Annotated in this window: 58 protein-coding genes, 2 pseudogenes and 1 riboswitch (2 of these 61 running past the window's edge); of the genes and pseudogenes, 44 read left to right on the top strand and 16 right to left on the bottom strand. The window is 43.6% G+C overall.

Annotated features, from left to right (window positions below; all coding sequences use genetic code 11):
- Positions 1-274, bottom strand: the beginning of a protein-coding gene (locus PP175_RS23580) for a DMT family transporter (protein WP_272440631.1). The gene continues 650 nt to the left of window position 1, outside the view; the window shows 274 of its 924 coding nt (coding positions 1-274); its start codon is at positions 272-274; the stop codon falls past the left edge of the window.
- Positions 275-556: 282 nt separating this feature from the next.
- On the opposite strand from PP175_RS23580, the gene PP175_RS23575 reads away from it, so the two are divergent.
- Together PP175_RS23575 and PP175_RS23570 are read left to right on the top strand one after the other, a co-directional pair.
- Complete coding sequence (locus tag PP175_RS23575; protein ID WP_272440630.1) at positions 557-1,180, top strand: C40 family peptidase; 624 nt, start codon at positions 557-559, stop codon at positions 1,178-1,180.
- Between the two features lie 145 nt (positions 1,181-1,325).
- Positions 1,326-3,146, top strand: coding sequence for a PAS domain S-box protein (locus PP175_RS23570; protein WP_272440629.1), 1,821 nt, complete (start codon positions 1,326-1,328; stop codon positions 3,144-3,146).
- Between the two features lie 56 nt (positions 3,147-3,202).
- Here PP175_RS23570 and PP175_RS23565 read toward each other — a convergent pair whose 3' ends face one another.
- Positions 3,203-5,410: an EAL domain-containing protein gene (locus PP175_RS23565; RefSeq protein WP_272440628.1), complete on the bottom strand. Its 2,208-nt coding sequence runs from the start codon at positions 5,408-5,410 to the stop codon at positions 3,203-3,205.
- Positions 5,411-5,826: 416 nt separating this feature from the next.
- Between PP175_RS23565 and PP175_RS23560 the strand changes: the two genes are divergently transcribed.
- The 7 genes from PP175_RS23560 to PP175_RS23530 all read left to right on the top strand — a co-directional run bounded on the left by PP175_RS23560 (position 5,827) and on the right by PP175_RS23530 (position 13,263).
- Positions 5,827-7,590 (top strand): methyl-accepting chemotaxis protein, encoded by a 1,764-nt coding sequence (locus tag PP175_RS23560; protein ID WP_272440627.1) that lies wholly within the window; start codon positions 5,827-5,829, stop codon positions 7,588-7,590.
- Positions 7,591-7,625: 35 nt separating this feature from the next.
- Positions 7,626-8,999, top strand: a complete 1,374-nt coding sequence (locus tag PP175_RS23555) for an APC family permease (RefSeq protein ID WP_272440626.1) — start codon at positions 7,626-7,628, stop codon at positions 8,997-8,999.
- Positions 8,996-10,066, top strand: coding sequence for a BPL-N domain-containing protein (locus PP175_RS23550; RefSeq protein WP_272440625.1), 1,071 nt, complete (start codon positions 8,996-8,998; stop codon positions 10,064-10,066). The genes PP175_RS23555 and PP175_RS23550 overlap by 4 nt, the downstream gene beginning before the upstream one ends.
- 189 nt (positions 10,067-10,255) lie before the next feature.
- The gene (locus PP175_RS23545; protein ID WP_272440624.1) at positions 10,256-10,771 is read left to right on the top strand and encodes a hypothetical protein; all 516 of its coding nucleotides are present in this window, start codon (positions 10,256-10,258) and stop codon (positions 10,769-10,771) included.
- 166 nt (positions 10,772-10,937) lie between these two features.
- Positions 10,938-11,462, top strand: coding sequence for an RNA polymerase sigma factor (locus PP175_RS23540; RefSeq protein ID WP_272440623.1), 525 nt, complete (start codon positions 10,938-10,940; stop codon positions 11,460-11,462).
- Positions 11,463-11,618: 156 nt separating this feature from the next.
- Positions 11,619-12,605 carry an SLAP domain-containing protein gene (locus tag PP175_RS23535; protein WP_272440622.1) on the top strand — a complete coding sequence of 329 codons (987 nt, stop codon included), beginning with the start codon at positions 11,619-11,621 and terminating at the stop codon, positions 12,603-12,605.
- A gap of 187 nt (positions 12,606-12,792) precedes the next feature.
- Positions 12,793-13,263, top strand: coding sequence for an S-layer homology domain-containing protein (locus tag PP175_RS23530; protein ID WP_272440621.1), 471 nt, complete (start codon positions 12,793-12,795; stop codon positions 13,261-13,263).
- Positions 13,264-13,437: 174 nt separating this feature from the next.
- On the opposite strand, the gene PP175_RS23525 is transcribed toward PP175_RS23530, so the two are convergent.
- The 5 genes from PP175_RS23525 to PP175_RS23505 all read right to left on the bottom strand — a co-directional run bounded on the left by PP175_RS23525 (position 13,438) and on the right by PP175_RS23505 (position 18,366).
- Positions 13,438-14,046, bottom strand: coding sequence for an RNA-guided endonuclease InsQ/TnpB family protein (locus tag PP175_RS23525; protein ID WP_272440620.1), 609 nt, complete (start codon positions 14,044-14,046; stop codon positions 13,438-13,440).
- 17 nt (positions 14,047-14,063) lie between these two features.
- A complete protein-coding gene (locus PP175_RS23520; RefSeq protein WP_272440619.1) occupies positions 14,064-14,642 on the bottom strand; it encodes a hypothetical protein in 579 nt (192 codons plus the stop codon).
- Between the two features lie 214 nt (positions 14,643-14,856).
- A complete protein-coding gene (locus PP175_RS23515; protein WP_272440618.1) occupies positions 14,857-15,684 on the bottom strand; it encodes an alpha/beta hydrolase in 828 nt (275 codons plus the stop codon).
- A gap of 230 nt (positions 15,685-15,914) precedes the next feature.
- On the bottom strand, positions 15,915-16,919 hold the full coding sequence (locus PP175_RS23510; RefSeq protein WP_272440617.1) for a hypothetical protein: 1,005 nt from the start codon (positions 16,917-16,919) through the stop codon (positions 15,915-15,917).
- Positions 16,894-18,366, bottom strand: coding sequence for an MBOAT family O-acyltransferase (locus tag PP175_RS23505; RefSeq protein ID WP_272440616.1), 1,473 nt, complete (start codon positions 18,364-18,366; stop codon positions 16,894-16,896). The genes PP175_RS23510 and PP175_RS23505 overlap by 26 nt, the downstream gene beginning before the upstream one ends.
- A 197-nt stretch (positions 18,367-18,563) precedes the next feature.
- Here PP175_RS23505 and PP175_RS23500 point away from each other — a divergent pair, with 197 nt between their 5' ends.
- The 9 genes and pseudogenes from PP175_RS23500 (at position 18,564) to PP175_RS30155 (ending at position 26,695) form a co-directional block, all read left to right on the top strand.
- Positions 18,564-20,018 carry a S41 family peptidase gene (locus tag PP175_RS23500; RefSeq protein WP_272440615.1) on the top strand — a complete coding sequence of 485 codons (1,455 nt, stop codon included), beginning with the start codon at positions 18,564-18,566 and terminating at the stop codon, positions 20,016-20,018.
- Positions 20,019-20,124: 106 nt separating this feature from the next.
- Positions 20,125-20,673 (top strand): hypothetical protein, encoded by a 549-nt coding sequence (locus tag PP175_RS23495; RefSeq protein ID WP_272440614.1) that lies wholly within the window; start codon positions 20,125-20,127, stop codon positions 20,671-20,673.
- A 105-nt stretch (positions 20,674-20,778) separates the two neighbouring features.
- Positions 20,779-20,910, top strand: a riboswitch (SAM riboswitch).
- A gap of 151 nt (positions 20,911-21,061) precedes the next feature.
- Complete coding sequence (metK, locus tag PP175_RS23490; protein ID WP_272440613.1) at positions 21,062-22,273, top strand: methionine adenosyltransferase; 1,212 nt, start codon at positions 21,062-21,064, stop codon at positions 22,271-22,273.
- A gap of 201 nt (positions 22,274-22,474) precedes the next feature.
- Positions 22,475-23,656, top strand: coding sequence for a sensor histidine kinase (locus PP175_RS23485; RefSeq protein ID WP_272440612.1), 1,182 nt, complete (start codon positions 22,475-22,477; stop codon positions 23,654-23,656).
- Positions 23,657-23,686: 30 nt separating this feature from the next.
- Positions 23,687-24,403, top strand: a complete 717-nt coding sequence (locus PP175_RS23480; RefSeq protein ID WP_272440611.1) for a response regulator — start codon at positions 23,687-23,689, stop codon at positions 24,401-24,403.
- Between the two features lie 108 nt (positions 24,404-24,511).
- Positions 24,512-24,928: a hypothetical protein gene (locus PP175_RS23475; RefSeq protein ID WP_272440610.1), complete on the top strand. Its 417-nt coding sequence runs from the start codon at positions 24,512-24,514 to the stop codon at positions 24,926-24,928.
- 202 nt (positions 24,929-25,130) lie between these two features.
- Positions 25,131-25,559, top strand: a complete 429-nt coding sequence (locus PP175_RS23470) for a hypothetical protein (protein ID WP_272440609.1) — start codon at positions 25,131-25,133, stop codon at positions 25,557-25,559.
- Between the two features lie 212 nt (positions 25,560-25,771).
- A pseudogene (locus PP175_RS30160) lies at positions 25,772-25,921 on the top strand (methyl-accepting chemotaxis protein); the annotation flags it as partial.
- Positions 25,922-26,134: 213 nt separating this feature from the next.
- Positions 26,135-26,695 carry a cache domain-containing protein gene (locus PP175_RS30155; protein WP_442870496.1) on the top strand — a complete coding sequence of 187 codons (561 nt, stop codon included), beginning with the start codon at positions 26,135-26,137 and terminating at the stop codon, positions 26,693-26,695.
- Here the strand turns inward: PP175_RS30155 and PP175_RS23460 are convergent.
- The 3 genes from PP175_RS23460 to PP175_RS23450 all read right to left on the bottom strand — a co-directional run bounded on the left by PP175_RS23460 (position 26,692) and on the right by PP175_RS23450 (position 28,773).
- On the bottom strand, positions 26,692-27,621 hold the full coding sequence (locus PP175_RS23460; RefSeq protein ID WP_272440607.1) for a TIGR01777 family oxidoreductase: 930 nt from the start codon (positions 27,619-27,621) through the stop codon (positions 26,692-26,694). The genes PP175_RS30155 and PP175_RS23460 overlap by 4 nt on opposite strands.
- A 96-nt stretch (positions 27,622-27,717) precedes the next feature.
- Entirely contained in the window at positions 27,718-28,062 is a 345-nt protein-coding gene (locus tag PP175_RS23455; protein ID WP_272440606.1) for a hypothetical protein, read from the bottom strand.
- A gap of 204 nt (positions 28,063-28,266) precedes the next feature.
- Positions 28,267-28,773 (bottom strand): hypothetical protein, encoded by a 507-nt coding sequence (locus PP175_RS23450; protein ID WP_272440605.1) that lies wholly within the window; start codon positions 28,771-28,773, stop codon positions 28,267-28,269.
- A 215-nt stretch (positions 28,774-28,988) separates the two neighbouring features.
- On the opposite strand from PP175_RS23450, the gene PP175_RS23445 reads away from it, so the two are divergent.
- From PP175_RS23445 to PP175_RS23370, 16 genes are all read left to right on the top strand, one after another.
- Positions 28,989-29,183 carry an AbrB/MazE/SpoVT family DNA-binding domain-containing protein gene (locus tag PP175_RS23445; RefSeq protein WP_272440604.1) on the top strand — a complete coding sequence of 65 codons (195 nt, stop codon included), beginning with the start codon at positions 28,989-28,991 and terminating at the stop codon, positions 29,181-29,183.
- A 7-nt stretch (positions 29,184-29,190) separates the two neighbouring features.
- Entirely contained in the window at positions 29,191-30,804 is a 1,614-nt protein-coding gene (locus tag PP175_RS23440; RefSeq protein ID WP_272440603.1) for an ATP-dependent helicase ComFA, read from the top strand.
- 6 nt (positions 30,805-30,810) lie between these two features.
- The gene (locus PP175_RS23435; RefSeq protein ID WP_272440602.1) at positions 30,811-31,617 is read left to right on the top strand and encodes a ComF family protein; all 807 of its coding nucleotides are present in this window, start codon (positions 30,811-30,813) and stop codon (positions 31,615-31,617) included.
- Between the two features lie 80 nt (positions 31,618-31,697).
- Positions 31,698-32,102 carry a hypothetical protein gene (locus PP175_RS23430; RefSeq protein ID WP_272440601.1) on the top strand — a complete coding sequence of 135 codons (405 nt, stop codon included), beginning with the start codon at positions 31,698-31,700 and terminating at the stop codon, positions 32,100-32,102.
- A 307-nt stretch (positions 32,103-32,409) separates the two neighbouring features.
- A complete protein-coding gene (tpx, locus tag PP175_RS23425; protein ID WP_272440600.1) occupies positions 32,410-32,931 on the top strand; it encodes a thiol peroxidase in 522 nt (173 codons plus the stop codon).
- Positions 32,932-33,076: 145 nt separating this feature from the next.
- Positions 33,077-33,502 carry a TIGR03826 family flagellar region protein gene (locus PP175_RS23420; protein ID WP_272440599.1) on the top strand — a complete coding sequence of 142 codons (426 nt, stop codon included), beginning with the start codon at positions 33,077-33,079 and terminating at the stop codon, positions 33,500-33,502.
- 168 nt (positions 33,503-33,670) lie between these two features.
- A complete protein-coding gene (gene flgM, locus PP175_RS23415) occupies positions 33,671-33,928 on the top strand; it encodes a flagellar biosynthesis anti-sigma factor FlgM (protein WP_272440598.1) in 258 nt (85 codons plus the stop codon).
- A 26-nt stretch (positions 33,929-33,954) separates the two neighbouring features.
- Positions 33,955-34,461, top strand: coding sequence for a flagellar protein FlgN (locus tag PP175_RS23410; RefSeq protein WP_272440597.1), 507 nt, complete (start codon positions 33,955-33,957; stop codon positions 34,459-34,461).
- Positions 34,462-34,508: 47 nt separating this feature from the next.
- A complete protein-coding gene (gene flgK, locus PP175_RS23405; RefSeq protein ID WP_272440596.1) occupies positions 34,509-35,918 on the top strand; it encodes a flagellar hook-associated protein FlgK in 1,410 nt (469 codons plus the stop codon).
- A gap of 116 nt (positions 35,919-36,034) precedes the next feature.
- Positions 36,035-36,829 carry a flagellar hook-associated protein FlgL gene (gene flgL, locus PP175_RS23400; RefSeq protein ID WP_272443359.1) on the top strand — a complete coding sequence of 265 codons (795 nt, stop codon included), beginning with the start codon at positions 36,035-36,037 and terminating at the stop codon, positions 36,827-36,829.
- A 34-nt stretch (positions 36,830-36,863) separates the two neighbouring features.
- A complete protein-coding gene (locus PP175_RS23395) occupies positions 36,864-37,418 on the top strand; it encodes a DUF6470 family protein (protein ID WP_272440595.1) in 555 nt (184 codons plus the stop codon).
- Between the two features lie 94 nt (positions 37,419-37,512).
- Positions 37,513-38,007 carry a flagellar assembly protein FliW gene (fliW, locus tag PP175_RS23390; RefSeq protein ID WP_272440594.1) on the top strand — a complete coding sequence of 165 codons (495 nt, stop codon included), beginning with the start codon at positions 37,513-37,515 and terminating at the stop codon, positions 38,005-38,007.
- A 16-nt stretch (positions 38,008-38,023) separates the two neighbouring features.
- Positions 38,024-38,278, top strand: coding sequence for a carbon storage regulator CsrA (gene csrA, locus PP175_RS23385; RefSeq protein WP_272440593.1), 255 nt, complete (start codon positions 38,024-38,026; stop codon positions 38,276-38,278).
- 238 nt (positions 38,279-38,516) lie between these two features.
- Positions 38,517-39,740, top strand: coding sequence for a flagellin N-terminal helical domain-containing protein (locus tag PP175_RS23380; RefSeq protein WP_272440592.1), 1,224 nt, complete (start codon positions 38,517-38,519; stop codon positions 39,738-39,740).
- A gap of 168 nt (positions 39,741-39,908) precedes the next feature.
- Positions 39,909-40,250, top strand: a complete 342-nt coding sequence (locus PP175_RS23375; protein ID WP_272440591.1) for a hypothetical protein — start codon at positions 39,909-39,911, stop codon at positions 40,248-40,250.
- Between the two features lie 26 nt (positions 40,251-40,276).
- Positions 40,277-41,725, top strand: coding sequence for a motility associated factor glycosyltransferase family protein (locus PP175_RS23370; protein ID WP_272440590.1), 1,449 nt, complete (start codon positions 40,277-40,279; stop codon positions 41,723-41,725).
- A gap of 120 nt (positions 41,726-41,845) precedes the next feature.
- Here PP175_RS23370 and pseI read toward each other — a convergent pair whose 3' ends face one another.
- The 6 genes from pseI to pseB all read right to left on the bottom strand — a co-directional run bounded on the left by pseI (position 41,846) and on the right by pseB (position 47,694).
- Positions 41,846-42,892: a pseudaminic acid synthase gene (gene pseI / locus PP175_RS23365; protein WP_272440589.1), complete on the bottom strand. Its 1,047-nt coding sequence runs from the start codon at positions 42,890-42,892 to the stop codon at positions 41,846-41,848.
- Between the two features lie 194 nt (positions 42,893-43,086).
- On the bottom strand, positions 43,087-43,611 hold the full coding sequence (gene pseH, locus PP175_RS23360) for a UDP-4-amino-4,6-dideoxy-N-acetyl-beta-L-altrosamine N-acetyltransferase (protein WP_272440588.1): 525 nt from the start codon (positions 43,609-43,611) through the stop codon (positions 43,087-43,089).
- A 34-nt stretch (positions 43,612-43,645) separates the two neighbouring features.
- Positions 43,646-44,740, bottom strand: a complete 1,095-nt coding sequence (gene pseG / locus PP175_RS23355; protein WP_272440587.1) for a UDP-2,4-diacetamido-2,4,6-trideoxy-beta-L-altropyranose hydrolase — start codon at positions 44,738-44,740, stop codon at positions 43,646-43,648.
- 1 nt (position 44,741) lies between these two features.
- The gene (locus PP175_RS23350; protein ID WP_272440586.1) at positions 44,742-45,494 is read right to left on the bottom strand and encodes a glycosyltransferase family protein; all 753 of its coding nucleotides are present in this window, start codon (positions 45,492-45,494) and stop codon (positions 44,742-44,744) included.
- Positions 45,484-46,683, bottom strand: coding sequence for a UDP-4-amino-4,6-dideoxy-N-acetyl-beta-L-altrosamine transaminase (gene pseC / locus PP175_RS23345; RefSeq protein ID WP_272440585.1), 1,200 nt, complete (start codon positions 46,681-46,683; stop codon positions 45,484-45,486). The genes PP175_RS23350 and pseC overlap by 11 nt, the downstream gene beginning before the upstream one ends.
- Positions 46,684-46,695: 12 nt before the next feature.
- Positions 46,696-47,694 carry a UDP-N-acetylglucosamine 4,6-dehydratase (inverting) gene (pseB, locus tag PP175_RS23340; RefSeq protein WP_272440584.1) on the bottom strand — a complete coding sequence of 333 codons (999 nt, stop codon included), beginning with the start codon at positions 47,692-47,694 and terminating at the stop codon, positions 46,696-46,698.
- A gap of 251 nt (positions 47,695-47,945) precedes the next feature.
- Between pseB and PP175_RS23335 the strand changes: the two genes are divergently transcribed.
- The 10 genes and pseudogenes from PP175_RS23335 to PP175_RS23290 form a co-directional block, all read left to right on the top strand.
- On the top strand, positions 47,946-48,338 hold the full coding sequence (locus PP175_RS23335; RefSeq protein ID WP_272440583.1) for a flagellar protein FlaG: 393 nt from the start codon (positions 47,946-47,948) through the stop codon (positions 48,336-48,338).
- A gap of 15 nt (positions 48,339-48,353) precedes the next feature.
- On the top strand, positions 48,354-50,000 hold the full coding sequence (gene fliD / locus PP175_RS23330) for a flagellar filament capping protein FliD (protein WP_272440582.1): 1,647 nt from the start codon (positions 48,354-48,356) through the stop codon (positions 49,998-50,000).
- Between the two features lies 1 nt (position 50,001).
- On the top strand, positions 50,002-50,370 hold the full coding sequence (fliS, locus tag PP175_RS23325; protein ID WP_272440581.1) for a flagellar export chaperone FliS: 369 nt from the start codon (positions 50,002-50,004) through the stop codon (positions 50,368-50,370).
- A 10-nt stretch (positions 50,371-50,380) separates the two neighbouring features.
- Positions 50,381-50,746: a flagellar protein FliT gene (locus PP175_RS23320; protein ID WP_272440580.1), complete on the top strand. Its 366-nt coding sequence runs from the start codon at positions 50,381-50,383 to the stop codon at positions 50,744-50,746.
- Positions 50,747-50,908: 162 nt separating this feature from the next.
- A complete protein-coding gene (locus PP175_RS23315; protein WP_272440579.1) occupies positions 50,909-53,296 on the top strand; it encodes a hypothetical protein in 2,388 nt (795 codons plus the stop codon).
- Positions 53,293-53,559: pseudogene (locus PP175_RS23310) on the top strand (EscU/YscU/HrcU family type III secretion system export apparatus switch protein); the annotation flags it as partial. The gene PP175_RS23315 and the pseudogene PP175_RS23310, both read left to right, overlap by 4 nt.
- 247 nt (positions 53,560-53,806) lie before the next feature.
- Positions 53,807-54,289 carry a flagellar export chaperone FliS gene (locus PP175_RS23305; protein WP_272440578.1) on the top strand — a complete coding sequence of 161 codons (483 nt, stop codon included), beginning with the start codon at positions 53,807-53,809 and terminating at the stop codon, positions 54,287-54,289.
- A gap of 34 nt (positions 54,290-54,323) precedes the next feature.
- Positions 54,324-55,568, top strand: a complete 1,245-nt coding sequence (locus PP175_RS23300) for a flagellin N-terminal helical domain-containing protein (protein ID WP_272440577.1) — start codon at positions 54,324-54,326, stop codon at positions 55,566-55,568.
- A gap of 380 nt (positions 55,569-55,948) precedes the next feature.
- A complete protein-coding gene (locus tag PP175_RS23295) occupies positions 55,949-56,791 on the top strand; it encodes a basic amino acid ABC transporter substrate-binding protein (RefSeq protein ID WP_272440576.1) in 843 nt (280 codons plus the stop codon).
- Between the two features lie 214 nt (positions 56,792-57,005).
- Positions 57,006-57,671: the 5' portion of an amino acid ABC transporter permease gene (locus PP175_RS23290; RefSeq protein WP_272440575.1), read on the top strand. The gene runs 3 nt beyond the window's last position; 666 of the gene's 669 nt are visible here — the first part of the coding sequence; its start codon is at positions 57,006-57,008; its stop codon lies off the right edge, out of view.

Here is a 57,671-nt window from a genome sequence, read left to right as displayed (position 1 = left end):
ATTGATGCAGACCGGTAAAATAAAAAATTTGGTTGAAGAGCGTGCCGAAGATGCCTACACCGGCTAATAGCAACCATTCGTGCTTCGTTGGCCGTCGCAATCCTTTCATTTTTAGCGCCACGGCAATTAGAAAGAGTGACGTCATGGAGATTCTAGCAAACGATAAGAAGATAGGAGAAAAAGCACGGAGCAGAAACGCGCTCATCACATAGTTACATCCCCAAAGCAAAGAAACGCCAAAAAGGCCCAATAGAGCCGATTTCTGAACAGACATGTTTTTACCATCCTTTTTGATAGTTGATTCACGACCCACTGCTTATTGTATGCTGCTTTCTAATCATACAACACCATCCAGATAAAACAAACCAACTCGTACCCCCTAAATTACCCTGTGAAACCAAATAGCCTTAATATTTACCTGAAATTAAAATTTTAACAGTGTATCAATATTTAGATAATAAAATGATCACATTTTACCTTTAAAGTAAGATAAGAACAAAGAGAGTGTCGAGGTTCACCTTAAATGACGCTAAACATCGGAGGGGTAAAAACAAGCATGAAAAAAGCGATTTTAGGTTCTCTTATTCTAGCAGGCAACTTATTTGGAGGAGCGGTGTTTGCATCCTCAACTACTACATATACGACTAACGCGCAAGATACATATTGGAAGATTGCTCAAAAATACAACGTTAATGTGAATGATTTAATGAAAGCGAACCCCACAGTAAAGGCTAGCAATATGTATGAAGGGCTTACGATACAAATTCCTGCCAGGCCGGCTTCTGATTCCGGGTCATGGCAAACAAAAGCGGACGCGATTATTGCAACCGGCAAGACCCAGCTTGGAACGCCTTATGTTTTTGGCGGAGACACGCCAAATGTCGCGCTGGACTGCTCAGGTTTCGTACAGTATGCGTTCAACAGCCATGGCTATAATCTGCCGCATTCCGCTGCATTGATCAGCAAGATGGGCGTTTCTGTATCCAAAGATCAGCTTCGCAAAGGAGATCTTGTCTTCCTCTCCGGCACCTATAAAGCAGGAGTCTCTCATGTGGGGATTTACCTTGGGAACAACCAGATGCTGCAGGCGAGCTCATCCGGCTGCGTGAAGATTAGTTCTTTGTTTGGCAATCCGTATTATAATGCCCATTATTGGGGAGCGAAACGGCTCATTAATTAAGAAAAATCAAGAATATCCAGCGTGACTGTGGACGGACTCTACTAGCAGGGTCCGTTTTTATTTTTCGAGCTTTCCGGCTAAATGATAATCACTTATAATGAAGGGAATATCTTAAATCTGCTTATGCGTGTAGGAGGAGTAGGCCTTGCTTCCAACGGACAAGAGCTCTAATAGTGGGACTTTCAATTATAGTTCATTTGTGGCAAGGGAAGAGTTAAATCACCTTTTTAATCTGTCTGTAGATTTGTTTTGCATCATATCTGTAGATGGCTATTTTAAGACCCTTAATCCCAGCTGGGAACATACGCTTGGTTTTACGAGAGAGAGATTATGCTCGGAACCTTTTGTAAATTTTATCCACCCTGATGATCAGCGGGCAACGCTTCATGCTCTGGACAGGCTTTCGCAGGGAGAGAATGTATTAAACTTTGAAAACAGATATCGTTGTAAGGATGGCACGTATAAATGGCTGATGTGGAATACTATTGTCGAGAATGAACGGTTCTATTCCGTGGCCAGGGACATTACCAAACAGAAAGAAATGGAAAAAGAACTGAGAGAAAGCGAGGAGAGGTACCGCAGGTTAGTCGAACTCTCTCCGGATACGGTTGTTGTACATACAGACGAAAAAATTACATATCTAAATGAAACGGGTCTAAAACTTGTTGGCGCAGCTTCTCTGGGAGAAATAGCGGGCAGGTCGATCATGGATTTTATCGATCCTTCCTCCAGAGAATCAGCATTTGAAAGAAAACGGCGGATACAGACAGAGGGGAAACTCACGGATTCTGGTGAATACAAAATCCGTAAACTCGACGGAAGTCAGATAGAAATGGAACTTCAGTCCACGACTATTACATATGATGGGAAATCTGCCGTTTTGGCTGTTATGCGGGATATCTCGTCGCGAAAAAAGATGGAAAAAGAACTATGGGAAACCCAGGAAAGGTATCGGATTATTACTGAAAATGTATCGGACATCATTAGCATTTATGACAAAGAGGGGACGTTAAAATATACATCGCCTTCGAGAGCGTCGATTTTAGGAGGCTTCCCGGAAGCATGTACTGAGAAACAGCTGTTCTCGGGTATGCATCCGGATGATAGGAAACGCGTGGAAGCTGCCTATGAGCGCATGGTTGCTATGAAAGAGCCGATTCGGCAGGAGTTTCGCTATCGCCACATAAATGGCCACTGGATTACATTAGAAACCATCGCGATACCTGCAATGGAAGAAAATGGCTCTATTGAAGATGTTGTGCTTGTATCGCGCGATACCACGGAACGGAAGCGGATGGAAGAAATCATACGCAGGACAGACAAGCTGGCTGTTGTTGGGGAGTTAGCAGCTGGTATCGCCCATGAAATTCGCAACCCTTTAACATCTTTGGTGGGTTTTACCCAGCTCCTGCAATCCAGAGATAAAGAAAATGAGCAATACTTTGAAATTATGTTATCAGAGTTGAACCGCATCAATTTAATTGTTGGCGAATTTCTTCTGCTCGCCAAACCCCATATTTTAAGTTTTGAAATGAAAAACCTTGCGGCATTATTAGGCAATGTTGTTTCGATATTAGAAAGTGAAGCAAACAAAAACAATATTCAAATCATTACAGACATCCCGGCGAACATTCCGAACATAAAGTGTGAACAAAACCAAATGAAGCAAGTCCTCATTAACATCCTAAAAAATGCAATTGAAGCGATGCCCAATGGGGGGCGGATTTTTGTCAAAGTAAAAATGGAAGACGATCAGAACATTCTGATTCAAGTGACCGATCAGGGGTGCGGGATTTCTGAAGATCGCCTATCCAAATTAGGAGAGCCTTTCTATACCACAAAAGAAAAAGGGACTGGTTTGGGACTAACGGTTAGCTATAAGATTGTACAAAATCATCATGGGAAAATGAGAATCAAGAGCGAGAAGGGTAAGGGCACGACCGTTGAAATTGTGTTGCCTGTATAATCGTGGTAAATATATAGCCGAAAGCCCTGATGAGAATCATCAGGGCTTTGCAGCTTCTATAGTAAAGGATTTTTCCGTTCTGCAGTACGAGGATAACGGCGGGCAGCAATTTTGACGATTTGGCGCCATCTCATTTCACTCTGCTCGAGTTCTTCCTCCATTTGTTTTCGTTCCGTAATGTCTACACATGAGGCGATAACTTCCACCACACACCCGGCCCTGATGATAGGTCGCAGAGCGGCGAAATAATAAACTCCGTTGAGTTTTCCTTCATAGTTTACGCAGTGTCCCGCCCAGGCTTGTTTATAATACATTAACTTTTTTTGCGCTTCTTCAGGGGGAAGAAAGTCAAATAATTCTTTGCCAACCATTTTTCCGGGAGATAGCCCCATGCGGTAGAGCAATTCGCCGTCGCCAAGTGTATGAATAAACGCGCCATTGTTTTCTTTAAATTTAAAAGTCATGCCCTGCTGCATACGTATGGTGTCGTGAAGATCCTGCCGGGCCATCCTAAGGGCCTCCTCCAGCCACAACTGCTGGTTTATGGCCTCGGGGACGCCACACTTTGCAAGAATGGTCTCCACCTTGGCAAACTTGTGCTCGAGTTCGTCAATGGATACGGGTTTGCAGAAGAGATACCCCTGGGCTTCATGGCATAAATGCTGCTGAAGAAAAGGTAAATGTTCCTTCGTTTCAACCCCTTCAGCAATGACACGAAGGTTTAGATTTTTGGCCATGGAAATAATGGTTTGCACAATGGTGGCATCACTTGAGTTTTTCAAACAATCCCGGACAAACGACTGATCGATCTTCAACTTATCCACCGGGAATTTTTTAAGGTAAGCGAGTGAGCTGTAGCCTGTGCCGAAGTCGTCGATGCTGATTTCGATGCCTAATCTTTTTAAATCGGTCAGAATCTTAATGGAGCGGCCCACATCCATTGTAATGCTCTCCGTAATTTCTAATTCTAGATACCCCGGAGCCAGTTTCGTTTCCTTCAGCACCTTGCACACCATTTCAACCAAATCCGTTTGATAAAATTGACGGGCGGACAGGTTAACGGCAACACGCAGGGGAGGCAGACCCTTGTCCTGCCATTCTTTGACCTGTTTGCAGGCGGTGTATAGTACCCACTTACCAATGGGAACAATGAGCCCGGTTTCCTCTGCTAAAGGGATAAATTCCCCCGGTGAGACAAATCCCAGTTCAGGGTGATTCCAACGAATAAGGGCTTCTAAGCCGCAGACTTTGCCTGAATGCAAGTCAATCTGAGGTTGATAATGAAGCACAAATTCGTTGCGTTCCAGCGCTCTATGCAAGTGAGTTTCCATTTGCAGTGTTGCCTGCGCCTGGGATGTAATAACCTTTGTATAAAATCGAAAGGTGTTTTTTCCTTCCCGCTTTGCCTCATACATGGCTAAATCAGCAAACTTAATCATTTCTTGTACGGATATACGATTTTCTACATTCTCGGATATACAAATACCGATACTGGGTGAAATAAAGATGTCGTTACTGTCCAAATTGAAGGGTGTACTATAATGGTCAATGATCTGCCGGGCTATTTGCTCGCATTCCTTCCGGTTCGTCTCGGGTATGACAACGATAAATTCATCACCTGAATGGTGAAAAGCTGTTCCTTTGGCAATCCCGTTCACTAAGCGCTCGGCTACCATTTGCAGCAATTGGTCACCAATTAAATGTCCCAAGGAGTCATTTACAATTTTGAACCGGTCCAGATCCATAAATAGAATCGCCACGGGACTTGATTGCAATAGCTCCCTGTCGAGCACTTCATACAGATACCTCCGGTTTGGCAGACCTGTCAGTTCATCGTGGTAAGCCAAATGTTTAATATGTTCTTCGGCGATTTTACGATCGGTTACATCCCGGCCAATAACAATCAGGCCCTTGCGATGCCCGTCCGGATAAAAAAGAGGTACCCGAATGACATCAAATGTTTTTGATGTCCCGTCAACCTGGGGGATCTGCTCTTCACAGCGCGAAACGACCCCGGATTCCCATGCCCTTTTATCAGACTGTTCACAGTATAGAAAGGCATCCTTAAAGAATGGGGAGTAAGTGGCCAGTTCGGCATCTGTTTTCCCTACATAAGGAATGTGTTCGAGTTCAAATAGTTCAACGGAGAATTGATTCGTTTTCAGCCAACGTCCTTCTCCATCTTTAAAACAAACAAAATCTGGCATTTCATTTATTAAGGCACTCAACTGTTGTATGTTCTCTTCTAATTCCTGTTTCTCCATGCGAACCTCCACCAGTTAGCGTTAAAAACTACTTCCAGAATGAAAGAGTCCCCTCACCATTTTGCTATAAAAAACCCATTTCCATAGTGCAAAGAGGAGTAAAGCTCTTAAAAATGTTATCGGGTGATTCAGCAAAGACCTTTAATTGATTTAGGAGTTGGTAGATATTATCTTTAAGTGTCTGGCCACGAGAAACACCAACAAGAACGCTCAAAAGGGCATGTAATGGGTACGCTGACTTTCAAAAAGAACAATTCGTTGTATGAGAACTGCAGCTTATGTAATAGGTTATTGTACCCATGATCTTTGATTTATTCTGTAACAATTAAACTAATCAGATTGTTTTTAACGTTTCCACATGGTATATATTGTTTAGGTAAAAAAAGCTATATGGCTGCGAAAGGAACGAATCATCCATGTCATTATTCAGGAAAAAAGTCGCTCTGTCGTTTTTCTCTAAGAATCTTATTTTTTCGATATCAAGCATGGTAGTGACCGGCTTAGTCATGTCTATCGTCAGTTTTTTTGTGTTGAACAATGCGCTTACCAGCACGTTAACGCAACAGGCAAAGGGGGTAGCTAATCTCTGGGCCACTACCTTACCGCTCCAGGAAGTACTGGACGCGAAAAATAACCCTGATCCCAATTCTGATGCCCAGCGGAAGATCACAAGCCGCTTGAATGCAATCTCAGCGAATAATCCAAATGTATCATTAGGATATATTTTCTATCCGGAAGTTTATCAAGGAAACAAAACGAAATGGATTGCACTGGATAAGAATCTATCGAAAGATGGGCTTAAACCAGGCCAATTGTTTGATCAGCCTCCAGAAATGGTTAATGCTTATAACCAAATTAACCAGACAAAAGCGATCACAACACCGCCAATTTACCAGGATAGCGTGGGCACGTGGATGACGGTTATGGTGCCGATTTTTGACAGTAACCATAATCTCGTTGCTGTTTTTGGCGCTGATTCCGATGCCTCATTAATTAAAAAACAGGAAATGAATCTTATTTATATATTGGCGATTTCTTTTGCTGTCTTTCTGATTCTTGGCATTATCATTCAAGTGTTTGGTATCCGGAAGCTTCTGCAACCTGTGAAAGATTTGCTTGCAGGCATGGCAAGAATGAGCCAGGGGGATTTAACCCAGCAGCTGGCGGTTAAATCTAACGATGAACTTGGTCAGCTTTCTCAGAATTTTAACACGATGGTGAGTTCTCTCAGAGACACCATTCAGCAGGTAAGCCTGACTACCGAGCATCTTGCTTCATCATCCGAAGAGCTGGCTGCCAGCGCAGACCAGTCAACCAAAGCATCTGAACAAGTGTCTACCGTGATGCAGGAACTGGCTGCCGGGACGGAGGAGCAGGCCAGCAGTGCTGCGACTACGAGCGAAGCCATTCATGAAATCGCATCAACCGTTCAACACATAAAAGTACTGTCGCAATCTGTGTTAGGCCAATCAAGCGATGCCACGGGACTTGCCCATTCCGGGGATGAATCCATCCAGCAGGTGATCAGCCAGATGAATTCGATTTATTCAACGGTAAATGTCTCAGGTGAATCGATTAAAGAGCTTGGTGAACATGCCCAGCATATAGGAACGATTGTGGAAGCCATTACCGATATTTCCAGCCAGACGAATCTATTGGCGCTTAATGCTGCGATTGAAGCAGCAAGGGCCGGGGAACATGGCCGTGGCTTTGCCGTTGTTGCCGATGAAGTCCGCAAGCTTGCTGAGCAATCGTCCGCTTCCGCGCAGAAGATCAACGACTACATCACCACTATTCAGGAAGGTATTTACAAAGTGACCGAGACCATGGAAGCGGGCACGAAAGAGGTAACCCACGGCATCACGGTCGTAAATAAAGCTGGGGATACGTTCAGCCAAATCCTTCATTCGGTAAATGAAGTTTCAGGTAAAGTGAGCGAGTCTTCCGGCGCTATCGAAAAAATGTCGTCAAGCATTGACGAAATTGTTAGCTCTGTTGAAAGAATTGCTCATGTTACAACTACCGCAGTCGATGGCGTTCAGAATGTGTCGGCCTCAACCCAGCAACAGTTAGCGTCGATGGAAGAGATCACGAGTTCTGCCGATTCTCTATCCAGGCAGGCCGAGGAGCTCCAGCAGCAAATTAGCAAGTTTACAATCGCGAAAGAGCCCACTGAATAAGCGCAGTCAATAAAATGAGTACAGAAGGTGTTGTTATGAATAAAAAATTAACGTACATAGAAGCCATGGCCATATCTGTAGCGATTATGGCTCCAACGGCCGCGATGGCGCTGAATGGATCGCTTGCAGCGGGTACGGTGGGACACGCAGTTCCGCTTACCTTTCTTCTGGCCATGATTACAATCGGGTTGGTATCTTATACGTTTATTCAATTCAACCGGCATTTCGCCCACAGCGGCTCGGTCTATGCTTTTACCAGTGCATCCCTGTGTGCGCGGACAGGCTTTTTATCCGGATGGACGCTGCTTCTGACCTATTTGCTGTTCACGGCTGCTTCAACAGCGGAAATAGGCGCCTTTATGCAAAGTTTTCTGGAGTTGCTCGGGGTTAAAGTCGGATGGCTTCCCATTGCGCTCGTTAGCGGAATTTTGATTTGGTTTTTGGCCTTTTTAGAGGTCCGGATTAGCGCGCGCGTGCTGCTCATCTTCGAAGGGCTGTCAATCCTTCTGATCGCCATACTGGCCGTTGTGATTATCGCAAAAGGGGGAGCGGCCCACCATTTAACCGCGGAACCTTTTACATTAGGCGATACAAAGCTGTCAGCTATCGGGCTTGCGGGTGTGTTTGCTTTCCTGTCATTTGCCGGTTTTGAAGGGGCTTCAAGCCTGGCGGAAGAAACACAGAATCCGAAGAAAGCCATCCCGCTGGCGATAGGGTCGGCGGTTTTCTTCACCGGTATTTTCTACTTGATAGTCAGCTATGCGCAGTCTATCGGGTTTGGTATGACAGCAGCGGGTATTAAAACATTCGCTGGTTCTTCGGCTCCGTTAGCTGACTTGTCCAACATTTATGTATCCCACGGCTTTGCGGTAGCAATCATGTTAGGTGCGGCATTATCCGGGTTTTCCAGTGCGCTGGGCACAGCCACAACGGGTTCGCGCCTGCTTTTCTCCATGGGAAGGGATGGATTGTTCCATGCAAGCTTAGGAAAACTGCACCCGAAATTTGAGTCTCCACACATTGCGCTTAGCGTGGTGATGATTATTGCCTTTATTCTGCTTTTTGCGATGTCTTCGTTTTCGGGAATCGAGGTATTCGGCTACCTTGGAACGATTGCCGTACTCGGGCTTCTACTAGCCTACCTGGTTACTACGGTGGGTGGAATTTATTACTTTACCAGAATCAAAACGTGGAAAGGCCCGCTTCTTATTGTACCGATTTTGTCCATTCTCGCGCTGGGTTATGCCCTGTATTCCAATGTTTATCCGGTACCGGATGCGCCGTATAAGTACTTCCCATATATCGTGTTAAGCTGGATCGTACTTGGTTTTCTGTATAGTGCCATGAAAAGAAGCTCCGTTTCCAAATTCCATCAGCAGGAGATAGCAGAATTGGAGGAGCAGCAATGAAGCTCATTTCTGTAGAACGGCTCGGTGTAATTAACCGGCAGGCCAGCCTGCCCCGCACGCTGTCGTGGATCAATCGGAAAATCCGTAGAGGAACAGCGATTTATCAGAGCACGCGGGATGTAAGGCTTGCCACTTCTGCCTTTCCTGAAGGGCACACCTATCCTGCCGGAACGCTGCTGGCGGATGTGAATGAGGTACCTGAGTACGTGTATGCGGAGTCAATGGAAGCTCCCGTTGATTCCACGTCCTGGCGAAGGATGCGCCTTCCGGTAAAAATGGCCATCTACAATGGGCTAAACGCCGCTCCATTTTGTTTTGATCCGTATAAAGCATTCTGTGAATTATATGATCTTCCATATCGGGAAGTTACTGATAAAGATATCCGGGATGGGGCGCTTAGTGAGTTCGATCTGTTTATCGTACCAGGAGGGCCGGATGCCGGGGAATCCTACTACGCGGGGCTTGGAGAGAAAGGGATGCTCGCGATTCGCGCTTATCTGGAGAGTGGTGGAAAATACCTGGGTTCATGTGCGGGTGCGTATCTGCCGCTAACTGCTAAGCCGGGCACACCGGAAGCCAGAATGTGGTTGAATGCGGTTGAGGCTACGGATACAAGCGCTTTAGACTACTGGCGCACCGGAACCGGTTTTGTGCGCATTCGGCTAAGCGAGTCTGGGTCGCCTTATACGTATGGCCTTGCCTATGGCTCTGCAAGTTCCCATGATGTAATCTACTGGGAAGGGCCTGTATTTGAAACCCTCGGCGAGGGCGTAAAAGTGATTGCCACCTATGAAGAGTTTCTTTTCTCAGGGGCAGAGCCTCCAAAATGGGAAATGCATAATAATAGCTGTGCGAAGGATGCTCTTGCCTGGACAAACCCTTTAACGGCAGAGCGGTTTGCCAACTTTATGAAACACAAACCTGCTGCAATCGAAGCGCATTATGGCAAAGGAAAGCTCGTGTTATATTCTTTCCACCCTGAGTTCGGCACGCCCAATCTTGCTGCCTGGAAAGACAGTGTGACACATCTGTTTATTATGAACGGAATTTATGAACTCTGCTCTTAAAATAAGAATAAATCGTGACATGATAAGCCGCCCCTTGGATCTGGGGGCGGCTTTTTTTGGCGAAAATTGCTGTCAAACCCTGTAGAACAACAAGGGAAAATGCGGTCAATTCTTTCAAAATATTGTAATTGTTTGGGTTATAATACAGATGTGGAGGTTTTTGTGTCTAACCATAAAGGGGGAGGTAGTATGCAATTTAGAAATGTTGAACAATTGGCGCGTGAATTCTGGGATACCGGACATTATTACTGCCCGGTGCAGACAGACGTAGGCGAGGTGACGCAGGTGGCACTGGGCAGTTCTATATACGGCGCCCGATGCAGTGCAAGCCGTTTCCTCTTTGAAATTGCAAAAGCTAGATGGCTATCACTCGACCTTCTGCGCAAGCAATCGCGAAGCTGGCTGCAGCACCGCAAGCATGTGCCGGTCATTATGGAAGAGAATCTCGTTATTCTGCAGTTTCCTTTCGGCACATCGTACAGTAAAGCTCATCGAAACGCTGGCGTCCGCCTCTCTTCCATCAAGAATTACCACATGCAGCTGCTGCATAGCTGCCAACTTGTCCTCGCAGATTCCCACTCCCTTGTGATTCCCTGCAAAGAACCGATCATTCGCCGACAGCTTACATGGGGTGAACACATCCTGTCATACTATAAAAACAACCGTTTCTCTGCCTCTGCTTCAAGTCTGCATCATGTCCGCTAAGACTTCCGCTTTTACCGTCTTCCGTCATTTACATAACAGCTAACGATTGTTTACTGACTCCTGCACAAGCGCTATCTTTAGATAGGCTGTGAGCGCTCCTGATCCTTCCGCTGTATGCTTGTCCTGCGCGCAAATAACGGAGGCCGGCTTCCTCTAAGGCGGAGTCATGATGGATCAAGAACAATGGACAGAATGGTTCAGCGAGTACGAATTTCTTTTGAACAGATGGACATCTCGGTTTCCGAAAGGCCCTCTGCAAGAGGAAGCCATGCAAATCGCACGTATTGCTTGCTGGCGGCGCCTGCCATCTTACGACCCGGCGCGCGGTGCTTCCCTGCAGACTTATCTTTTCAGGGCTGTTCAGGGGGCGCTGCACAATTGGTATCGCAGGTATGAGGCACGCTGGCTTGAACGGCATTATCTCCCCGCCCCTGTTGAAGGCAGGGAACTCTGGGAGAATGAGGTGGAGGATGATGCGCTGCAGCCACTAGATGAAGACCTTGTCTGGCAGTCCTATTTGGAGGGGCTGCCCCAAGACGAGGCCCAATTTCTTACCCTTCATTATAAAAACGGTTTTTCATTGCCTGAAGTGGCCCGGATAATGGAGATCCCATACGAGCGGTTAAAGAAAAGAAAGCAGCGCTGCCTGGTTAAACTCCGCCAGAAGTATGGGTACAAGGAAACCATTTAACCCTTATTTACCATATTATAGCATATATACAGTAAATGGTAAAATTATTTTGGTTATATTTTGCATAGCTGCCGCAGACAAGATTATCCGATAAAGTTATGCTTCATTCTTCCTTGAAACAAGCTATAATAACATTAGATAAAAGGAGGATATGGCATGGCATTTTTCAAAAAAAGACGTTCTCCCGCCGAAGCGGAATCATCATCTCAAGTACAGCAGGAAACAGCCAGTCAAGAACTGGATGTGGCAAGTGAAAGTACGGAAGAGCTGCTCGTTCCTGAACAGGAACAGGCTGCAGATCAAGTAGCGAACACAGAAACCGAAGAGACCGAGTGGGTTGAACCGCAGACACGGCTTGTATTTCCGGAGGGTGAGGACATTCCTAACGAGCAGCGCTATGTTCTGCAATTTGCCTTTTCAGACTTGCCGCCAATTCCGGACGGCCACCTCGCCATTAATGGCTACAAGATAGAGCAGACTGCTTTTTCGCTTGACGTAACGGCGTTTATTCGCAACAACACGGAAGAAATGGTTCACCTGACCTTGATTCCGCTTGTGATTCTCGATGGCAACCAGAATGCAGTGGCGCGAAAAATATTTAATATGGATGCTTTCGAACTGGAAGCGGGCACGGGAATACCTTATGTGTTTAAATTCTTCCATGAGGATATCATCTCTTTCAATCTCGATTTATCAGCATGGTTTGTAGGCTTCCATATGCAGAACGGTGAGTTGCGGAGCACTACGCCTCTAGCGGATCCCTTCGAGACCAATCCTCAGTTCAACTGGAACCAGCATATCTCAGAAGAGGACCAGCAGGTATACAGGCAGTTCCAGCAAATTTTAGAGCAGACGGAGGATCAGGTGAATTTCATCGCGACGCGGATCCATGTGTCTGAGCAGGACGAGCTATCCGTAGAACTCATGCTGCGCAATGGAACGGATGAGGCCGTAAGTTTCCGCGAGAATATGACATTCACGCTCAGAGACGCAAACGGTGACGTCATTGCGAGCCAGGCATTCGACCTGTCAGCCATTTCGGTGGATCCGCAGACAGTCGCGCTTACTACGCTGACATTTGATGACGGCAACTGGATTAAGAGGGATGCCAATCTGGCGGATTGGACGTTAGAAGTGGAATAATACAATTAAACGCACGTTTAGGAGGAACCTGACTAAGGTTCCTTTTTTTGTGGCCAAAAGAGATGGGAGACTAACAAAATCTTCTTACTGCCCTAGAAAATTCATCCAATTCTAACCTTGCTGATATATGGCTGACACACTTTGTTTTTAAAATTATCTCATCAAATATGAAAATGAGGTGGCACACATGAAAAAATTGGCGACAGCAATATCGGTTATTTCTTCACTTTCTTTAACAGCAGTACCTGTTTTTGCCCAGGGAAATATCCATGTTAAAACAAATGGATATGCCCATCATGTAAATCAAAAAAATATCAATGTTAAAGCCAACAAAATCGCTCATCAATCGATCAAGGTCAACAACAGTGTACATACAACCAATAATTATATTTTTAACGACATTAAGGGGAATTGGGCTGAGCAGGACATCCTGGATTTGGTACAGAAAGGCATCCTTACAGGGATGGGAAATAACAAGTTTGAACCAAATGGTCAGGTAACGAGGGAGCAGTTTGCCACAATGGTTTCGAAATTTTTCAGTCTAAAGAATACCTCTTCGACCAAGGACTTCAACGATGTATCTTCTGATAGATGGTCATATACTAGCATTGAAGCTGCAAAAAATTATATCGATGCCTATGAACACTCCCCCACTTAGCTCCTTCGGAGCTTGAAGTCGGGGTTTCCGATCTCACAAGACGAATGGTTTGGATCGAAGAAAGGGTTGCCTTTCTTCTCACACGTTGCCGTGTGCCAATCCCAACGGCAGGAGCGATCGTCAACACGAATCCTTAATTCGTGGGCCGTGACAAGCCATCTACTTCTTCTTGCGCTAGGCAATCCGAAGATACGTTGGTTTTTCAATTGTAAACGGATGTGATTGTATTTTTCCGTGTAACACAAGCGCAAGCTGGTTCGCCGCACCGTGTAGATCCCGATGTTGGTGGTACCCACAGAAGCATTGATAGATTCTACCAGCGGCTTTTTTGCGCCGGCCACAAACCGGACAGGTTTGCGAAGTATACCGTTCATCTTGCTTTGTGATGGTAATGCCATGCGCCGCCAGTTTGTATTCGAGATAGGCGTACAGCTTTCCAAATGTCCACTGGCTCATCCGTTGGTTATGCTTACGGGAACGTGGCTGTTTTTTAGATGGTTTGTTTTTGCGAGCCCTTGTATGGCGCTGAACCCCTTCCACATCACCGAAGGTCACCTGTTTAAGACATTGTGTTCGTGCCCAATCCACAAACTGCTTCGTGGTTTTATGCAAAGCATCGGTGAGTTGACGGTCACTTTTAGAGAGAAGATACAGCTTGGCACGGCGATACTTTTTCCATTGGCGACTTCCTTTCTTGCAACGGGACATCTTACGCTGAAGCTCACCAAGCTTCTTGTTGCGCAGGCGCTTGATACTCCGAAGTTTACGTCCGGTGATGATCAAGCTTTCACCGTTCGTGGCTACGGCCGCAATTGAGTGGATTTCCCCGCGGGATCAATCGCACAAACGTGAGAACCTGTCGGGTCCGTTCCCTTTTTTTCGTCATCATAGGAAATCGCCAGTTTCAAACCGCGATCATAAACCAGCTCAATTTCTTTGAGGCTACCAGCCGGAAGTTCGGATATGCGAACCACAAGGGGTGCTTGTCGTTTACCGTTCCAGATCCCACGAGCCAGTTCGATGCGCCCATCTGGATGAACGGTAAAACCATCTTTTGCCCACCGCGTATTGAAGTGCCGCTTCTGCTTATACGGATAGCGTATGTTCGTAAACCCGGCTTTTCTCGCCTCCCATGCGCCCTGCCGGGCGCAAAGGTAGCGGTGGCAGACCGATTGGACACACTGGCTGTGCATCGGGAACCGTTTCTTCAGAGCCTTCTGCAGAGTAGACTTGTCGATCCACTTTCCCTGTGCAAGGTGGTGCGCACGGCCTTCATTCAGGCAGGTGTTCCATACCTCAGCCGACAGCCGATTGAGTGCAAACAACGCATCCACCGTCGTTTTGGATGAGATAAAGGATACTTTTTGCGTGCGATACATGAGCGGCACCCTCCTTTCTTACTAGGAATATGTACCTTCATTATATCACAAAAGCAAACGTATGTACGAACGATTCATCCCCCACCTACGCCAAAGGCGATGAGGAAGGGGACTTCTCGCTGATCATGTTAAAATAAGAAACCACCGTCCTACAATATATGGACGGTGGTTTCTTGCCACATTATGAATGTATTATATTAATCAGGTTGCCTAATTAACCGTTGGCTATTACGCGGCGATCTAACCATGAAGAAATGTTACATAAGACATCTTCTCTGCCGATTTCATCATGCGGGTTGTGGAGCATTTCAGGGTATTCTAACCATGTCTTATCCGAAATAGAAACGGAATTAAAGAACTCTTGATTTGTCTTAGCGGAAACAATCGTGTCACTTGCTCCTTGAATGATTAGCAGGGGAGTGTGCAGGCACTCCGGATGGTTTAAAATCCATTCTATGCGGGACAGGCCCACTCTCATCAGTCCCACAGTAATGACGTTGTGGCGAAGTGAGTCTGCATCCATCCATTTGATGACTTGCGTGTCACGGGTGAGCAGCGGATAATCCGGGTCGCTTTCTATTGTATATTCGTCCGGCACTTCCTTAGGGATTTGCTGCAGGGCAGCCCGGAATTCGTTTACGATTAGTGCAGGGGCAATTGCAATGACTCCTTTTATCGCTTCCGGTTTGTTCATGGCGATATCCAGGGAGACAAGCCCGCCCATACTATGCCCAAGCAGAAATAGAGGGAGCGTTGGTTCTTCTGCCTGAATGATTTCCAGGAAACGCGCAGCATCATCTAAGAAGTCCGTACTTTTGTTAACAAAGGCTTGCGGGCCCTCAGACTTACCGTGCCCTCTTATGTCAAACGCATGTATCACGTACCCTCTAGGCACTAAATAGTCAACAATATGTTTTAGGCCGCCGCTATGGGATCCCAGACCATGGATCGCAGCTACAACCGCACGAGGGTTATCGGGCCTCCAGGACTGCCGATAAAGCCGGGTACCATTACTTTCAAAGAAGTTCTCTGTATGATCCACTTGAGTCCCCTCCAACTTTATCTTGTATCCTACGAAATTCTCCATGCCGGGGCGTTTATCCTTGTTGTGAGCAATGTCGGCCTGTTTTGAGTTTGAAAAAAGGCAGAATTCTTACTAAAAATTAACCTCATTGACTTACCGCTGACACATCGGGTGCATATGATATCAATGGTCACATATCCACACATATGTGTCTCTCGATTCCCCTGATAACTCGATCAGGGGCTTTTTTAATGCAAAAATTTAACCACGGCGTTGGCCCCTTTGGTGTTAAGGTGGTTGGCGTCGCGGAAGTTGCTGTTATCGAGCACAGGGGGAATGATGAGGAACGGAGCGTGGTGCTGGTCTGCCATCCGCTGTATCCGATCCCGGAACTGCTTCTGTTGTGTGCCGTACTTACCACCGAGTACGGATTCCAGATCTCTGGTGCGGGGAAGCTGGATGAATTCAAGCTGAATGCCTCTGCCGGCGAGACCTGACACAAGCTTTTCCATGGCTTGCGTATGAGCCCCCTCCATGCGATAGTCCGTCATCCACCGCTGGCCTACATCATTACTATAAGCTGGCCCGATGTGGGATCGGTCGATGGCTGTCACAGGTGGCAGCCCCCAGCGGTACGCGTATTGGTCGGAAGGCGGCTTTGGAAGCTTGCCCTCCGTGTACAAACTCAGCATCTGGGTCCATACATCGCGCATGCCGTATGCATAGAGCAGCCAGCCAAATGTAAGATCCGCTTTTTCTTCAATAGTCCCTGCGCTAAGCCGCTCTCCAAGTGTGGCATTGTAACGGAACAGAGTGCTTTGGCCGTAATGGCTGTTGTTTAAGTGATGCTCATTGACCGATATGATCGCCTTCTGTACGTTGGACAGCTGGCTCATATCGAGCTCGTACATACGCAGCATATCCACAGGTTTGCCGCCGCTGACGCTTAGATTAAAGACCTCATCGGGTTTGTAGCCGTACTGTTTGGCGATCAGCGGGGGCCTCAGCCCGTCCATGCTTTCGGAGTCGCCGAAAATCACCATTTTGATTTTGGTTTTGTCCACCCGGGCCAAACGCTTCTGCAGGTCATCCACCTGCCCAATGAAGCTGGTGGGTGCAGCCCCGTAAAAAGACAGGTTGCGGAAGATAAGCGTCTCGCAGAGTACAAGAAAGAGGATGGCAAATGCAAGTCCGCCCATCCACCATTTTCGCGAAGGGCCTTGGCCTCTAGAATTGGAAGTAAATGAATTCATGTTTTTCCCCTTTTATCATGGCAATAACGAATAGCACAAATGCTGCGTAGAGTAGGCCGCGTACGGGCGAAGGAACGTGGCGCTGCCACCACTGCCCAATTTTTACTTCATGGGTACGCAACAGGTATTCCAGCAGATGAAAGCCATACAAGGCAGCTGCAAGCTGAAGGTACAGCCGCTGATCGGCAAGCTGCCCGCGCAGGCCCGCCCACCCAGCGGGACCCAGCATTCTGGCGATATACACAAAGGCATCATGTACACTGTGGGCCCGGAAAAATACCCACGTTACCGTTGTGATTTGGAAGAACACGAAGACAGTAAAGATATGATAGAGCACCCCGCCGATGTTGCGTGCTGGTTTGGCAGGCTTATTGCTGGCAGGCGATCGATTACCCAGCAGCTTTTTAACTGCTTCGGTATACCACTTGTGCAGGATGAGCAGCAGCCCATGCAGAAAACCCCAGATGACAAACGTCCACATCGCGCCGTGCCAGAGGCCGGATACCAGCATGGAAGCAAGCAGGTTTACATCTTTTCGGATGCGGCCTTTTCTGGAACCGCCAAGCGGAATATAGATATAATCCCTGATCCAGCTGGATAAGGTGATGTGCCAGCGGCGCCAAAATTCGGTGGCACTGCTGCTGATATAAGGCGTCATAAAGTTGATGGGCAGTCGGTAGCCGAACAAATAGCCGATGCCGACCGCCATATCGCTGTAGCCGGAGAAGTCCGCATAGATCTGAAAGCCGAACAGGTAGGCGCCTGCCCAGGCCTGCATGGCAGTGAGCGATCCGGGAGAGTGAAAATATTGTTCTATAATTGGTGAGAGCCTGTCCGCAATCATAATCTTCTTGAGGAGCCCCCACATAATGAGGTACACACCGTATTTGAAATCAGCGGGGTGCAGCTTCAGTTTCTTTGTTTGCTCCACCTGGGGCATGAATTCGCGGCCACGCATAATGGGACCGGCCAGCTGGTGGGCAAAAAATGCGATAAATACCCAGAATTTCAAATAAGTACGGGATGGCTCAATCAGCCCTTTACGAATGTCAACAAGGTAGGCAATCAGCTGGAACGTGTAAAATGAAATGCCTACCGGAAGGACGATCTGGGACCAAAAGCTCCCGGGTGTAACAAGTGGGATGCCGGTAACCGATTCTATATTATGCAGGGCAAACAGCGAGTATTTAAAAAATACAAGGTTTGCAGCATTGAGAAGGATGCCGGCAACCATCCAGCCCTTGCCTCTGGGACCGGGAACCCGTTTGCCAATAAGATAGGATGCAAATGAAACACCCAGAAACAAAAACAGGAACCCCCAGCTGGCGGCAGCATAGAAAAGGCAGTTGGCCAAACCGAGCAGCGCCAGGCGGGCATCGCGAAACAAGTGATACAGAATGAATGTGATAATCAGTAGAAAAAAGAATTCCGGTGTATGAAACAGCATATGTATCCACCTTAGTTAAATAAGCTTCATTTTACCATACCTTATTCTTTCGTTGAAATGATGGCGATGAATTGTTGTTCAAAATGAGAAGGACTAATGGATAGTACGTCGAATCCTATTCTGAGGGTGTGATAGAAACCGGAAGTTTTTTCAGGATGCTTATCATTTCACAACAGTGAGAGCAGAAAGGGACTATTATGAAAAAAAGCATACAGCGATTGATGATGGCAGGTGTGGTTATTAGCGCATTTTTTCAGCCGTGTACCGGAGTTTTTGCCGCGGCTTCTGTACCGAGTGATACTACATATAAGCAGCAGGAAGCGCGCATTGATGAGGTGCTGCGCAAACTGATGGAACAGCATCTCAATAGCAAACTGGATATTTCCAAGCTGACCGATGCAGCGATCCGTGGAATGGTTAGCGGGGTGGGTGACCCGTACACAGACTATTATACGGATAATGAATTTAATACGTTTATGGATGGCATTCAGGGAACCTACACCGGAATTGGCGTCTATTTACAAAAAGCAGGCGAACGCCTTCTTGTTTATTCCGTTATAGATAAAACACCCGCAGGAGAGGCGGGGATTATGGTGGGCGATGAAATTTTATCCGTGAATGGTGAAAACATCGAAACGCTCCTCGTGGACCAGGCGGCGGATAAGCTGGCGGGTACCCCTGGAAGGGTTTTAGATATAAAAGTTAAACGAAATAACAGGATCATTAATTTTCATGTGTCTGTGGCTGCGATTCAGGCTGCGCCCCTTGACAGCCTGATGCTTGACAATGGCATTGGCTATATTAACCTATATACTTTCTCCGATCAGTCTCCTGTCATTTTGCGCCAGCAACTGAGCGCGTTAAATGATCGCGGGATGAAGGGTTTGATCCTTGATTTGAGGGATAATCCGGGTGGGTATGTTCAGGCTGCAGTTGATATAGCGGGAATGTTTATCGGGAAAGGGACGGCTGTTAATATCGTGGATCGCACCGGCAGTAAACAGGCGGTTGCTGTGAATGGAACGAAGTGGCAGAAGCCCATGATTGTTCTCGTAAACAATGGAACAGCAAGCGCGGCAGAGATACTGACCGCGGCCCTGCAGGATTATGGAGTAGCAAAGGTGATGGGCACGCAAACGTACGGCAAAGGGGTTATTCAGCAGGTGCAGCCGCTTAATGGTGGCGGTGTGCTTAAGCTAACCGTTGCGGAGTATTACTCTCCCCTGATGCACAAGATCAACCTCCAGGGTATCAGGCCTGATATCGCGGTTCAGGGAACAGATAATCAAATTTTGCAGGCTATTAAGAGCCTCAACGGGGCCGTCTCGCTGAACTTGATGGCCGATGGGTCTGCTACTCTTTCCGGCTATCCCGTGGCAGAAAAAACGCTTGTGCAGCGAATAGGAAACGGATGGTTTGTGGCACTTCGGTCATTCGCCGATACGTTTAACGGCAGTATTTCCTGGGATGGACGAAAAGGGCAGGTCACGTTTCAGAGCGGGAATACGAAGAAAAGTTATTTTCTAAATAACCCGGATATCCGATCGATCAACGGCACGACGTATCTTTCCGTTGACAGGCTTCATAAGGATTTCCCTTCCATTATTGTACAAAAACAGCCCGACCGAACGGTGATCCGGCCAGGAGCGTAGGTTCCGATTGCGGCTGAATCCGTAATTATAGGCATTTCACCAGGTTGATTTAACACAGCCTGGATTTGATTTTCACATACAACACAGCAACGGAGGAAATACTATCATGAAGAAATGGGGATATGCTATTGCCGGCGCGGCAATGGCTTTTACAATTAGCGCGATCTCTTCCGGGATCGCGGCCCAAGCGGACCCGTCCAACAGCGCAGCTCCCGGTACGGACGGTGATCCTGTGGTCACCAAGAGCTATGTGGACCAGGTGAAAACGGACCTGCTGAGCGTCATCAACAGCATCAAGTCACAGCCGGCACCGCAGAACCCGGCTAAGCCTCAGACTCCAGCGAAGCCTCAGGCACCGGTACCTGCACCAGCGTCTTCTGGAACGGGTGATCTGGTGGTAGAGAAAGTTCCGCCCGGCAAAACCATTATTGGGTATGCGGGAACAGAATTTATTGTTCGCGTGGGCACGGTAACAGCTGTAACCCAGGCGGGGGACGGGTATGGGCTGCCGGATATTACAGGCGGCTCCAATCTGGATAAAGGCCAGGAAGTGCCGCATAACCATTTGATTCTTCTGCCATATAATGATGGAAGAGGCGTCAAGGCGCAGACGTCTGCGTATGTGATGATTCGCGGCAAGTATTCCATTCAGTAACAATTCCTAATTGGCTGTTGACAAATATCTGGCTAATAGGATATGCTCGTTTGGAATGAATGGAATATGTTATTCAATTTTTTCAAAGTTTAGCAGCGGAAGACCCTTATATCCCGAGTAGGCGGAGGGACTGGCCCGATGAAGCCCGGCAACCTTACTGTTTTTAAGAAGCGGTGAATGGTGCTAACCAGCAGGAGAGGGGAATGCTTGAACAACCACAATCCTGGAAGATAAAGGGCAAAGGACGAGTAAATTTCAACCTTTTCCTACAGGAAGCACATCCCTGTGCGTCAGGAAAAGGTTTTTTACTGCTTTGCAAGGGAATGCGAAGGGAGTACCGTATCTTAGCAAGACCATTAACATAATGTGGTTGAAGGAGGTACATCAATTGGCGCTTAAAAAAGGACGTCATCTCTTCACATCGGAATCTGTAACGGAAGGACATCCGGATAAAATTTGTGACCAGATTTCAGATGCAATTTTAGACGCAATAATCGAGAAAGACCCGAATGCACGCGTGGCTGCGGAAACATCGGTAACAACAGGAATGGTACTGGTGGCCGGTGAGATTACAACGAGCTGCTATGTGGATATCCCGAAGGTCGTTCGCGAAACCATCCGTGAAATTGGATACACCCGTGCAAAGTATGGCTTTGACGCCGATACATGCGCTGTGTTGACTTCCATTGATGAACAATCCCCTGACATCGCGCAGGGTGTAGATAAAGCACTGGAAGCGCGCGAAGGACAAATGTCAGACGAACAAATCGAAGCAATCGGCGCCGGAGACCAGGGCTTAATGTTCGGGTTTGCCTGCAATGAAACAGAAGAATTAATGCCGCTTCCGATTTCTCTGTCCCACCAGTTGTCCCGCCGATTGGCTGAAGTCCGCAAGAATGGTACGCTCGCTTACCTTCGTCCGGACGGAAAAACACAGGTAACAGTGGAATACGATGGGGATAAACCTGTTCGTGTGGATACAATCGTTATCTCCACGCAGCATGACCCGGCTGTAACGCTGGAACAAATTCAAAAAGACTTAAAAGAGCATGTGATTAATCCGATCGTTTCGGCTGAACTGCTCGATGAGAATACGAAATACTTTATTAACCCGACTGGCCGCTTCGTTATCGGCGGACCGCAGGGTGATGCAGGCCTCACAGGCCGCAAGATCATTGTGGATACGTACGGCGGATACGCTCGCCATGGCGGCGGCGCGTTCTCCGGCAAGGATCCGACAAAAGTCGACCGTTCCGGTGCTTACGCTGCACGCTATGTAGCGAAGAATATCGTCGCTGCCGGCCTGGCAGAGAAGTGTGAAGTACAGGTTGCTTATGCAATCGGTGTGGCTCAGCCGGTATCCATCAACGTGGATACATTTGGCACGGGTACAGTTGATGAAGAAATTCTTGTTCAGCTGGTGCGCAAGCATTTTGACCTTCGCCCTGCTGGCATTATCAAGCAATTAGGCCTTCGCCGTCCGATGTACCGCCAGACCGCTGCATACGGCCATTTTGGCCGCAACGATCTGAATGTACCATGGGAGCGTACAGATAAAGCGGAAGTCCTAAAGAAAGAAGCTTCTGAACTCACTTTATAAGAAAATGTTATAGTTATCACCCTTAAGACCCACCACATTCATAGTGTGTGGGTCTTGTTTTGTTTATGTGGGATGAATGGTACAATATAAAAAGGTGTTTTGTGTGTTTTGTCGAAATTAGGTTAGATAGGAAGAAGCTACAGCGGTGAAGCGCTGGTTATAAATGGTACTTCTTGTCTATTGGCAGGGAAGGGGATTACCATGGACGAGGTTAATATAGATGTAGAGGTTTTGGATGAGGTATTCAAAAAAACCGTCTCTTCGGTGGAGGACAGCAAAGAGAAGATATTTGATATCTCTGAGAATGCACGCCAGGAGAGTAACCACATTTCCCTCGAACTGGAGAATCTGAAAACAGAAATCAATGAGGTTATAAACCATACTGACCAGCTAGAGGTGGCAGCCAGAAGAGCGAGGCAGCAACTAGCGCATGTAAGCCGAAATTTTCATAAATTCAATGAGACGCAGATTCGCGAGGCCTATGAAGAGGCAAGCCAGGTACAGATCCAGCTGACGTTATCCCGCGACAAGGAACTGCGGTTAAGGCTGCGGCGAGATGAACTGGATAGGCGGCTGCGGAGCTTGAAGAATACGGTGGAGAAGGCCGACACACTGATCACCCATATAAGCGTAGTCCTTAATTACCTGCAGGGGGATCTGCAGAAAGTAGGACGGGCTTTAGAATCAGCCCAGAACCGCCAGCAGCTTGGTTTTAAAATTATCCAGGCGCAAGAAGAAGAAAGAAAAAGGGTAGCCAGGGAAATTCATGACGGACCCGCCCAATCCATGGCCAATGTTGCGCTCCGCAGTGAAATTGTGGAACGTATGCTTAACCAAAACCGGATTGATGAAGCGAAAACCGAACTTCGGCTGCTTAAGGAGCTTACCCGTGCCAGCCTGACAGATGTCCGCAAAATTATTTTTGACTTGCGTCCTATGGCACTCGATGACCTGGGACTTGTACCTACGCTGCGCAAGTATACAGAGGATTTCCAGAAACGGCAGGGCGTGGAGGCGAAGATGACTATCATTGGCTCTGACCGAAGAGTCCCAAGCACCATCGAAGTCGCGATTTTTCGACTGATACAAGAATCATTAAACAACGTGGCTAAGCACGCCCAGGCGCGCCATGTAGATATACGTATTGAATTTAAACCGCAGGTTGTGCATGTGCGCGTGATAGATGATGGTGTCGGGTTTACTCCCCCTGAGAAAGGCGGCGGTCTTCAATTCGGACTCATGGGGATGAAGGAGAGGACCAAGCTTCTACAGGGAAAAATGAAGGTGGATTCGACAGTGGGCAAGGGGACGACGCTGAGTTTTAGCATCCCTCTGAAACACAGGGACGATAAAAATCCCGCAGCAACGGAAAAGACTACTTAAATTCCAAAGAACGAAGCAGGAGGACAAGTAATGACTGATAATAATATTACGATACTGTTAGTAGATGACCATAAACTATTCCGTGAAGGTGTAAAACGGATACTTGAAATGGAAGAAGACTTTCAAGTAGTGGGTGAAGCTTCCGATGGTGAAGAAGCGATGAATATGGCGGCCGAATTCCAGCCGAACGTCATTCTGATGGACATTAATATGCCAAAAATGACAGGTGTACAGGCTACGCAGCGCATTAAAGAAAAGTCGCCGGAATCCCATGTCATTATTCTGTCGATTCATGACGACGAGAACTACGTATACAAATCTCTCCGCTCCGGTGCTTCCGGTTATCTGCTGAAGGAAATGGATTCGGACGCGCTAATTGATGCGATTCATTCGGTTGCCCGTGGGGAAGCTTACATTCACCCGAAAGTAACCGGCAAGCTGATTACCGAGTTTCGCCGCTTAAGCAGCATTGAGCAGAACGTGGAAGAAAACGTGCTGATGAGCGATGTGAGCGAACTGGGTGGAAGCGACAAAGAAAACAACATTCTTGCGCTTACACCGCGTGAGCGTGAAGTCCTCCAGCTGATGGCTGAAGGAAAAAGCAACCGGATGATAGGTGAAGAGCTGTTTATTAGTGAAAAAACAGTTAAAAATCACGTCAGCAGCATCCTGCAAAAGCTTGATGTGCAGGATAGGACGCAGGCTGTGGTTATGTCCATTAAGAACGGATGGGTGAAGCTGTCTTAACGGTTGCTGCACGGCAACTGATGTACCGTCAGGCTGAAGATTGCCATTCCTCACCATGATCCCCTTCTTTGCATACCCTGAAAGGAGAAGTTCAGGGAGGGGAATGCCGTGTTAGCTGTATTTGCCGGTACGGCGATTACCGTTATAAGTATATACTTCGGATTGGTTTATTTGTTTCACCTGATGAGCAAGAAAATTTTTACACTTCCATTGAGGCAGGATGTTTCCAGAGAGAAAGCTTCGGGAAACCCTTCGATATTGGTAAGTATGCTGACAGGAAATTCGGAAGGCCAGATTGAACATACGGTACGCAGCATTCACTGGCAGTCCATTGACAAGGGAATTATATACTCTGTTTCTGTGAAAGATTGCGGCTCCACGGATCAGACAGTTGCCATTACGCGAAAGCTAAGGCGCAGCTACCCCGGCTTATTCACACCGGATATGCCACAATCGCAGGTGAAGAATCCCGCTCACAATGATGGAAGGGTAGAAATCGACCTGAGAACCCATGAAAGACCGTAAAAGAAAAAGATAGCCTCCTGCAAATCGCAATGCGGGAGGCTATCTTTTTTGTTTACTTCGCAGGTTTCTATTGAGGTGTGAAGTAGTCCAAAGTTTGTAACGTTAATAAGTTGTTTAAGGTCATAAAGGGAATAGACGTTGCATAACCTTTACATAAGTATGGTTTGAAATTTACCTACTTATCGAGCGGAGGTGTTGAGCAATGCCAAATAGACTAAAAAATGTTGCATCCTTACATGTCGTTTCACCACACATGTATATAAATCCAAGTGAGTCGACGTATTACGAAAAGCTGCTCCGAATAAATAGCCATAATCCACGTGCGCTTTACCAGCTGGGATTAAAGGCGGAAAAAGCCGGCTACAATACCATAGCGAAAAAATATTATGAAAAATCTGCCTCTGTTGGCTCCTATCAACCTGCTTTGGGGGCTTTAATTCTTCTCAAACAGAAGGAACGCAAGGTGGAACGGATACAGCAGCAAAAACGCCAGGAAGCCTTTTGGCTGCTCGATGAACAGGACAAGGCACGGGAGGGCAGACGTACAAGGAGCGTAATACAGAGTTTGATCGTGATGCTGTTCATTTATTTAATCACCATTGTGTTTGTTATGGGGATACTCCTTAAATAAGATTAAAGTGCATTCGCTATTTTATACACCCGTTTAATAAGTATGGCAGAAAATCTGACATACAGCTTTTATTCGTGATCGCGATATGATATTTTCACATAATAAAAGTGGGGGGTATAAAAATGACAAAACAACAGACCACAACAAATAACCTGAATGTTTCGGCATTACTTAACGAGCTTAAAGCAGCAACGAAACAAATGAAGAATGTCATACAAGCCATTGACCATGTGGCTTCCCAGGCCAATTTACTCTCTCTGAACTCAGCGATCGAGGCAGCGCGGGCAGGAGAAGCCGGGCGAGGCTTCTCAGTTGTCGCAAATGAAATCAAGCGATTTTCACTGCAGAGTAAAGAGGCGAATGACAAGAGCTTCGAGTTTATTGCAAACATTGAGCATAAAGCCAATGAAGTCATAGCGGTGCGTACCGCAGATATCGCCTTCGACACAATCGACAAAATCGATCGTAATTTATTTGAACGCAATTGTGATGTACAAGCATGGGCTACATTTAAAGAAATCAAGTTCTGTCTGCTGCACGGTGATCCAGCAAGTCAGGTAAATGCAACAAAGTTTATGAAACAAATTATCGATATTTATGAAGTGTATTATGATATGTTTGTCGTGAATAAAGAAGGGGTTGTCGTTGCGTCCGGTGTGAACCAGGGGTTGGTAGGACAAGATATGTCAAACCGGACCTGGTTTAAGGAAACGATGGAGACCAATAGTGTGTATGTAACCGATATGTATTTTTCAAGGGCGATGAATGGATATACGATTGCCTATTCCTGTCCGGTACGCGATGATAACGGTGAGGTGCTGGGTGTGTTCACCACAAGATTTAATTGGTCCTATATTTACGAGATTATTGACTCTGTCAAAATAAACAGCGACAGTGATTTGTTTGTCATTAATAATAAAGGAATCGTGATCGGATCACGGGATCGAAAGGGAATTCTAGAGAAAAGTCTCATCTCACTCCAGGCTGTAAGAAATTTAATGGCAGGCGATAAATATGGCTACACCATCGAAAAGGAACATGGCAGGGACAAGATCTTTGCTTTCTGCCGCACGAAAGGCTATAACGCTTACAAAGGTAAAGAATGGTCGGTGATCGTAAGTGAATGCATTGATTAATTGGTTGAAAACCACCCTGCATATATTTCTTTTAAAGTAGTTTCTAAATCTACATACTTAAAAACAAAACCGCTTTTCGTAAATTTCGCTGGAATGCAGTTTCTGCCCGTAAGAGCTAAACCCGGATCTGCCCGCATTACAACGTAAGCGCCAAGCCATACAAGAGGTGATGGAGCGGGGGCTGCCCAGCCTTTTCCAAGCGCAGTCCGTAAGGCCTTCATGAACACTTGGTTTGTTACGGGACGAGGGCCTGTCGCGTTATAAGCGCCTGTGATCTGGCTGTTTTCAATGGCAGTCAAAAACATTTGATTTAAGTCTTCTATGTGTATCCAGCTAATGTATTGTTTCCCGGATCCGATTGTGCCTCCCAGGTTTAGCCTGGCTAACTTCTCCAACGGTTGCAGTGCTCCGCCGTTTTTGGCGAGAGCGAAGCCAATTCGCAGTACCGCCTGACGTGTCTCGGGCAATGGATGTGTAAAAAATTCTTCTTCCCATCTTTGGCAGACCTGTACGGAGAAGCCGGTTCCATGCACCGATTCTTCATTGCAGACAGCTGTCGTATCCCCAAAAATAGCAAGCGAACCTGCCTGAATAAAAGCTTTTGGGGGATTCTTGCAAGCTCTAATCGCCTGTTTGAGCACCCTAACTGAATCCACACGGGATGAAATGATTTCTGCCTTATTCCTCGGGGTGTAGATGCAGTTTACGCTTTTGCCTGTCAAGTTAACAATCGCTTCGCAGCCCTCTAATTCTAATGTCCAGCTATTAATGGTTTTACCGTCCCATTGAACATATTTGATATGATTGCTGCTAGTAGCAGTTCTTCTCGTCAATACAACTACCTCGTATCCCTTTTCTATTAAATAATTGGCCAGCGATTGACCCAGGAAGCCTGAGCCGCCTGGAAGAACGACTTTCTTTGCCATGTTGCATTCCTCCTGTAGATTCTATTAATAGAAAGTACGGATACTTTAACCACGAATGGGCAAACACATGACATCAACTGGTTATATTAGATAGGGTTAGTTTTGCAATTTCTCGCGGATGAGAGAGACGTCTGCTTCCAACGTATCAACACGTACGGCCGTTTTATTTTGCCGTAATTCTAGCCGTTCGATTCGATACGTGCCGCGTTCTAAATCTTCTAAGCGTGTATTGATTTGTTTAACCTCTCCATGAAGTTTGTCAACGTCCAGTGATATTCCCTCTAATTGTGCTTTTAACTCTTCTTGCCCATCCCGTAATGCATAAATGATTTGATTCATCTCTTGATATCTTTGGTTCAACTCTTCATATTTTTGATTTATAGGATTTAGTTCTTCCTTGATCACAGCGCGCATAAGCTGAACCAGTTTCTTCTCGTCCATTTTTTCTCTCCCCTTTATTGCCTATTTGCCATTTTTGAGCGTCCTAAAGTCGTCCATGTAATTTTAAGTGTTAATTAAACTATACAGCGGATGGAGGGGGTAATCAATACAATCCGCTTCCTAAATTTGATAATAATTGTATTTTTATGGATGTGATAACTTGGTGGATCTCTCACTCAAAAGTAGTCAGTATGTACGGGTGTTCTATTTACAAAAATATCGTGAAAGTCCAGCCGTATACCGAAAAAATTCCGCCGTGATGTTTGAAATAGAATATTTGCTTAATATGCCCATAACGAGTGTAATCGTAATAAGATAGATCAACAGCATAATTATCAAACTCTGCACCATTGTCCTGCGGCGCCAGTTCTTTCGTGCGGTTGTATTTTCCCATTTCTTAAACATGTTGGAAGCCTGCCTTAGTTTCTGTTCCCGCTGCCTTTCTTCCTGTATCTCCTTATGTTTCAGCAGGATTAACGCGCCAATCGCCGGCTCATAGGAGGCGACAGAAGCGGACTTCTCATAATATTGCTTAGCTTTCTCCCTATCGCCAGCCTTTTCCGCTTTTCTTCCAAGCTGATACAGCGCGCGCGGATTATGGCGGTTAACCCGCAGTAGTTTTTCATAGTACCCGGATTCAATTGGATTGACATACATATTTCGTGAAAGCAAGTGCAAGGATGATGGTTTCTTTTTGATTTTACTGGTCATTTGGCTGCACCTCCTGTGATACAGTGTGGGCAAAAGTCATGTGCAGTAAACGACGTATTTCGTCGTATTCAGTCGAAATAAAAATAGAGAAATATTGGTAAATACATGTTATATTAGAAAGGAAAAAAATGGATTTTGTCGATTGCTATTACTAACCGCAGAAGAGATGGCACCGGGGGGACGTCCCTACTATATCCCAGGGGGAGCGGATAAGTATGAGAAGGATAGTGAACATGGATGGCATGGGGATGATTCAGATTCCAAGCGAGATTCTCAGTGAAATGGGGATCCACCCAATGGACGAAATCGAATTTATCGTCACAGAGAATGGAGAGCTTGGCATCCGCAAAATCAGTCCTCACAAGGAGCGGGTCGCGGAACAACTGCAAGCGTTATACGGAGACTTATAAGCGCGCCATGAAAGGTACAGAAAGGTTCACCCGCATCTACGAGACTATAAAGGGACGGGCTCTACTTGAGGATGAACTATGGTGGCTGCTCGAATCAACCGCCAAAGCGCCACATCTTTTGCAGCGAGAAAAGATCATGGGGATGGTTGAACAGCTCATATTGGATAAAAAGATTGTGCGTAAACAGGGGGTAGAACGTGTCTGCCAGCACATCACGGATGGGGAGAGATCAAAGCTCTCCTTTTTGTTTTCTCTACTTGGGGGGCATCAAAAACAAGCTTCTGTTTATCAGTGCAGCCGGTGCGGCGCAGCGGACAGTGACATTGCGGAAGTTTTCTGCCATCGGTGCGGCGGTTTGTGCAGGTACTGCAGGCGCTGCCTTTCAATGGGGCGGAGTACATCGTGTACATCCTTCTACCTTATTCCTTATGAGGGACCCAGCGATTGCATTGAAATTGAACGCACGGATGCTGGCGAGGATATCGTTCCCGACCCTTTCGATTCTCTTAATCAATTTGCAAACCTGACAACTGCCCAGTTGAATGCAGCCAGGCAGGCATTGGCTTTTCTATACAGGCGCGAACACATCCAGGCAGATGAATTTTTGATATGGGCGGTATGCGGGGCGGGCAAAACGGAGGTCATGTTCCCCATACTGCATGCGGCTCTGCGTCAGGGGCAGCGGGTTTTATGGGCCACTCCCCGGCGGGATGTGGTGTTAGAGCTCGCGCCACGGCTTGCGGCGGCATTTCCAGAAGTCCCAATCGGCGTCCTTCATGGCAAATCTCCGGAGAAGTGGAGCCCGGCGGCGCTAATATTAGCCACTACGCATCAAGCTCTGCGATTTTTTCGCTCTTTTGATGTTGTAATTGTTGATGAGGTCGATGCCTATCCCTATACAGCCGATGATTTGCTGCCCTTTGCGGTGAAGCGGGCCAGGAAATTGCCCGGAAAGACCATCTATCTAACCGCCACGCCGCGCCGGGAACATCAGCAAAGGATGAGGGTAAAGGAAGAATCCAGCAAAAGGCTTCCACATGTAAAAATACCGGTTCGCTATCATGGCCACCCGCTGCCGGTTCCGGTGATCCGGCTGGAGTCTAAATTAAACAAATGTTTGAAAAATGGCATTCCTTCCTTGGCCATGCGGCGTTTTCTGGACAAACTCAAAACGGAAGGTGCACCGGGCTTTATTTTTGTGCCGGCAGTCCATGAGCTTGACCTGTTAAAAAGATATATCCTCAACATCGACAGCTACTGGGCGGACCATATCGAAACGGCACATGCATCAGACCCGGGCCGTGAAGAGAAAGTGATGGCGATGCGCCGCGGTGAGCGACAACTCCTGCTGACCACAACGATTATGGAGCGTGGTGTGACTTTGCCTAATATCTCTGTGCTGGTATGCCGTGCAGACGCTGCCGTTTTTGACGAGGCAGCCCTTGTCCAGATCGCGGGACGAGCCGGACGGTCTAAAGACTACCCGAAAGGCGATGTTATCTTTCTTGCGGCAGAGCGGAGTGTCGCGATGAAAGCCGCAATCAGGCAGATTACGGACATGAACAGACTGGCCGCGAGAGAGGGGTATTTTCAATCCCAGGCGGATGAGCAGAGGGGGTGAAGTATAGTGATGCAGACTTTTAAACGGTTGATCAAATATTTGCTAGTGATTGCTTTTCCAAAGCCAGAGGGATGCCTGCTATGCGGGATGGCCGCGAGTGGGACGGGGAGGCGCATTGCGCAACTATGCCTCCGGTGTGAACAGCGTTTTACCTTCCATACTGAAATCTGCAGCCTCTGCGGCAGACAGTGGACAGAGGAGATGGCTGATGGTGACCATTGTTCTTTTACTGACGATGAGCGGGTGTGCGGGGATTGTCTCAGACGAACAATACACGACCTCATCCTTTCCAGAAGTGCCGTGGTCTACAACAAGCCAGTTAAAGACTTGCTTTCGCTGTATAAATTTCGCGGTGACCGCATGCTTGCGCCTGTCCTTGCGTTTTTTCTTGTGTATGCCTATAACAAATACTATGGTTCAGGTGGAGTCGCTGTGCCAGATTTAATTACTTACATACCTGTTCATCAAAGCAGATTAGAAGAAAGAACGTTTAACCAGGCGGAAGAACTCGCGGCTCTGTTAGGCGCCACGGTTGGAATCCCTGTGATGGCGCTTCTCGAAAAAACAAAAGCTACCGATAAGCAAAGCCGCAAAACCAGAAAAGATCGGCTGCATGCGCTTGATTATGCGTTTTGCTTTAAACCTCCTGAACCGGGTCACATAACAAACGACGAGCTCCTCCAGAAACCGGAACTAGACATTCTGCTTGTAGATGACGTATATACTACAGGCAGCACACTTCACGAGGCGGCGCGCGTCCTCAAGCACAGCTTGCCGCATGCGAGCGTGTATGGATTAACTGTGGCTAGATAAACCTAAGCTGGATGTTGATCTTTTATGATAATAGCTATGGTAAAATACTCATAAGAGAATTCGGAAGAGGAGCAAGAGAAATGAGCGATCAGTTGCTTCAACAAATACTTGAAGAACTACAGGGAATTAGGAGCGGGCAACAGGCACTGACAAAAGAAGTAAACCGACATTCGGACGAACTAAAAGCTATTAAGAGCGGACAACAAGCATTGGCAAAAGAAGTAAACCGACATTCGGACGAACTAAAAGCGATCAACAGCGGACAACAGGCATTGGCAAAAGAAGTAAACCGACATTCGGACGAACTAAAAGCAATCAACAGCGGACAACAGGCATTGGCGAAAGAGATGAACCGCCGTTTTGACGAGTTAAAAGACTCCATGGATCGTAAACACTTCGAAAACATTGAATGTGACGAATTAATACTTCGATCGCTAAAAGATTTGGAAAGTAGAAATTCAGGATGTACGAAGCGAAATGCATGACGGATTTGCGGAAATGAAGCGCATGCACCTGTAAGCACAGACTAAAAAGCAGGAGCGAGATACCATAATCCTGCGGAAACTGGATGAGCTACAGGAAACGGTGCGGTACGCGATTGATACGGCGCACGGAAATCGAGAGGAAATCCATCGGCTGAAAAACAGGCTCAGTTGAATTGGTAGAAATAGAGTTGCAAACAGCAAGCTGCAATTTTGTAAACCCTATCAAGATGTTGTATTTCTTCACCTACTCGTCTACAATGGAAGTTGTGATGACGTTAAAACTTACCAGGTAACGGAGGTATGAACAATGGCAACAGAAAGAAAAGGTGCAATTACTTTCAAAGGAAATCAAGTAACGCTTCTCGGTGAAGAAGTAAAAGTTGGCGACACAGCAAAAGACTTTACTGTCCTGGCTGCCGGTCTTGCTCCATACTCTTTAAATGACGGAAAAGGCAAAGTTCGCCTGATCAGTGTGGTTCCTTCTATTGACACTGGCGTATGCGATGCCCAGACCCGCCGTTTCAATGAAGAAGCTGCAAACTTGGGAGACGTAGAAATTCTTACAGTGAGCGTTGACCTTCCGTTTGCACAAGCCCGCTGGTGCGGTGCTGCTGGCATCGATAAAGTAAAAATGCTTTCTGACCACCGTGATCTTTCCTTCGGGGAAGCATTCGGGGTTGCCATTAAAGAAATGCGCCTTCTGGCACGCGCCATCTTTGTCCTCGACAAAGACAACAAAGTTACATATGTTGAGTATGTATCAGAAGCAACCAACCACCCGGATTACGAGAAAGCAATCGCAGCTGCCAAAGAAACAGCTGCAAAGTAACTCCATAAACAGAACACGAGCGGGCCGGTCTACTGGCCTGCTTTTTTTTATCCAAAAAAATTGTTAAAATAGTCCTCTCATTATCGGGACCTTTGCGCTAAAATATATAGTAAATATGCGGATATAGGAAATGGGGGAGTACAGCGTGCCGTCTCTAGATAATGTAACGAACTGCCCGCGTTGCGGAAAGATTTTTATGAAGATAAGACAGCCTGTGTGTCCGTCTTGCGTGAAGGAAATCGACAAAGAATACGAGAAATGCTCTCAGTTTCTTAGAAAGAAAGAAAACCGTGGGTGTACGGTATATGAGCTGAGTGAGAAGACAGGGGTAAATGTTGAGTATATCAAACAGTTTATCCGGGAGGGGCGCCTGTCCATTGACAATGCGCCTAATCTAGGTTATTCTTGTGACTCATGCGGGAGACTTATTCGTTCCGGAAGCCATTGTACATCCTGCCAGAGTGAACGCAATAAGCTCGCAGACTCGTTCCATGAAGAAGTTAAGCGGAAAGCGGATCGGCAGGAGTCCAACCACCCGGGCAAACTTTACCGAACTGGACTCGATCAATAGAAAAACTAAAATATTAACGATAAAATGCCGATTACTTTATTAATAAGTAGTCGGCATTTTTGTTAACCGCCGATTATAACAGCGGGGGACAACGTAGAGGTGTAACAGATGTAAACAAAGGGAATGAATACGATAAATGAATCTTTAACTCAAAGAGGTGAATATTTCATGAGAATTGACCGTCCGAATGGTATACAACCTGTAAATCCTTATAACAAACAGAATGCCAAGCTAGAAGAAGCGAATCGCACTAGAGGCCAGGATAAGCTTGAAATATCCCCGGAGGCGCTTGACCTTCATAAGACACAGGAGACGGAAGCCCAGCGTGCAGAGCGTATTGCGAAGCTAAAACAACAGGTACAGGCTGGAACATACCGCGTTGATGCGGATAAAGTTGCCGAAAAGATTATAAAAGGCGGCATATAAGTAATTGATGAATGGTGGGAACGACCATGAGTGGACTGTATGACATTATTGATGTTCTTGAACAACTAATTCGAGAACATGAACGCATGCTCAAGCTGGCGAAGCAGAAAAAAGAAGTGTTGATAGCTGGCGCAATCGCAGATCTTGCCCGGATCATCCAGTTTGAATCTCGTTCCATAAAAAACATTCAAGCACTTGAACTAGAGCGGGAACGGCATGTCTCGCTCTATTTTATGCTACGGGGCGTTCGTAAGGAAACAGTTTATTTAAGTGATCTAATTGAGGCGGCGGGGGATTCCGAGGCAGGAAGAGCGCTTCATCGGTGCCAGCAAAGATTAAACAACCTCCTCAAGGAGTTAAAGAACTTAAACGAGTTAAACCAGCAGTTAATTCAGCAATCTCTCGCCTATGTGAATTTAACGTTGGAAGAAATGACAACCCCTGTTGAGGACCATTACACCTATAGGAAACCGGTGGAACCACAGTTTACTAACCGCAGTGGGGGTCAACGTTTTTTTGATAGCAAGGCATAAAAACTAAACGATTGTATATCTTGTTTGAATTTGAGAGGAGAAGAAATATGGGTTCTACTTTCGCAGGACTAGAACTTGCTAAACGCGGGTTGTTTGCCCAGCAAGCTGCTTTATATACCACGGGACACAACATCTCCAATGCGAATACGGAGGGGTATACACGTCAACGGGTAAATCTGACCGCTACAGATTCTTTTCCGTACCCGAGTATTGTGAACGATCGTCAGGCTGGACAAATGGGTACCGGTGTTACGGTTGATTCTGTACAGCGGCTACGGGAAGGGTTTTTAGATTCCCAATACCGTGGCGAGAATAAGAATGTTGGGGAATTTGGAGCGAGATCGGATACACTTGAGAAAATTGAAACCATCATGCAGGAACCGTCAGATTCAGGACTTCAACATACAATGGATCAGTTTTGGACATCCTGGCAAAAGTTATCACAAAATCCAAGTGATGCTGCAACTCAGGAAGTGGTTGTACAAAATGGGAAAGCTGTTGCTGAAACGTTCCAGTTTATTAGCAGTGAATTGAAATCCCTTCAGCACGATGTAAATGATAACGTAAAGGTAACGGCAGACTCCATGGATACGATGGCTAAAAATATCGCCTCGTTGAACACCCAAATAAACAATGTTGTTACAAATGGGAATACCCCCAATGATTTATATGATCAGCGTGATCTGTTAATTGATCAGCTGTCTAATCTTGCTGATGTTACCGTTACGCCTGTTTTGAATGGTACCGTTGATACGGGAATGGTGAGCGTTACAGTGAATGGCGCCACTTTGGTAGATCCAAATCTTGCTTCAGGCTATAATACTGTATCTACCGTTGGTAATGGAACAATAGCTGATGGCTCTCCTAAATACGATGTCCAAATAGGGAGTACTACACTGGGTGTGGGAAGCGGGAATGGGAAACTTAACGGGCTTTTGACATCCCGCGATCAAATCATTGATGACTTATCAGGAAACGGGAACGGGTATTTAAATAAAATCAATACGTTAGCTAGCACACTTATAAATAAAGTTAATAGTGTTACACCATTCTTTTCAGGTACTGACGCCTCGGATATCGATGTCACGGCAAATGATGCCTCCCTTACACCCAGTAACCCGGGAGATAATACAATGGCTTTACAGGTGTATTCATTAAAGGAAGACCCCGCCATTTCATTTGGTACGACAACAACTTCTTTTGATGATTATACACGTCAGATTATTTCGGCGCTTGGGGTTGAAACGCAGGATGCTCAACGATTACGAGATAACTCCAAAATTTTGGTCAATGACGTGGATAATAGACGCCAATCCGTGTCCGGTGTCTCACTCGATGAAGAAATGAGCAACATGATAAAATTTCAACAGGCGTATAATGCTTCCGCTCGCATGATGACCACAATGGATGACGTGTTGGATAAAGTAATAAATAACATGGGCCTTGTAGGCAGATAGGGGGTAAGATAAATGCGCGTCACTCAAACTATGTTAAACAATGACATGTTATACAATCTGGATAACAGTCAACAGAACATGGCACGTCTACAGGACATGCTTTCCTCGGGAAAAAAATAACCAAACCATCACAGGATCCAATTGCAGCAATTCAAGGCATGTATTATCGAACAAATTTGGCCGAAAATCAACAATTTAAAGATAACACAAATGAAGCAACAAATTGGATGAATCAATATGATTCGTCACTTTCCGAAGGGGTAAACATTTTAAGTCGTGTTAAAGACTTATTAACACAGGCAGCAAATGATACAAATACGGCCACGGACCGACAAAACATTAAAACTGAGATTGAGCAATTACGTGATCAGTTAGGTACGGTTGCTAATACAACACTGAACGGAAAATATATTTTCAATGGAACGCAAACATTAACACCACCTTATGATCAAAACTTAAATCCACCAGATCTAACCGGTAATATCGATAATACGGATATAAATCTAGAGGTTTCCCAAGCGTTGAAAATACCCGTAAATATAAAACCTGGTGATGTTTTCGGAGCACAGGGGACTAGCGTCTTCTCCACGCTCGGTAAAGTCATTAACGATTTAAATGACCCAACAAAGACAGGAACCAATATCTCAACTGATATAGGATCCATTCAAGGGCATTTGGATACGTTCACTAAGGTTCAGGCGTCTGTAGGATCTCGCACAAATCGTATTCAATTAATCCAAAACCGACTTGATACACAATATAACGGCTCAACTAAAATGCTTTCAGATGCAGAAGACGCTGATATGGCTAAAGTTATTACGGACCTGCAAAATGCTGAAAATGTGCAGCGGGCTGCACTGTCTGCCGGTTCACGTATTATTCAGCCTTCGTTGGTTGACTTCCTGAAGTAAGGAGGGATGGCGTCTGAACATACCTCATATTCAATTGAACCAATCCTTTGCAAAGATTGGTTGGGACGTACAACGACCAGTCTATACGTTTGAACCTGAACATACGCAACTTCATATTCAACAAAAAACAACGGAGATGATTTTCCATCGTACACAACCGGTTGTACAGATTGATCAGAGTCAGTGTTGGGCGGATATGGACATTAAAAGTAACGCACAACAGAATGCCGAGCTTGCAGCAGATGGGCATCAGTCGGCCCTTGCTTATATTGCACGAGTTGCGGCAGAAGGGGAACAGTTGGGTGCCATTGAAAATAAAGGGAATGCCATAGCCAATATTGCCAAGGGAAAAAAGTTCTTCACTGATCATCAATTTAGTTACGCAAATGTTCCTGGAAACTTTTCTTTACATCTGAATGGAATACCTGGTCAATTAAATATAGAATGCAACCAGGGTGGTACGGCGATTGATGTACAACAAACACCGTCTGCACAGAATTATGAAAAGGGTAAAATCAATTATTACATTAGACAAAAAAATCAACTCAGTATACAGGTAAGTGGGGATATTTTAGATGCGTCATATTAAATATGACCATAAAAAAGGCTTATCGGGTAGTCAAGAAGTGTCCGTTCTTTATCAGGTGTCAGATTAAGGTAATTGAAAAGGAGATTCAGGATTGATGTCTTTAAAAGTTATGTCTAGTCTTTTTGGTGAAGTAGAGTATATGGAAGATGAGGTATACCATTTCGAGAATGGAATTCCGGGTTTTGAGAAGGAGAAGAGTTTTCTTCTGCTTAAAGTTGAGGGGAGCGCATTTACAATCCTTCATTCTACGTCTGCCGATTTATATTTTTTCCTAATGGATCCCTTTACATTATTTTCTGATTATAAATTTACCATTCCGGATTACGTTCTTGAATCGCTCAAAATCACCGAACGGGAGCAGGTTACTTGTTATGTGATAGCGGTCTTACGTGAGCCGTTATCGAATTCTACGGTGAATCTTGTAGCCCCTGTGATTCTTAATTCAGTTAATCATCTAGGTGTCCAACTCGTTTTGGAGAATACCTCATATTCTGTTCGTCACCCGCTAGGCCTTTATTCGAATCAAACTTCATCAAAAGAAAAGAATGTAAAGGATAATGAGACGATGGGTAAGGCGGCTACCGAATGAGAGGACGGGATGGGCGATGCTTGTGTTGACGCGTAAAATCGGAGAATCCATTATGATTGGGGATCATATTGAAGTAAAGATTGTTAGTGTAGACGGCGAACAGGTTAAAATAGGTATCGAGGCACCGCGCTCTATATCTATTTATCGGCAGGAGATTTATGAATCCATTCAGCAGGAGAATAAATTGGCGGGAACCTTATCCTCGGTAAACATTGAAGAGTTGAAGCGATTTGGAAAGATTAGTGGTTTAACGTTAGAAAATGAAAAATAAGAATGGTCCAGAAGAAAGCTCAACCGGGAGAAACGGGAGCTTTTTTCTTTTCCATTGGATATAGTGATGTGTACTCTATCAAAAATATTTTTTAAAAGGGATTAAATAGTATTAAGGACTTTCCGATAACTAAAATATAGGAACAAATATCCCAGGCGCCACATGGATTCTTTGTTCTAATCATTTAAGAAAACTATGAACAAGGACGTTCATAGAAAAAATCAAGGAGGAATAAATAATGATTATTAACTACAATGGTATGGCTGCTAACTCTTTACGGATGTTAAACATCAACCAGGGTAATCAAGCAAAAACAACTCAACAACTTTCTTCAGGCCTTCGCATTAACGGCGCAGCGGATGATGCAGCAGGTCTTGCCATTTCCGAAAAAATGCGTGGCCAAATTCGTGGATTAGACCAGGCTACTCGAAATTCACAAGACGGGATTTCAATGATTCAAACAGCTGAGGGTGCATTAAATGAAACACATGATATTCTCCAGCGTATGCGTGAATTAGCGGTTCAATCATCCAATGATACGAATACAGACCAAGACCGTAAAAATATCCAATCTGAAGTGGGTCAACTGGAAAAAGAGATTGACCGGATTGGAAATACCACTCAATTCAATACGAAAAACCTGTTAGATGGTTCGATGTCAAAACAAAATGCTGCTGCAGTTGCAAACCAGAACATAAATAAATCTGTAAACAGCGCTACGACTGCGGCCACCAAATTATTTAACTTAACAGATAATAACGGCAATAGCCTGGGTATTAAATCGACTGATACTATTACGATTAACTATACTGTCAATGGTGCGTTGAATACGCAAACACTTACAGGTAGTGCAGACATTACTGCTTTAGCTGCTAAAATTGGTGGGGCTACACTTTCTGCTTCAGCAAGCGGGTTAAAGCTAACTGCAGCCGCTGCTGGAACTGCTAATGCAATTGAGGGTATTACAATTTCTGTTGCTGATGCCCAAGGAAATGTTAATTCAGTTGCTGGTAGCAAATTGTCTGCGTTCAATGAAACAACAGAAGCTAGAGATGTACAAGCTAAAGATGGTAGTGCTACATTATTAATTGGAGCTAATGGTGGTCAGAATCTTAAAATAGATATTAACGACATGCGTTCGCAAGCACTTGGTGTTAATAACCTAGACGTTTCAACACAGGCAGGGGCAAATACGGCTATTAAAGTTATTGATAATGCCACACAAAAAGTTTCGGCTGAACGTGCGAAACTTGGGGCATTCGAAAACCGTTTGCAACATACCATTAACAATTTGGGTACATCTTCTGAAAACCTCACTACTGCTGAATCCCGTATCCGTGATGTGGATATGGCGAAAGCTGTTATGGAAAATACGAAGAACAGTATTCTCGCGCAGGCTGCTCAAGGTATGCTGGCTCAAGCCAACCAACAACCGCAGCAAGTTCTTCAATTGCTCCGTTAATGATAGTTTTATTATGGAGGGAGATCCTAGTTTGCTGGGGTCTCCCTTCTTTAGTAGATGAGAAAGTATAGCTTTCTTATCTACTAAAGAACAACTAATGATTAATGCTTACGGTTTACAGCTAGCGATCTTTTATTTTGTATAGTGAAATAGGGCGGGAGGATATTTATGCAGACAACATGGGAAGATAATTTATCACGGCTTTATGCAAATAGCCATCATTATATTGAAGAGATGCCTGAACAAAGCGATTTGGTCTATCAATATATTGGAATAGATGCTGGCGAAGAGTTTTTTACGGATGATAAAGGTAAGGTCTATCTTGTAAAGGATGAAGTGGATAGGAGCTATGAAATAAGGCCATTTTTACGTGAACTTCATGTCATTATAGGAATCACTAGTGTTCAAGAAATTTCATATTTAATTGAAAAAAGCAATAATAATTCTCATTTTCTAATCATTGAACCGAATTCTTCTCTTTTTTTCATGCTATGCAACATAAAGAAATGAAATTTCTTGATCGGAACAATGTATGTGTGGTTGCTAATCAAAATATGAATGATATCATGAATCTTTTAAATGGTTACGTTCAACAATTCCCAATTCTGACACGAGCACGTAATCTCCGTGTATATCCAACCTACTTTTACCGCACATATCAAATGGAAACCGTTAAGCATACGGTACAACAAGTTATACAAGCTGTTAAATACATGGCTGGTAGCATAGGCAATTCTGTAGAAGATGCCCTTATTGGTACACATAATAACTTAATGAATATTTCTCGCATCTTAACATCTGAAAATGTAAGTCGGTTTAAAGACAAATATAAAGGAAAACCGGCTGTTATTGTGGCTGCTGGACCATCACTGGATAAAAATATTCATCATCTAAAAGATATTCAGTCTAATGCCATTATTATTGCAGTAGATACGATTATTGAAAGACTAATAAAAGAAGGTATTACTCCTGATTTTGTAGCATCCATTGAGCGCATTGAAGAGGTATACCAATACTTTTATAAGGATAAATATATCCCTGGAAGTGTATCATTGATTGCCCCCCCAGTAGTTTCCCCTAACGTATTTTCATCCTTCAAAGGTAGAACTATCATGCCATTCCGGAAAGGGATGATAGATTATAATTGGTTGCAAGAGATGCTAGGTCTGCCGGATAATATTTTTATAAATATTGGGAAATCATGTGCCCATGTAGCATTTGGTTTTGCCGCTTTTACTGGAGCATCTCCTATTATATTAATTGGTCAGGATTTGGCATATGGGGAGAACGGTGCGAAATCCCATACAAGCGGCACAGTTTATGACAAAAAAGACATTCCCACACACCACGAATTTGTAGAGGTTGAAGGGTATTATGGTGGACAGGTCCGTTCTAATGTTATATGGAATTCGTTTAGGGAATGGATTGAATTACAAATATATAAACATCAGTTTGCTGTTATTAATGCTACAGAAGGTGGGGCCAACATAAAATATACTACACAAATGACCTTGCCGGAAGCGATTTCCACCTATTGTACGTCTTCTTTTTCTAAGAGGGAATTACTTGATGAAACTTCATGCTATGTAAATGATGTTCAATCAACGACTGAAAAAATTGAAAATGAAATAAGAGGTTTTGAAGAAGCTCTAGACAATTGCCAAAATGTCTACCAAATGATCCATGGTTTAAAAATAAAGTCTTCTATGGACCAAAAAAGATTAATGTCATCTTTGCAAAAGCTTGAGGAAGCTAATGCGATTATAGAATATATTAAAGGTCATCCTTTATGGTTCACTATTATGCAGGCTGAAGTTGTGACATGTTATTGGAAATTATACGAAATTGAGGAACGATTACTACCTGAGACACTTGCTGAAAATCAAAAAATTATTGTTCATTTTTTACAGACTTTTTCTTTTGTAATTGACCGAGTGATTAACTTTATGAAATCGGCAGTTGAACAATTAAAAGCTATCGAATAGTATATAATAACTTTAAAGACTAATACCCAGTGCACCTATATGAGGGTGGACTGGGTATTAGCAGTTTAAGAATATATATAGGGAAAGCAAGCTTCTCCTATAGAATGGTGGTAGAAGGTATTATAATATGTCTAATGTAACTGGTGTGCCTTTCTTAACATCACATGAAACTTTTTTTCCTAATAATGTTTCATAGTATTTAGGAGGCAGTCCAAAACCCGGACGAATGATTCGTAAATTCTCTTTTGTAAACACTTCTCCCATTTTAATATCCTCAACTATATACAGGGAACGACGATATTTTAAAGACGGCTTTTCTAGATTTGTTGTTCCGTATTGCACACAACCAAGTGACTTCCATGCCCTTGTCGTTTCGGTTATTAGTTGCTCCATTTCTTGCGGTTCTATCGAAAAAGCTGAATCTACCCCTCCGTCAGCACGTCGCAGAGTGAAATGTTTTTCGATTACTGTAGCGCCTAATGCAACACTTGCTACTGCAACCCCAATACCCATTGTATGATCGGAAAGTCCTACCTGGCAGCCAAATGACTCACGCATGTGGGGAATTGTCATAATGTTCGTATTTTCTGGTGTTGCTGGATATGTACTTGTACATTTTAGCAATATAATATCCTTGCAGCCGGCCTCCCGTGCGGTACGTACTGTTTCATCAATTTCAGCAAGGGTTGCCATCCCTGTTGAGATGATCATTGGTTTGCCGGTGGATGCAACCTTGCGAACAAGTGGTAAATCTGTAATTTCAAATGAGGCAATTTTGTATAAAGGTGCATCAAGTGATTCAAGGAAATCAACAGCCGTCTCATCGAATGGTGAACTAAAACAAATGATTCCTAGCTCTTTACAACGATCGAAAATTGGCTTATGCCATTCCCATGGTGTATATGCCTGTTGATAAAGGCTATACAAAGAATTCCCTTTCCATAAACTGTTAGGGTCATTTATAAAAAATTCTCCATCAGCTATATCGAGTGTCATTGTATCAGCTGTGTAGGTTTGTAACTTCAAAGCATGTACGCCTGATTTTGCGGCGGCCTCTACAATCGATAAGGCACGCTCTAACGATTGATTATGGTTACCAGACATTTCAGCAATGACGAACGGAGGCTGGCCCGCACCAATAGTTTTATTATCAACCTTTATATCCACTCAAGTCACCTCACTATTAAACAACTAGATTTCTTCCTAATATAAATATTTCAGTAGCATTAAGTAGTTCCCATCAATTTTGCTAGATATTCTAAAGCCACAATAGAACGGGCTGCGGTCAACAGATGCAAAATTTTTTATACTAGCGTCGGTTTGATGTGATTATCACTGGTATTTATCAAATTTGCGACTATTTATAAGTTTTTAGATTCCCACTGATCACTGAATAAGGCAAAACATACTATATCTTCGTACTGACCATTTTTTAAAACATGTTTTTTAAAATACCCTTCCTCTTTAAATCCAAGCTTTTTATGATAATTAATACTTACTTTATTAAAATTAAATACTTCTCCACAAACTTTTCTCATTTTCATTTCCGTAAAAGCATAATGCAAGCCTAGACAACCCATAATATATCCCGTTCCTTTAGGGAGGTTTTCTTGTCCTAAATAAAATCCCCAGAGACAATTTTTATTTCCATAATCAATATCTGAAAAACTTACTAGACCCCGTGGCTGATTATCTATTTCAAAAATAAGATATAGAGCAGTATTATTTTTCTCTAGGTTTTGAAACCAATTTCGATGTTCATCTATTGAAATCTCATGGTCTGTGAACATATTACGACGAACCTTTTCTGAATTACGCCATGATAAAATTAACTTTAAGTCATTTTCATTTATAAGTCTAAGTTTATAATATTTGTTTGTAACCATCTCAGTGTCCTCTTATGTTTATAAAAATTAAGGGCTATCTAATTAATTGAGTGCTTACACGGTCAACACCTTTTCCATCGACAAGTTGCATTAATGCTTTTTGCTTCGATGCTAGATGTACAGAATTGCATAATATTTGATCTAAAGCGTCCCTAATTTTTAAAACTGTTAAATTGCTCGATTCCCCAATATAAGTGCAAATATTGTTTTTTTGCAAGTATTCACATACAACTATTTGATTATCTGCAATGGCAACTAATATGGAATATAAACCTAAACAACATCGCTCCCAGGTTGCCGAACCCCCAGCTCCAATAGCAAGATCAGCTTTTCCCATTAGTTCAGCCATATTACTGACTTGACAATGAAAATTTACATTTCCTATTTGTGTACAACAATTTTTGATTTGTTCTTTGTTAGGGTTTGATTTGCCTACCACAACATCGACAGTAATATCCGGACGAGTTAATAATCGAATCGCTTTAATTGTCTTCATCGTTTCGTTAGTCGGATCGCTTCCGCCAAAGAAAACAAGCATGCGTTTAATCTGTTCCTGTCTCTTATGCAACGTTTTTCTTGCCTCGATAAACTCTTTACGCAATAAAGCAAATGAAGGTCCAAATAATGTTTCACACTCAATAGGAACGAGTCCCGTATACCTTACTTCCATATCGTCATACAAATTCTGATCGAGTAACACATCGCAATCATGCTTTCGATTTGCCAAGTCATCAATGACCATAATTTTCCTGGAGTATGGCCGAAGTTCCCTTTCCCATCGTTCATCTAATGCATAATGGTCAACAATAATCCAATCTACATCCGCATCTTGTTTAATCAAAATTTGTTGCGTTTCATATGCATCTTTTTCTATCGATGTACCAAGCCATCGCTCGTACAAGGCCCGTCTCTCTGTACAACTACTTTGCCATTCAGAGTCAATTGCCAGCTCATAAATAGAAAAGTTTTTTTCATCATTTATCCATTTGTTCAAATTTCCTTCGTGAGAACGCGATATAAATGAGACATTCGCTCCCAGTTCTCGCAGCCGTTCTGCCAGTGTTATACATCTCATAACGTGGCCTGTTCCGATTTCTACCGATGCATCCGCTCGAACGAAAACATTCATATCACTTATTCTCCAAGCTTTTTTGTTCAATATGCTGATTGATTAATGGCCATTCTGGGTGGTGTGTTAATAGTTCAAAGACATCCAGCATTTTAAAATCACAGTTAATGGGATATAAAGACTCAATAATATTTTTAATCAACTCGAAATCTTCCGGAGTATCTACGGTCCATCTGTAAAAACTCTTATCTTCTTTATACCCCAGGTTTCCTAAGCGAAAATTATTATGTGGGTGATAAATGTATGGTGTGACATGTTCGATTTCAGCAGGGGATGAAGCCCTTTTGTACGCCTCCGATAATGCTGCTATTGAGAACACCTCAACATCTAAGCCGCGTGGATATGTTCGAGTTAAAGTGTTAGAAACATAATCATAATGTTCGGTACCATGAAGATAAGCATTAATAACATCGTCTACTACCTGAGGATCGATCAGTGGGCAATCAGATGTTAAACGCACCACAATTTGCGCTTGAAACATATGTGCGGCTTCATAATATCGAGAAAGAACATGGTTTTCTGATCCTCTATAATAGTTCACTTTCAATTTTTTGCATAAATCAACGATGGGTTGGTCCGTTGTATTTATTGTAGTCGCTACTACAATATTGTCTAACATAGTAGTTTGCGTAAGTCTTTCCAATTGATATTCAAGCAAAGATTTTTCTAACACTGTTTTTAAAGCTTTTCCGGGAAGGCGAGTAGATGTCATTCGTGCTTGAACAATGGCTACTATCCTTTTGTTATTTGCCATAATATTTCACAACCTTTTGCGCAGCTTTTACAACATCCTCTACGTCTTTTTCGTTCATTCCTGGAAACAAAGGGAGGGTAATTATTTCTTCATATAACTTTTCCGCTTGTGGACAGAGGGATTTATTGTAACCTAGCTCTTGATAATATGGTTGTAAATAAACTGGAATATAGTGAACATTGACCCCGATATTTTCTTGTAATAATGCTTGATAAATCTCTTTTCTCCCCACTCGTAATCTATCTAAATTGAGTCGCAAAATATATAAATGCCAGCTGGAATGACAGTCTGGTAAATGGAAAGGGATTGCGATTTCTTCAATATCCTTGAAAGCCTCATTATATATGCTAGCAAACTGTCTGCGTCGCGCTAAAAAGTATTCTGTCTTATTTAATTGACTTAGACCAAGTGCAGCTTGTATATCTGTCATTCGATAATTATACCCTAAAAATTGCATTTCATAATACCAGGGTTCATCATTCTTAGCCATATGGCTAGGGTCTTTCGTAATGCCATGCGATCTAAACTGAGCAAGTTTTCGATAGTATTCTTCGTTGTTCGTTGTAATGATGCCTCCCTCACCGGTTGTTATATGTTTCACAGGATGAAAGCTGAACATCGTCATATCGCTAAGTGCCCCAATCTTCCTGCCTTTATACGCTGCTCCGAAACTATGTGCAGCATCTTCGATTACAATCAAATTATGGCGCTTAGCTATATCTGAAACTTTATCAAGATCTACAGGTTGACCTGTAAAATCTACAGGAATGATGGCTTTTGTATTCTTTGTAATAAGTTTCTCTATACTTAAAGGGTCAATATTATAGGTATTATAATCAATATCAGCAAAAACGGGTTTGCCTCCTTGATATAAAATACAATTGGCACTTGCAGCAAAAGTAATAGGGGTTGTAATCACTTCATCCCCTGTATGGATTCCAGCTGCAAAACAAGCTGCATGTAAAGCTGCTGTTCCACTTGAAAAAGCTACAGCATATTTGGCCCCAACATATTGAGCTACTTTCTCTTCAAACGCTTCTATACTAGGACCAGTTGTTAAGTAATTACTCTGTAAGACATTCATTACCGTTTGAATATCTTCTCCGTCAATCATTTGTTTACCGTAAGGCAGGTAAGTGTCACGAACAGGTATCCCCCCGTGAATGGCCAAAAGATCTGTACTAGACATTACGTATCTCCTTTAATTCGTTAATGTATCGTTATACTGTTTTAACTCATCAATCGTTAGATAATGCTCATTAGTGAGTGAGTTATATTCAAATCCGCGTTTCACAGGAACGCCTTGTTCACCAAGTAAGTTTAATTCATAATCAACCTGGTCTATAAAGTTTATCGTAGGCTTTATTACATAATGGTCTTGGAACTCTAATGTTAAATGCGAATCGTCAGATGGGCACATCACTTCATGTAGTTTTTCACCAGGCCTAATTCCAACCACTTTGACGTTAATGCCGGGTGCTAAGGATTCAACCAAATCAATAATTCTCATCGATGGGATTTTTGGTATGAAAATTTCACCGCCTTGCATACGAGCGAAATTTTTCAATACAAAATCTACACCTTCTTGTAACGTAATCCAAAATCGAGTCATTTCCAGATCGGTGACAGGCAATTCTTTCACTCCTTCAGCAAGAAGCTTTTTAAAGAACGGCACAACGGACCCTCTTGATCCCGCAACATTTCCATATCGAACAACAGAAAAGCGTGTGCGATGTCCACCTGCTATATTATTCCCGGCTACAAAAAGTTTATCTGAAGCTAGTTTTGTTGCACCGTACAAATTTATTGGATTAGCCGCCTTATCGGTTGACAGGGCAATTACTTTGTCAACTTGATTTTCAATGGCAGCATGAATAACATTTTGGGCACCATTGATATTAGTTTTGATACACTCCATAGGATTGTATTCAGCCGCTGGAACCTGTTTTAAAGCTGCTGCATGAATGACATAGTCGACTCCACGCATAGCTTGAAATAATCTTTCTTTATCTCGAACATCACCGATAAAATATCGCATAATTTCTGAATCATATTGTTGACGCATTTCAAATTGTTTAAGTTCATCACGAGAAAAAATGATAATTTTTTTAGGGTTATATCTATATAGTAATGTCTGTACATATTTTTTTCCAAAAGAACCTGTTCCGCCAGTGATTAAAATTACTTTGTTATTAAACATTTTAGTACTCCTTCTATACAGGGATATTTAATTTAAATCTAACAGAATAGTATGATCTTGAATATACTGTAATGGAAACATCGGTACTGTTTTTATTTACTCACCAATTTTATTGAACTTGGTAGAACTAGTAATTTATAAGAAGATAAAAAAAGAAGGTCAATATGTATTATCGGTATTTTAACGTCTAATCTTTTCATTTAATTTTTCCGATATTAGTGGTAATTAAAGGATTTGAAGGAGGATCACAAATGATTGAAGGGCAGGTTAATGGAATAAAATTCGGCCAAACCACACACACAGAGCTAAATACACCATCGAAAATGTCCGATACTTTTATTGAAAATCCTAATTCTAGTTCTACATTAAATGTAGATGCTAATAATAAACCAGGCGCGGATCAGCAGATTACTAATCTGACAGAAAATCAGCGTCAACAACTCAAGGATAGAGCGGATAAGTTATTCGAAGAGCTAAATACGGGGCTTGCGTTCAAGTTTCACGAGAGAAGCGGCAAATGGTATGCGGTTATTGAAAACAAAATAACACAGCAAGTTCTAAAAGAAATACCGCCCCAATCTATGTTAGATCTTGAAGCAAGCCTAAAAGAAATGATGGGTGTATTCCTTGATAAAAAATTATAGGGAGATGAAGCAGAGATGGATTTTTCATCTGGCATTACACGGGTTAGCGGGTTAGTCTCGGGTATAAATACGGACTCCATTGTGCAAAAGTTAATGACGGCAGAAAGTGCCAACTACAACAAAATGATACAGCAACAGCAAAAATTAAACTGGCAAAGTGATGCTTATCGTCAATGGAATACGGACCTTCTGTCTTTCGTTTCTAATTTGTCTAATATGAAGTATTCAAAAAATTATTCCAATTTCAACATGACTTCATCGGACTCAAATACGGTGTCTGCCGTGGGGACTCCAAATGCGGTGGAAGGGACACAAACGATAAGAGTTGCGCAAATTGCTCAATCGGCAGCTTTTAAAGCAACTAATGTTAATATTGATAATACAAAGAGCTTGAGTGATGCAAGCCAGAAGAACCCGTTAACCATTGCAAATGGGCAGACATTTGAACAGTTAAATCTTACAGTCACAGACAGTAATGGAACAAGAACCGGAAGTATTAAGGTGAATCTGTCAGATACAATTGGCAATGTGATTAGTAACTTAAATACAGCAACGGATGGCTCCGGCAATAGTCTTGGAATTCAGGCTATGTATGATAGCAATTTACAGCAAGTTATTATTAAAACGCAACAAACCGGAGCAAATACCAAAATCGACCTGTCTGCTAACGATTCCAACTCAAATGTTTTTAATGTACTCGGATTTACGAACAACGGGAATAACCCTAATGGAGTTACTGGAAATGCATTGGATCCGAACACCAAACAGCCCACCGGTGCAGCCATTAGTGTAGATACTTCACAACCTAATAGGTATATCATTACAGGTGCAGATGCATCAATTACATTTAATGGGACACAGGTGTCACAAAGTACGAATAATGTAACGTTACTAGGCGTTAATTATACGTTCAAAAGGCCGATGCAAGCTTCTGAACCTGACATTACGGTTAATGCGTCGCGTGATATTGATACAGAGGTAAAAAATATAGAGGATTTTATCACCCAATATAATACGATGAATGATAAAATCTACAACGCTCTTAATGAACCGGTGTATTCAGATTACCAACCTCTAACAGATGATCAGCGCAGCGCAATGAGCGATACGCAGATTCAGCAATGGGAAACAAAAGCGAAAAGCGGGTTATTACATGGAGATTCTATCTTAAACGATCTTTATAATGGAATTCGAAATGCTACATCTTCTACGGTTAACAACGGCAGTAAGTATAGTACGCTTGCATCCATTGGCATTACGTCGTCTAGCTACCAGGATCACGGAAAACTGACTGTGGATGAGACGAAATTACGTGCTGCAATCCAGGCCGATCCAACTGGTGTGCAAGCTTTGTTTTCACAACTAAATCCTACTGATCCTGATAAAACGAAAAGTGGAATCATCAATCGTTTATATGATACTTTCAACGCGGCGCTTCAGCAGACCATTACCAAAGCCGGAGCTGTCGGCAACGCTGTGAATGACCAGAGTACAATAGGGCAAATGATAACTGACATAGGCACACGAATTAACAATGAAAAAAGTCGGTTAACGAATGTGGAAAATAGCTATTACCAGCAGTTTACCGCTATGGAAACTGCAATGAGTCAATATCAGTCGCAGTCCTCGTGGTTGACGCAACAACTTGGAGGAGGAAAATAGGATGAATCAAAGTGCTGCCCAGCAATATCAACAGAATAGTATTTTAACAGCCTCGCCAGGTGAGTTAACCCATATGTTATATAAAGGGCTAGTAAAATTTTTACGGATGTCCCTCCTAGAATTAGACCGGAAAAATCTTGAGGGTATCCATGCTAATCTCATGAAAAGCCAAAGTATTATAGAGGAATTGCTGTTTACTTTAAATATGAATATATCCGTATCCGAAAACATGGCTTCAATGTATCGATATATGCTTGAACGATTAATAGAGGCTAACCTTAAAAAAGACCGAACAGTTATAGAGGAATTGCTAGGTTTTGCCGAGGAATTCCGTGATATCTGGTCGCAAGCAATGAAAGTTGTAAAGTAAGGGCCTATCAATGACAGAAGAGTGGACAAACCAAAAAGAAAAGCTTTTTGTTGAGTTTAAAAAACAAACACTGATCCAATTATCGGCGGTACGTGAAGAAGATACTTGGCGTTTTTCTCAAAGTGTGGCAGCTTGCGCCCAGTTGATAGCTCAAATAAATCAATTAGAAGTTCAGGATTTGGATGGCTATAAAAATACGTTACAGCAAATTGGACAAGATATTGTAAATATGCGAACGGAGATATCAAACTTGTTGCCAGCTTGGCATGAAAAAGTGCGACGGAAAATGCTACAAGAACAAACGAGTAGAAAAGTAAAAAATGTGTATGAAGAGGAAGAGTATATCCCTCCGATTTTTATGGATAAAAGAAAATAGAGAATGGCTTCTCCTGCCGGGTTTAATTTATGTGGGAGAAGTTTTTTTTATGTCTAATTTTTGCTGCAGCCTTCTTCAATTTTATAATTAGCGGTATCAAAGTGATAAAATTCTTCCGATATTACTTAATAGGATAACTGCATGAGAAAGGGTGGATTATAAATGCAGATTACAGATCGGATGTACGGAACGAACCAAGTTCCATCAACAGGTAAAGTCACTGAATTGCGCCTAGATCAGTTGATCACTGTGAATATCAAGCAAAAATTATCTTCAAATGAAGCAATAATTGATGTGCAGGGACAAGAATACAAAGCGACCTTTGACAAAGGGGTTCCGCCTGAACAGCAGGTTACGATTAAAATTTTAGGACGTGAGGGAGAGTCTCTTCATGTAGATACCTTATCAAACATGTCAAATGCAAAAACAAAAAATTCTTCAGAATTAAGAATTGAACCGATTTTGAATGAGTACGGGATCAAAACTTCACCTGAGATGAAAAAAGCTGTTATGGTGCTGCTTGCAAACCGGGGGTCCATAACGAAGGAATCTATGCAAAGCATTCAGGATATTATCCTGAAGGGGGAAGGTACTTTAAATCAAAAGTTAGAAGCATTGGCTATTATGGGTAAGCGACAAATTTCGATTACAGCTAAAAGTTATGAATCAGTGTATCGCACACTCAATGGTCCGGCACTTGATCAGATTTTAGAGCAACTTAGAACAGAAGCGCCTGATTTGTTACCCAATAAATTAAGACAGGGCAGTTATAACGGAAGTGCTGAGCAAACAACTACTCAGGTTTCTTTGCAGGAGGCCATTGACAGTGTGAAACACGACGAGGCCTTAGTGCATTCCTCTGCGGGCAAGGATTTACAAAATTTTGCTCAGAAATCGTTAAAAGATTCGCCCATATCAATGAATTATAACAGAATTTCAGAAACTTTGGAACGATTGGGTTCTGTTGTAGCTCTTGCCAATCAGGAACTTGCTGCAGGTTTAGGATTCACTGGAGAGATTAGCAAAGGTAAACCCCAAAGTTTAACTGATTGGGGTTCGAATCCTCGCAGTCCTAAGCAAATTGTAGCCGATCTTATGCAAACCCTAAGAAAGGCTGCTGGGGAGGAAATGATATCTGATAAAGATGTTAGTAAAATGGAACGCATTCTACATCAGGTTGAAGTAGACTCCTCAAGATTGCAAGAGTCTAATACAAGGACTGATTTACCTTTCTCATCAGATGAGAATAACCAAGCAGTTCAGCCTATAGTAAATCAATTGAAGGATCTGGAACAAATGTTTATACAGTCAGGAGAGAGAGCAGCATCCCTTACGTCTGTGCAGAGCGCAAATTTTGAACGGGTGTCTCAATATATTCCGGGTCATCTTCGAGAGGTTGGCAGTCAATTTAACCAGACAAAGTCAGAGATCATTAATAATGTTTCACGTATGGGTCAGTTTCTGGAGAAAAACATTCCGCAGGCCTCTTCCTATATTCAACGAATTGTCGAGCCAACCATTGAAATGGTAAATCGCCTTGTATCCAAAAATGAATTTGCAATGTTTGCTGACATGGGGTTTGAACACGATGTACTCCGCATCAGTGGTGAACTTCAACAAATAAAAGGAATGCTGGAAAAAGGAAAAAGTGAAGATGCTTTACAGGCTTTTCAGCGTATTCGTACAGATCTTGAAAAATTGAATTGGCAGCCATCCTATACAAAAGTAGAACGCTTTTTCTCTAAAATGACAGGTGATGCTCCCATGCAAAATCCATTTCAAGTATACGGGAGGGATTGGCAGCAAGAATCGCTTACCGGCCGAGGAGTTCAGGAGTGGATGCGTGCTATGGGTTTAAATCATGAACGCGATGCTTTGGACTGGATGGTGCACAGACAAGGGCCAGGATCACAAATAACGGACTCTGATTCGTCCCAGCCTGGGAATAGAAACGATGGTGGAGGGGGAATGCGTGACGATGGAAGACCCCCGCAAAATTTCAAGTCCATTTTAATAGAGGGTATAGATACCGCATTTACTCCACGGGCAAAGGAATTGATGGAGCAGGCGTTATCAAATGTAACCGGTCAACAGCTCCTTTCTAAGCAAGAACCGGGAACCCTTATGCAGTCATTGTATGCACAAATTCCCCTTCCATGGGAGGAAGGAACAAAAGCCGTCAATGTTCATGTTCAATCCAGAACGAGTGGTACGCAAATGGATTGGGAGAACACGAGTTTATATTTTCACCTTGATACACCGAAATATGGAGAAACCGGCATTGGGATTACAGTAGTAAACCGGGAGATGGCTGTGCGTATCAAAAATGATCATCCGGATGTCCAGAAAGCATTTGAGCCATACCTTTCTCGTTTAAAAGAAGAACTTCAAGGCATCGGTTATAAGACGAATTCAATAACATTCGGCCCTATTGCACAAGGAGATTCGGAAGGAACATCCGGACAAAATTTGCCGACTGTTGACGCTAAGGCCGCGAGAGTTAAGGTCAATAATCAGTCGGTTCAGGAAGGGGTCGATTTCTCTATATGATTTATAAACATTTTGAACAAAACAAAAAACAGGGTACTCCAACTCAAGCTGCCGTGATTCTTTATGACAAAGAGAAGGATTCACCTACAGTTGTTGCGCAAGGACGTGGAGAGATTGCTCAAAAAATTATTGAACAGGCAAAAAAGCATGATGTGCCGCTCCAGGAAGACGCCCTTTTATTAGAGAATCTATTACAACTTGATTTGGGATATAATGTACCACCACAGCTCTACCAGGTAGTGGCTGAGGTACTGTTGCTTGTTCGGAGGGCAAATGTAGGGGGGAATAGCCTGCAATCTAATCCTGTGCGTCCCGCCCTTCAGAATACTTCCTATTGGGAAGATGAAGGATGCAAAGATAATATGGATATGGAGGATATCCGTGTTGAAGATTTGTTGAATGCGATTCGAAAGATTTGAAGAAACGGGTTGTTCTGATAAAACCTTAAATTTTTTATACAAGTTTTCCGATATATAGTATTGAATAAAGAGAATTGTAGAGGGGATCAGTATGAAGGAGATTACTCTGCAGAATGTAGAGTTAAGCGATATCCATAATCGACCGGAATTAATAACGTCCTTGATTTATAAAAAGTTGCTACAAACTATTGATGAAGCCATAATTTGCATAGCTGATAAAAGATTTGACAAAGTGAATTACTGCTTACAGTTATGCAGCGACCTATTAACACGCCTGGGATTTGGAATAAAATATGAGGCAGGCATACTTGCTGATCGTTTGGAAATGCTTTATCAGTATTTGTTTGATTTAATTATTACGGCTAACATGAAAAAAGATGCGGCATTGCTTTCCCAGGCAAAAAAAATTATTGGAGATTTAGATGAAGCATGGGACATTGCCATGAAAAATGAAAAAGCTGCTTCTTTTACAGGGAATTCTCAAGTGAGTAACACTGCTTTGCCGCTGAATCCATACCAACAGCGTGAAATTTTACAAGAAATGTATGATCTAAAAAAAGAAAAAAATAAATGATATTCTAATAGATTCTTTATTAAGGAGTGTTTTTATGCGTATTAATCATAATATTGCTGCGTTAAACGCCTATACACAATTAACACAAAATCAAGAGGCGACTCAAAATGTTTTGGAAAAGTTATCATCGGGCTTACGAATCAATCGAGCTGCAGATGATGCCGCTGGTCTGGCTATTTCTGAGAAAATGCGTGGTCAAATTAGTGGGTTAGACCAGGCAAATCGAAACGCCCAAGATGGTATCTCTCTCATTCAAACGGCTGAAGGTGCATTAAACGAAACACAAGCCATGCTACAGCGTATGCGTGAACTTGCTGTTCAATCAGCTAATGACACCAATACGGATCAGGATCGGCAAAATATTCAATTAGAAATGACGCAGTTGGAAAATGGAATTGATCAGATTGGTAACACAACACAGTTTAATTCCAAAATGCTATTAAATGGTTCGATGGGTGCTGGACAAAACAGTGCGGTCGCAAATGTTAATACCAGTCAAAAAATAGATTCAACTTCTACCACTACAACTCCGTTAACATCATTAAATGACCCGAATGGTAATTCACTGGGAATTACTAGCACGGATAGTATTACCATTAGCTATGTTAAAAATGGCACAACGGTAAGTAATACGTTCACAGTAAGTGGTTCAACAATTGCGGCCCTTGGTACGACTAATAGAACTAATCCCAATCTAGATTATAGCCTAGCAATTTCATCTGGTAGTCAGTTAACTGTAACAGCTGCAAATTCGGGTCTAGCAGATGCAATCAATGGACTTACTTTAACGGTTAAAGATGCCAGCGGCAATGTACGTTCAGCTGCTACAAATGCCCTTTCATCTTTCGTAGAAACTAAGGCAGCTAAGGATGCTCAAGCCGATGGAACGTTATCACTTCAGGTAGGGGCAAATGAAAATCAAACAGTTACAATTGACATTAATGATATGAGGGCATCAGCACTTGGAATTAATGGCCTTCAGGTCACTACACAAAATGAGGCAAATACGGCAATCAAAGTGATTGATACAGCCATTCAAAAAGTTTCAGCAGAACGTGCAAAATTTGGCGCATTCCAAAATCGTTTGCAACATACTATTAATAATATAACTACTTCCTCTGAAAATCTTTCTGGCGCTGAATCTCGCATACGTGATGCGGATATGGCGCAGGAAATGACCGAATTCACAAAACTCAACATCATCAACCAATCTGCTACCGCTATGCTGGCGCAGGCTAACCAGCTTCCACAGGGCGTCCTGCAGCTGCTTAAAGGTTAATTATAAATTAATCAACCGTTTAAAAGCCGTTACCCGGAAACGAGCCTCTATTCCTCGTATCCGGGTTTTTGGTTTTACCGGGAAACGCAAGCGATTCCCGCTGGTTCCCATTTTTTCTTTTATCCAGTAATTTAGGATGTTACCAGATTAAGGTTTGTGAAAAATTTCTTTGATTCAAATATTTTCGTTGCGTGCTTGTTCAAAGGGCTATATAATGAAAAAAACAATTTTATATGTCAAGAATGCTAACATCTGTTCATGCATTATTAGGATAAAGGAGGGGAAAAACAAAGCCGTACATACAAATCATACGTACGATTCGCTCCAGTTGCATTCAAATTTATACGATGTTATCTACACAGACGTTAGGGGGATATTAAATGAACAACAACACACAGAAAAAAGAGTTTAAGTGGTTGCCAATCATTGCCATTCTGGCAATCATGGCGCTGCTTACAGCAGCTTGCGGAACAAGCAAAAGCCCGGCACCATCTGGCGACCAGAAGTCGTCCGCTGGCCAGACCAACGGGGCAGCGGCCAAGAAAGTAATCCGGGTAGGTACGGACGCAGCATACCCGCCGTTTGAGAAGCAAGGTCCAGATGGTGTGCCAGTAGGGTTTGATATGGATATTATTAAAGCGATAGGCGAAGCGAACAATTGGGATGTACAGGCTGCACATACGGGCTGGGACCCGCTGTTTGAAGCGATTAAAACAGGAACCAAAGACGTCGGCGTTTCCGCCATCACCATTAAACCAGATCGCCAGCAGCTGTACGATTTCTCTGATCCATACTTTGATGCTTATCAGCTCATCATGGTGCCGGAAAATTCCAAGGTAACAAAGGCAGATGATCTTAAAGGGCTTCGTGTGGGCGTACAAAAGGGAACAACAGGGCAGGATCTTGCTGAGAAGGTGCTTGGCAAAGGAAGTGCAAACATTAAAGGGTATGCCGATACGCCTTCTGCTGTGGAAGATTTGTACGCGAAACGTGTTGACGCTGTAATTGCCGACAATGGTGTGTTAAACGACTATCTCAAAAACTCAAATACAAAAGGCTTTAAGGTTGTTAAGGATCCAAGCGTTCAGCCAGAGCATTACGGCATCATGGTCAAGAAGGGCAACAAACAATTGCTTGATCAAATTAACAAAGGGTTAAAAACCATTAAACAAAACGGTAAATATGATGAGATCTTTAAGAAGTATTTCGGTAACGCGAAATAATGTTATTGAAAAATTAAATCTTTTTATCAAACGTTTTAATTTGAATCTTTATCCGTTATAATGAATACGTCATTCAAAAGTGCGTTGCTGTATAAAGCCAACGCACTTTTGATGTCAGCCTTTATTTTTTAAAAAGTGCAACTATTTATGCGTGAGAAGGCAGGCTGCCTAGGGAGAGGGCAAGTGGCCATGCTCTGAGGGGGAAGTGAGCCATTTGAATTGGAGCGTTATTTATGAATACAGGGATCTCTTTATAAGAGGTTTCGGATATACGATTCTTTTCACGACGGTTGGTGTAGCGTTCGGGACGCTGCTGGGTCTTATTTTTGGGCTGGGCAGGTTATCAAAAAATCCTATCATGCGCCTGCCATCGATTGTCTATGTTACGTTGTTTCGTGGAACGCCGTTGTTTGTGCAGATTCTTCTGATTCACTATGCAGTCATCCCAAGCGTTTGGGGGCTGTTCACAGACGGGGAACCGCCTTCTGCTATATTTTCAGGATTTGTGGCCCTTTCTCTAAATGCGGGCGCTTATATTGCGGAGATATTCCGTGCAGGTATCCAGTCGATCGACAAAGGCCAGATGGAGGCAGCCCGTTCGCTAGGATTGAACCAAAAAATGACGATGCGGCATGTTATTCTTCCTCAGGCGTTTAAACGGATGATTCCGCCATTGGGCAATGAATTTATAGCCCTGCTTAAGGATTCTTCCCTGCTGGCGATCATTGCGGCGCCTGAGTTTGCTTACGCGGGAGACACGACTGCCAAATCAACCTTTGCCCGCTGGGAATCTTACCTGACACTGGCTGCCGGCTATTTGATTTTGACCCTTATTATTTCACGTTTCGTCGCCTATATGGAAAAAAGGACAGCAACTGAA

The organism is Aneurinibacillus sp. Ricciae_BoGa-3, from assembly GCF_028421645.1.
Classification (GTDB): domain Bacteria; phylum Bacillota; class Bacilli; order Aneurinibacillales; family Aneurinibacillaceae; genus Aneurinibacillus_B.
The sequence above is the reverse complement of the archived record's forward strand: the minus strand, read 5'-3'. Positions and strand labels throughout refer to the sequence as shown.

What these genes read in the sequence shown, in the direction of transcription:
- PP175_RS23495 (WP_272440614.1), top strand. Translation starts at nt 20,125, where the DNA reads ATGAAGAAATGGGGATATGCTATTGCCGGCGCGGCAATGGCTTTTACA.
- pseC (WP_272440585.1), bottom strand. Translation starts at nt 46,683, where the DNA reads ATGTCTAGTACAGATCTTTTGGCCATTCACGGGGGGATACCTGTTCGT.
- PP175_RS23380 (WP_272440592.1), top strand. Translation starts at nt 38,517, where the DNA reads ATGATTATTAACTACAATGGTATGGCTGCTAACTCTTTACGGATGTTA.
- PP175_RS23350 (WP_272440586.1), bottom strand. Translation starts at nt 45,494, where the DNA reads ATGGCAAATAACAAAAGGATAGTAGCCATTGTTCAAGCACGAATGACA.
- PP175_RS23450 (WP_272440605.1), bottom strand. Translation starts at nt 28,773, where the DNA reads ATGACCAGTAAAATCAAAAAGAAACCATCATCCTTGCACTTGCTTTCA.
- PP175_RS23535 (WP_272440622.1), top strand. Translation starts at nt 11,619, where the DNA reads ATGGCATTTTTCAAAAAAAGACGTTCTCCCGCCGAAGCGGAATCATCA.
- PP175_RS23480 (WP_272440611.1), top strand. Translation starts at nt 23,687, where the DNA reads ATGACTGATAATAATATTACGATACTGTTAGTAGATGACCATAAACTA.
- PP175_RS23315 (WP_272440579.1), top strand. Translation starts at nt 50,909, where the DNA reads ATGCAGATTACAGATCGGATGTACGGAACGAACCAAGTTCCATCAACA.
- PP175_RS23320 (WP_272440580.1), top strand. Translation starts at nt 50,381, where the DNA reads ATGACAGAAGAGTGGACAAACCAAAAAGAAAAGCTTTTTGTTGAGTTT.
- PP175_RS23575 (WP_272440630.1), top strand. Translation starts at nt 557, where the DNA reads ATGAAAAAAGCGATTTTAGGTTCTCTTATTCTAGCAGGCAACTTATTT.
- PP175_RS23505 (WP_272440616.1), bottom strand. Translation starts at nt 18,366, where the DNA reads ATGCTGTTTCATACACCGGAATTCTTTTTTCTACTGATTATCACATTC.
- fliW (WP_272440594.1), top strand. Translation starts at nt 37,513, where the DNA reads ATGTCTTTAAAAGTTATGTCTAGTCTTTTTGGTGAAGTAGAGTATATG.
- PP175_RS23470 (WP_272440609.1), top strand. Translation starts at nt 25,131, where the DNA reads ATGCCAAATAGACTAAAAAATGTTGCATCCTTACATGTCGTTTCACCA.
- PP175_RS23455 (WP_272440606.1), bottom strand. Translation starts at nt 28,062, where the DNA reads ATGGACGAGAAGAAACTGGTTCAGCTTATGCGCGCTGTGATCAAGGAA.
- fliS (WP_272440581.1), top strand. Translation starts at nt 50,002, where the DNA reads ATGAATCAAAGTGCTGCCCAGCAATATCAACAGAATAGTATTTTAACA.
- csrA (WP_272440593.1), top strand. Translation starts at nt 38,024, where the DNA reads ATGCTTGTGTTGACGCGTAAAATCGGAGAATCCATTATGATTGGGGAT.
- pseG (WP_272440587.1), bottom strand. Translation starts at nt 44,740, where the DNA reads ATGAATGTTTTCGTTCGAGCGGATGCATCGGTAGAAATCGGAACAGGC.
- PP175_RS23300 (WP_272440577.1), top strand. Translation starts at nt 54,324, where the DNA reads ATGCGTATTAATCATAATATTGCTGCGTTAAACGCCTATACACAATTA.
- fliD (WP_272440582.1), top strand. Translation starts at nt 48,354, where the DNA reads ATGGATTTTTCATCTGGCATTACACGGGTTAGCGGGTTAGTCTCGGGT.
- PP175_RS23295 (WP_272440576.1), top strand. Translation starts at nt 55,949, where the DNA reads ATGAACAACAACACACAGAAAAAAGAGTTTAAGTGGTTGCCAATCATT.
- PP175_RS23335 (WP_272440583.1), top strand. Translation starts at nt 47,946, where the DNA reads ATGATTGAAGGGCAGGTTAATGGAATAAAATTCGGCCAAACCACACAC.
- pseB (WP_272440584.1), bottom strand. Translation starts at nt 47,694, where the DNA reads ATGTTTAATAACAAAGTAATTTTAATCACTGGCGGAACAGGTTCTTTT.
- PP175_RS23510 (WP_272440617.1), bottom strand. Translation starts at nt 16,919, where the DNA reads ATGAATTCATTTACTTCCAATTCTAGAGGCCAAGGCCCTTCGCGAAAA.
- pseH (WP_272440588.1), bottom strand. Translation starts at nt 43,611, where the DNA reads ATGGTTACAAACAAATATTATAAACTTAGACTTATAAATGAAAATGAC.
- PP175_RS23375 (WP_272440591.1), top strand. Translation starts at nt 39,909, where the DNA reads ATGCAGACAACATGGGAAGATAATTTATCACGGCTTTATGCAAATAGC.
- PP175_RS23560 (WP_272440627.1), top strand. Translation starts at nt 5,827, where the DNA reads ATGTCATTATTCAGGAAAAAAGTCGCTCTGTCGTTTTTCTCTAAGAAT.
- flgK (WP_272440596.1), top strand. Translation starts at nt 34,509, where the DNA reads ATGGGTTCTACTTTCGCAGGACTAGAACTTGCTAAACGCGGGTTGTTT.
- tpx (WP_272440600.1), top strand. Translation starts at nt 32,410, where the DNA reads ATGGCAACAGAAAGAAAAGGTGCAATTACTTTCAAAGGAAATCAAGTA.
- PP175_RS23550 (WP_272440625.1), top strand. Translation starts at nt 8,996, where the DNA reads ATGAAGCTCATTTCTGTAGAACGGCTCGGTGTAATTAACCGGCAGGCC.
- PP175_RS23485 (WP_272440612.1), top strand. Translation starts at nt 22,475, where the DNA reads ATGGACGAGGTTAATATAGATGTAGAGGTTTTGGATGAGGTATTCAAA.
- PP175_RS23540 (WP_272440623.1), top strand. Translation starts at nt 10,938, where the DNA reads ATGATGGATCAAGAACAATGGACAGAATGGTTCAGCGAGTACGAATTT.
- PP175_RS23520 (WP_272440619.1), bottom strand. Translation starts at nt 14,642, where the DNA reads ATGTATCGCACGCAAAAAGTATCCTTTATCTCATCCAAAACGACGGTG.
- PP175_RS23555 (WP_272440626.1), top strand. Translation starts at nt 7,626, where the DNA reads ATGAATAAAAAATTAACGTACATAGAAGCCATGGCCATATCTGTAGCG.
- PP175_RS23305 (WP_272440578.1), top strand. Translation starts at nt 53,807, where the DNA reads ATGAAGGAGATTACTCTGCAGAATGTAGAGTTAAGCGATATCCATAAT.
- PP175_RS23445 (WP_272440604.1), top strand. Translation starts at nt 28,989, where the DNA reads ATGAGAAGGATAGTGAACATGGATGGCATGGGGATGATTCAGATTCCA.
- PP175_RS23440 (WP_272440603.1), top strand. Translation starts at nt 29,191, where the DNA reads ATGAAAGGTACAGAAAGGTTCACCCGCATCTACGAGACTATAAAGGGA.
- PP175_RS23460 (WP_272440607.1), bottom strand. Translation starts at nt 27,621, where the DNA reads ATGGCAAAGAAAGTCGTTCTTCCAGGCGGCTCAGGCTTCCTGGGTCAA.
- PP175_RS23410 (WP_272440597.1), top strand. Translation starts at nt 33,955, where the DNA reads ATGAGTGGACTGTATGACATTATTGATGTTCTTGAACAACTAATTCGA.
- PP175_RS23430 (WP_272440601.1), top strand. Translation starts at nt 31,698, where the DNA reads ATGAGCGATCAGTTGCTTCAACAAATACTTGAAGAACTACAGGGAATT.
- flgM (WP_272440598.1), top strand. Translation starts at nt 33,671, where the DNA reads ATGAGAATTGACCGTCCGAATGGTATACAACCTGTAAATCCTTATAAC.
- PP175_RS30155 (WP_442870496.1), top strand. Translation starts at nt 26,135, where the DNA reads ATGAAACAAATTATCGATATTTATGAAGTGTATTATGATATGTTTGTC.
- PP175_RS23530 (WP_272440621.1), top strand. Translation starts at nt 12,793, where the DNA reads ATGAAAAAATTGGCGACAGCAATATCGGTTATTTCTTCACTTTCTTTA.
- PP175_RS23500 (WP_272440615.1), top strand. Translation starts at nt 18,564, where the DNA reads ATGAAAAAAAGCATACAGCGATTGATGATGGCAGGTGTGGTTATTAGC.
- PP175_RS23545 (WP_272440624.1), top strand. Translation starts at nt 10,256, where the DNA reads ATGCAATTTAGAAATGTTGAACAATTGGCGCGTGAATTCTGGGATACC.
- PP175_RS23565 (WP_272440628.1), bottom strand. Translation starts at nt 5,410, where the DNA reads ATGGAGAAACAGGAATTAGAAGAGAACATACAACAGTTGAGTGCCTTA.